Origin of the sequence: Kocuria rhizosphaericola (assembly GCF_044462205.1) — a bacterium.
Classification (GTDB): Bacteria; Actinomycetota; Actinomycetes; order Actinomycetales; family Micrococcaceae; genus Kocuria; species Kocuria rhizosphaericola.
This window is the reverse complement of record NZ_JBISWK010000035.1, coordinates 1-55,901: the sequence shown is the minus strand read 5'-3', so window position 1 is coordinate 55,901 and position 55,901 is coordinate 1. Positions and strand designations below refer to the sequence as shown.

At 73.5% G+C, this 55,901-nt stretch carries 50 protein-coding genes, 3 tRNA genes and 1 pseudogene (1 of these 54 running past the window's edge); 16 read left to right on the top strand and 38 right to left on the bottom strand.

From position 1 onward, the window contains the following. Positions 1–461, bottom strand: partial view of an amidase gene (locus tag ACH9D2_RS04055; RefSeq protein ID WP_396361470.1) — the 5' portion only. Its footprint begins 955 nt before the window's first position; the window shows 461 of its 1,416 coding nt (coding positions 1–461); it begins with the start codon at positions 459–461; the stop codon falls past the left edge of the window. 258 nt (positions 462–719) lie between these two features. Beyond that, positions 720–1,610, bottom strand: coding sequence for an enolase C-terminal domain-like protein (locus ACH9D2_RS04050; RefSeq protein ID WP_396361469.1), 891 nt, complete (start codon positions 1,608–1,610; stop codon positions 720–722). Positions 1,611–1,873: 263 nt separating this feature from the next. On the opposite strand from ACH9D2_RS04050, the gene ACH9D2_RS04045 reads away from it, so the two are divergent. Then, the gene (locus ACH9D2_RS04045) at positions 1,874–2,536 is read left to right on the top strand and encodes a GntR family transcriptional regulator (RefSeq protein ID WP_396361468.1); all 663 of its coding nucleotides are present in this window, start codon (positions 1,874–1,876) and stop codon (positions 2,534–2,536) included. A gap of 126 nt (positions 2,537–2,662) precedes the next feature. On the opposite strand, the gene ACH9D2_RS04040 is transcribed toward ACH9D2_RS04045, so the two are convergent. From ACH9D2_RS04040 to ACH9D2_RS04030, 3 genes are read right to left on the bottom strand one after another with little or no spacing between them, the layout of a single operon-like run. After that, positions 2,663–4,153: an NAD-dependent succinate-semialdehyde dehydrogenase gene (locus tag ACH9D2_RS04040; RefSeq protein WP_396361467.1), complete on the bottom strand. Its 1,491-nt coding sequence runs from the start codon at positions 4,151–4,153 to the stop codon at positions 2,663–2,665. Continuing rightward, a complete protein-coding gene (locus ACH9D2_RS04035) occupies positions 4,150–7,230 on the bottom strand; it encodes an FAD-linked oxidase C-terminal domain-containing protein (RefSeq protein ID WP_396361466.1) in 3,081 nt (1,026 codons plus the stop codon). Before ACH9D2_RS04035 ends, ACH9D2_RS04040 begins: the two co-directional genes overlap by 4 nt. A gap of 8 nt (positions 7,231–7,238) precedes the next feature. Further along, positions 7,239–8,516, bottom strand: a complete 1,278-nt coding sequence (locus tag ACH9D2_RS04030) for an aminotransferase class III-fold pyridoxal phosphate-dependent enzyme (protein WP_396361465.1) — start codon at positions 8,514–8,516, stop codon at positions 7,239–7,241. A gap of 65 nt (positions 8,517–8,581) precedes the next feature. Here ACH9D2_RS04030 and ACH9D2_RS04025 point away from each other — a divergent pair, with 65 nt between their 5' ends. Then, complete coding sequence (locus ACH9D2_RS04025) at positions 8,582–9,583, top strand: D-2-hydroxyacid dehydrogenase (protein ID WP_396361464.1); 1,002 nt, start codon at positions 8,582–8,584, stop codon at positions 9,581–9,583. 45 nt (positions 9,584–9,628) lie between these two features. Here ACH9D2_RS04025 and ACH9D2_RS04020 read toward each other — a convergent pair whose 3' ends face one another. Continuing rightward, complete coding sequence (locus ACH9D2_RS04020) at positions 9,629–10,132, bottom strand: DUF3830 family protein (RefSeq protein ID WP_396361463.1); 504 nt, start codon at positions 10,130–10,132, stop codon at positions 9,629–9,631. A gap of 121 nt (positions 10,133–10,253) precedes the next feature. Here ACH9D2_RS04020 and ACH9D2_RS04015 point away from each other — a divergent pair, with 121 nt between their 5' ends. Next, the gene (locus ACH9D2_RS04015; RefSeq protein WP_396361462.1) at positions 10,254–10,964 is read left to right on the top strand and encodes an aspartate racemase/maleate isomerase family protein; all 711 of its coding nucleotides are present in this window, start codon (positions 10,254–10,256) and stop codon (positions 10,962–10,964) included. 111 nt (positions 10,965–11,075) lie between these two features. Here ACH9D2_RS04015 and ACH9D2_RS04010 read toward each other — a convergent pair whose 3' ends face one another. Beyond that, positions 11,076–11,828, bottom strand: coding sequence for a maleate cis-trans isomerase family protein (locus tag ACH9D2_RS04010; RefSeq protein ID WP_396361461.1), 753 nt, complete (start codon positions 11,826–11,828; stop codon positions 11,076–11,078). Positions 11,829–11,885: 57 nt separating this feature from the next. Between ACH9D2_RS04010 and ACH9D2_RS04005 the strand changes: the two genes are divergently transcribed. The 3 genes from ACH9D2_RS04005 (at position 11,886) to ACH9D2_RS03995 (ending at position 14,716) form a co-directional block, all read left to right on the top strand. Further along, entirely contained in the window at positions 11,886–12,392 is a 507-nt protein-coding gene (locus ACH9D2_RS04005) for a RidA family protein (protein WP_396361460.1), read from the top strand. Between the two features lie 35 nt (positions 12,393–12,427). Beyond that, positions 12,428–13,678: a phospholipase D-like domain-containing protein gene (locus tag ACH9D2_RS04000; protein WP_396361459.1), complete on the top strand. Its 1,251-nt coding sequence runs from the start codon at positions 12,428–12,430 to the stop codon at positions 13,676–13,678. A 270-nt stretch (positions 13,679–13,948) separates the two neighbouring features. Beyond that, positions 13,949–14,716: a trimeric intracellular cation channel family protein gene (locus ACH9D2_RS03995; RefSeq protein WP_396361458.1), complete on the top strand. Its 768-nt coding sequence runs from the start codon at positions 13,949–13,951 to the stop codon at positions 14,714–14,716. 33 nt (positions 14,717–14,749) lie between these two features. Here the strand turns inward: ACH9D2_RS03995 and ACH9D2_RS03990 are convergent, their stop codons facing one another. From ACH9D2_RS03990 to ACH9D2_RS03930, 13 genes are all read right to left on the bottom strand, one after another. After that, complete coding sequence (locus ACH9D2_RS03990) at positions 14,750–15,169, bottom strand: DUF3151 domain-containing protein (RefSeq protein WP_298584880.1); 420 nt, start codon at positions 15,167–15,169, stop codon at positions 14,750–14,752. Between the two features lie 149 nt (positions 15,170–15,318). Next, positions 15,319–16,341: a class II fructose-bisphosphate aldolase gene (gene fbaA / locus ACH9D2_RS03985; protein ID WP_396361457.1), complete on the bottom strand. Its 1,023-nt coding sequence runs from the start codon at positions 16,339–16,341 to the stop codon at positions 15,319–15,321. 99 nt (positions 16,342–16,440) lie between these two features. Continuing rightward, positions 16,441–17,082, bottom strand: coding sequence for a TrmH family RNA methyltransferase (locus ACH9D2_RS03980; protein WP_396361456.1), 642 nt, complete (start codon positions 17,080–17,082; stop codon positions 16,441–16,443). Beyond that, the gene (gene pyrE / locus ACH9D2_RS03975; RefSeq protein WP_396361455.1) at positions 17,075–17,656 is read right to left on the bottom strand and encodes an orotate phosphoribosyltransferase; all 582 of its coding nucleotides are present in this window, start codon (positions 17,654–17,656) and stop codon (positions 17,075–17,077) included. The genes ACH9D2_RS03980 and pyrE overlap by 8 nt, the downstream gene beginning before the upstream one ends. Before the next feature lie 25 nt (positions 17,657–17,681). Next, positions 17,682–18,440: an SDR family NAD(P)-dependent oxidoreductase gene (locus ACH9D2_RS03970; protein ID WP_396361454.1), complete on the bottom strand. Its 759-nt coding sequence runs from the start codon at positions 18,438–18,440 to the stop codon at positions 17,682–17,684. Between the two features lie 64 nt (positions 18,441–18,504). Further along, complete coding sequence (locus ACH9D2_RS03965) at positions 18,505–19,713, bottom strand: acyl-CoA dehydrogenase family protein (RefSeq protein WP_396361453.1); 1,209 nt, start codon at positions 19,711–19,713, stop codon at positions 18,505–18,507. Between the two features lie 116 nt (positions 19,714–19,829). Next, positions 19,830–20,471 carry a sulfate/molybdate ABC transporter ATP-binding protein gene (locus tag ACH9D2_RS03960; RefSeq protein WP_396361452.1) on the bottom strand — a complete coding sequence of 214 codons (642 nt, stop codon included), beginning with the start codon at positions 20,469–20,471 and terminating at the stop codon, positions 19,830–19,832. Positions 20,472–20,485: 14 nt separating this feature from the next. Further along, positions 20,486–21,292 carry an ABC transporter permease gene (locus ACH9D2_RS03955; RefSeq protein WP_396361451.1) on the bottom strand — a complete coding sequence of 269 codons (807 nt, stop codon included), beginning with the start codon at positions 21,290–21,292 and terminating at the stop codon, positions 20,486–20,488. Continuing rightward, positions 21,289–22,056 (bottom strand): molybdate ABC transporter substrate-binding protein, encoded by a 768-nt coding sequence (gene modA / locus ACH9D2_RS03950; protein WP_396361450.1) that lies wholly within the window; start codon positions 22,054–22,056, stop codon positions 21,289–21,291. The genes ACH9D2_RS03955 and modA overlap by 4 nt, the downstream gene beginning before the upstream one ends. A gap of 7 nt (positions 22,057–22,063) precedes the next feature. Next, on the bottom strand, positions 22,064–22,462 hold the full coding sequence (locus tag ACH9D2_RS03945) for a TOBE domain-containing protein (RefSeq protein WP_396361449.1): 399 nt from the start codon (positions 22,460–22,462) through the stop codon (positions 22,064–22,066). Between the two features lie 60 nt (positions 22,463–22,522). Next, a complete protein-coding gene (recQ, locus tag ACH9D2_RS03940) occupies positions 22,523–24,328 on the bottom strand; it encodes a DNA helicase RecQ (protein WP_396361448.1) in 1,806 nt (601 codons plus the stop codon). Further along, complete coding sequence (locus ACH9D2_RS03935; protein ID WP_396361447.1) at positions 24,325–26,679, bottom strand: glycoside hydrolase family 65 protein; 2,355 nt, start codon at positions 26,677–26,679, stop codon at positions 24,325–24,327. The genes recQ and ACH9D2_RS03935 overlap by 4 nt, the downstream gene beginning before the upstream one ends. Positions 26,680–26,729: 50 nt before the next feature. After that, complete coding sequence (locus tag ACH9D2_RS03930; RefSeq protein WP_396361446.1) at positions 26,730–27,569, bottom strand: enoyl-CoA hydratase; 840 nt, start codon at positions 27,567–27,569, stop codon at positions 26,730–26,732. 159 nt (positions 27,570–27,728) lie between these two features. Here ACH9D2_RS03930 and nadE point away from each other — a divergent pair, with 159 nt between their 5' ends. Next, positions 27,729–28,553 (top strand): ammonia-dependent NAD(+) synthetase, encoded by an 825-nt coding sequence (nadE, locus tag ACH9D2_RS03925; protein ID WP_396361445.1) that lies wholly within the window; start codon positions 27,729–27,731, stop codon positions 28,551–28,553. 75 nt (positions 28,554–28,628) lie between these two features. On the opposite strand, the gene ACH9D2_RS03920 is transcribed toward nadE, so the two are convergent. Continuing rightward, a complete protein-coding gene (locus ACH9D2_RS03920) occupies positions 28,629–29,882 on the bottom strand; it encodes a CAP domain-containing protein (RefSeq protein WP_396361444.1) in 1,254 nt (417 codons plus the stop codon). Between the two features lie 163 nt (positions 29,883–30,045). Between ACH9D2_RS03920 and ACH9D2_RS03915 the strand changes: the two genes are divergently transcribed. Both ACH9D2_RS03915 and ACH9D2_RS03910 read left to right on the top strand, forming a co-directional pair. After that, positions 30,046–30,852, top strand: coding sequence for an exodeoxyribonuclease III (locus ACH9D2_RS03915; RefSeq protein ID WP_396361443.1), 807 nt, complete (start codon positions 30,046–30,048; stop codon positions 30,850–30,852). Positions 30,853–30,858: 6 nt separating this feature from the next. Next, positions 30,859–31,731 carry a hypothetical protein gene (locus ACH9D2_RS03910; protein WP_396361442.1) on the top strand — a complete coding sequence of 291 codons (873 nt, stop codon included), beginning with the start codon at positions 30,859–30,861 and terminating at the stop codon, positions 31,729–31,731. A 114-nt stretch (positions 31,732–31,845) separates the two neighbouring features. Here ACH9D2_RS03910 and ACH9D2_RS03905 read toward each other — a convergent pair whose 3' ends face one another. Continuing rightward, a complete protein-coding gene (locus ACH9D2_RS03905; protein WP_396361441.1) occupies positions 31,846–32,883 on the bottom strand; it encodes a zinc-dependent alcohol dehydrogenase family protein in 1,038 nt (345 codons plus the stop codon). 91 nt (positions 32,884–32,974) lie between these two features. On the opposite strand from ACH9D2_RS03905, the gene ACH9D2_RS03900 reads away from it, so the two are divergent. Both ACH9D2_RS03900 and ACH9D2_RS03895 read left to right on the top strand, forming a co-directional pair. Then, on the top strand, positions 32,975–34,222 hold the full coding sequence (locus ACH9D2_RS03900) for an MFS transporter (protein WP_396361440.1): 1,248 nt from the start codon (positions 32,975–32,977) through the stop codon (positions 34,220–34,222). 42 nt (positions 34,223–34,264) lie between these two features. Next, positions 34,265–35,215 (top strand): annotated as a pseudogene (locus tag ACH9D2_RS03895) (Gfo/Idh/MocA family protein); the annotation flags it as partial. Here ACH9D2_RS03895 and ACH9D2_RS03890 read toward each other — a convergent pair. After that, complete coding sequence (locus tag ACH9D2_RS03890) at positions 35,158–36,672, bottom strand: carboxylesterase family protein (protein WP_396361439.1); 1,515 nt, start codon at positions 36,670–36,672, stop codon at positions 35,158–35,160. The pseudogene ACH9D2_RS03895 and the gene ACH9D2_RS03890 overlap by 58 nt on opposite strands. A gap of 225 nt (positions 36,673–36,897) precedes the next feature. On the opposite strand from ACH9D2_RS03890, the gene ACH9D2_RS03885 reads away from it, so the two are divergent. After that, positions 36,898–37,959 (top strand): EamA family transporter, encoded by a 1,062-nt coding sequence (locus tag ACH9D2_RS03885; protein ID WP_396361438.1) that lies wholly within the window; start codon positions 36,898–36,900, stop codon positions 37,957–37,959. 71 nt (positions 37,960–38,030) lie between these two features. Beyond that, the gene (locus ACH9D2_RS03880; RefSeq protein ID WP_396361437.1) at positions 38,031–39,734 is read left to right on the top strand and encodes a glycoside hydrolase family 13 protein; all 1,704 of its coding nucleotides are present in this window, start codon (positions 38,031–38,033) and stop codon (positions 39,732–39,734) included. 36 nt (positions 39,735–39,770) lie between these two features. Here ACH9D2_RS03880 and ACH9D2_RS03875 read toward each other — a convergent pair whose 3' ends face one another. The 5 genes from ACH9D2_RS03875 to ACH9D2_RS03855 form a co-directional block, all read right to left on the bottom strand. Continuing rightward, complete coding sequence (locus tag ACH9D2_RS03875) at positions 39,771–39,929, bottom strand: hypothetical protein (RefSeq protein WP_396361436.1); 159 nt, start codon at positions 39,927–39,929, stop codon at positions 39,771–39,773. A 64-nt stretch (positions 39,930–39,993) separates the two neighbouring features. Next, positions 39,994–40,455: a hypothetical protein gene (locus ACH9D2_RS03870; RefSeq protein WP_396361435.1), complete on the bottom strand. Its 462-nt coding sequence runs from the start codon at positions 40,453–40,455 to the stop codon at positions 39,994–39,996. 103 nt (positions 40,456–40,558) lie between these two features. Next, a tRNA-Phe gene (locus ACH9D2_RS03865) sits at positions 40,559–40,631 on the bottom strand. Between the two features lie 63 nt (positions 40,632–40,694). After that, a tRNA-Asp gene (locus ACH9D2_RS03860) sits at positions 40,695–40,768 on the bottom strand. A 79-nt stretch (positions 40,769–40,847) separates the two neighbouring features. Beyond that, positions 40,848–40,920: transfer RNA gene (locus ACH9D2_RS03855), tRNA-Glu, on the bottom strand. Between the two features lie 159 nt (positions 40,921–41,079). Between ACH9D2_RS03855 and ACH9D2_RS03850 the strand changes: the two genes are divergently transcribed. Beyond that, on the top strand, positions 41,080–41,430 hold the full coding sequence (locus ACH9D2_RS03850; protein WP_396361479.1) for a metallopeptidase family protein: 351 nt from the start codon (positions 41,080–41,082) through the stop codon (positions 41,428–41,430). A gap of 10 nt (positions 41,431–41,440) precedes the next feature. Here ACH9D2_RS03850 and ACH9D2_RS03845 read toward each other — a convergent pair whose 3' ends face one another. Then, positions 41,441–42,520, bottom strand: a complete 1,080-nt coding sequence (locus tag ACH9D2_RS03845; protein WP_396361434.1) for a universal stress protein — start codon at positions 42,518–42,520, stop codon at positions 41,441–41,443. A 179-nt stretch (positions 42,521–42,699) separates the two neighbouring features. Here ACH9D2_RS03845 and ACH9D2_RS03840 point away from each other — a divergent pair, with 179 nt between their 5' ends. Further along, positions 42,700–44,061: a D-arabinono-1,4-lactone oxidase gene (locus ACH9D2_RS03840; RefSeq protein WP_396361433.1), complete on the top strand. Its 1,362-nt coding sequence runs from the start codon at positions 42,700–42,702 to the stop codon at positions 44,059–44,061. Between the two features lie 81 nt (positions 44,062–44,142). Here the strand turns inward: ACH9D2_RS03840 and ACH9D2_RS03835 are convergent, their stop codons facing one another. From ACH9D2_RS03835 to ACH9D2_RS03795, 9 genes are all read right to left on the bottom strand, one after another. Further along, on the bottom strand, positions 44,143–45,570 hold the full coding sequence (locus ACH9D2_RS03835; protein WP_396361432.1) for an FAD-dependent oxidoreductase: 1,428 nt from the start codon (positions 45,568–45,570) through the stop codon (positions 44,143–44,145). A gap of 99 nt (positions 45,571–45,669) precedes the next feature. Next, entirely contained in the window at positions 45,670–46,623 is a 954-nt protein-coding gene (locus ACH9D2_RS03830) for an ABC transporter permease (RefSeq protein WP_396361431.1), read from the bottom strand. Next, a complete protein-coding gene (locus ACH9D2_RS03825) occupies positions 46,613–47,377 on the bottom strand; it encodes an ABC transporter ATP-binding protein (protein WP_396361430.1) in 765 nt (254 codons plus the stop codon). Before ACH9D2_RS03825 ends, ACH9D2_RS03830 begins: the two co-directional genes overlap by 11 nt. Then, positions 47,374–48,522, bottom strand: coding sequence for an ABC transporter substrate-binding protein (locus ACH9D2_RS03820; RefSeq protein ID WP_396361429.1), 1,149 nt, complete (start codon positions 48,520–48,522; stop codon positions 47,374–47,376). Before ACH9D2_RS03820 ends, ACH9D2_RS03825 begins: the two co-directional genes overlap by 4 nt. A 1-nt stretch (position 48,523) precedes the next feature. Beyond that, a complete protein-coding gene (locus ACH9D2_RS03815) occupies positions 48,524–49,915 on the bottom strand; it encodes a sulfate adenylyltransferase subunit 1 (protein ID WP_396361428.1) in 1,392 nt (463 codons plus the stop codon). A 2-nt stretch (positions 49,916–49,917) separates the two neighbouring features. Beyond that, positions 49,918–50,850 (bottom strand): sulfate adenylyltransferase subunit CysD, encoded by a 933-nt coding sequence (gene cysD, locus ACH9D2_RS03810; RefSeq protein WP_396361427.1) that lies wholly within the window; start codon positions 50,848–50,850, stop codon positions 49,918–49,920. A 26-nt stretch (positions 50,851–50,876) separates the two neighbouring features. Continuing rightward, positions 50,877–51,644, bottom strand: coding sequence for a phosphoadenylyl-sulfate reductase (locus ACH9D2_RS03805; protein ID WP_396361426.1), 768 nt, complete (start codon positions 51,642–51,644; stop codon positions 50,877–50,879). Next, positions 51,641–53,335, bottom strand: a complete 1,695-nt coding sequence (locus tag ACH9D2_RS03800; RefSeq protein ID WP_396361425.1) for a nitrite/sulfite reductase — start codon at positions 53,333–53,335, stop codon at positions 51,641–51,643. The genes ACH9D2_RS03805 and ACH9D2_RS03800 overlap by 4 nt, the downstream gene beginning before the upstream one ends. Positions 53,336–53,524: 189 nt before the next feature. Further along, the gene (locus ACH9D2_RS03795) at positions 53,525–54,004 is read right to left on the bottom strand and encodes a general stress protein (protein WP_396361424.1); all 480 of its coding nucleotides are present in this window, start codon (positions 54,002–54,004) and stop codon (positions 53,525–53,527) included. 397 nt (positions 54,005–54,401) lie between these two features. Here ACH9D2_RS03795 and ACH9D2_RS03790 point away from each other — a divergent pair, with 397 nt between their 5' ends. Continuing rightward, positions 54,402–55,871 (top strand): NCS2 family permease, encoded by a 1,470-nt coding sequence (locus ACH9D2_RS03790; RefSeq protein WP_396361423.1) that lies wholly within the window; start codon positions 54,402–54,404, stop codon positions 55,869–55,871. Positions 55,872–55,901 lie beyond the last annotated feature (30 nt).

The window sequence follows — 55,901 nt, the reverse complement described above, 5'->3', positions numbered from 1 at the left end:
CCCGAGGTCAGGCGGGCGTCCCGGGGATTGCCGGTCGAGCCGTGGCGGAGGGAGTCCGTGACCCCCTTCCAGGCGAACTCCGGCGTGGTCGTCTTGCCGATGAGCACGGCACCGGTCTCGCGCAGCCGGGCCACGCAGGGAGCGTCCTCCTCCCAGACGCGGTCCTCGTCGATGAGCCGCGTGCCACGGAGGGTCGGCCAGCCCCGGGTGTAGAAGATGTCCTTGATGGAGGTGGGAACGCCGTCGCCCGGACCCAGCACCTGCCCGGTGCGCCAGCGCCGCTCCGAGTCGGCCGCCGCCCGCATGGCCTGTTCGGGGTCCACGACGACGAAGGCGTTCACCGCGCCGTCGTGCTCCTCGACGGCCTTGAGCGCGTCACGCGTGGCGTCGACGGGCGAGATGTCGCCGCGGCGGTACCCGTCCAGCAGCTCCAGTGCGGTGAGGTCTGTCAGATCAGTCATTCTCTTTCCTCCTGTTGATGGGCGGCCGGACCAGCACGGCGACCCCTGCGCCGCCGACCCGGCTCGGGGGGAAGCCGATGCCGACCGCGTACCCGCAGTGGTGCCTGGGGCAGTCCCCATGATCCGGGCCGCGATCGATGACGGCCTGCCACGCCGCGCAGACGTCACCGTTGAGGACTCCGGGTCGCAGGGCGTCCTTGACCGCCTCCAGTCCTGTCGTGGCGACCGAGGGCAGCCGGGGGCGCGGGCCCCCGGAGGTCACCGGCGCGGGACCGGGTGCGAGGCCCGGCGACGGGGCGGCCACGTCAAGCACCTCCGGCCACGGGATCCGCGGATCGCGGGCGGCCCGGGGCGGGCACGCGGTGAAGCGCCGTGACGAACATGGCAGATCCCCCTCCCTTCGTACGATTGTCTACAACGAGCATATGGTGTCGATGTGATCCGGGCAACACGCCGCGGTGGGTCGGCGGTCATCGGGAGGTCTCGCGGCTCGGCGCATGTCGTCGCCGGGCCCCTGTCCATCCGGTTGTCCACCGAGACCACATCCGCGGCCCCGGCCTCGATCAGCTCCAGCTGGTCGTCCCGGGTCCAGGAGGCCTCGTTGGCGTCCACCCGGATCTTCGCGTCCGGGCCCGTCGCGGAGCGGATCGCCCCCACCCGCTCGATGTCCTGCGACGGCTCACCCGAGCCGACCGTGAGGCAGAAGGTCCGGAAGCCCTCGGCGCAGCCCTTGGCGGCGTCGGCGGCCACGTCGGAGGCCGGCTGGTGGCTGAGACAGCAGAAGAACTCGACCTCGTCGCGCACCTCGCCGCCGACCAGGTTGGCCAGGGGCTGGCCGCTGAGCTTGCCCACGATGTCCCAGCAGGCCATCTCGACCGCTGCGATCGCCGGGCTGGTGGCCTCGACATGGTGCCGGGTGCCGATGATGTCGACCCGCTTCATGATCCGCTCGATGGTGAACGGGTTCCCTCCGACCGCCAGCGGCCCGATCGACTGGATCACGGCCAGCACGATGTCGGCCGACGGATGCGCGGCAGCCCCACCGGGTCCGATCACGCCTTCGTCGGTGTCGACCTCGCGCAGGATGCTGACCATGCCGCGGCGTCCGCCGAACGCCCGGATCTCGTCCTCGGTGAAGAGCGAGGCCACAGGGGTGGCTCCCAGGCCGGTGATGCGCAGTGCGATCTTCCTGACTGTCGAAGCCAGCGGAAAGTCCTTGCGCAGGACTTTCGACAAAAGGACTCGAAACACGTGATGCGGGCCACGGCAACACCGTCCGGGAAGAGATTCCGGCCGGGGACTCGGCGCGGGGTCTCGCGGAACATCCCGGCGACATGCCAGGATTCCGTTTCCTCGCGGTATGATTGTCCACAATCATTTCATCGAGCACCGCCCTCACGTCCGGAGGCACCATGACCAGCCCCATTCTGCAACCGGTGGTCCAGGAGACCACGCCGGCACTCATCGCGCGTCAGCTGCGCCGGGCCATCGGCGAGGGGGACCTGGCGCCGGGGCAGCAGCTGAACGAGGCCGAGCTCAGCCGCCGCCTGGGCGTGAGCCGGGGACCCTTGCGCGAGGCCATGCAGCGGCTCGCCCAGGAAGGCCTGCTGGTCAGCATCCGGAACCGGGGCGTGTTCGTCATCGAGGTCACGGACGACGACGTGCGGGACATGTACCTGGCGCGCACGGCCGTAGAACGCGCCGCTGCGGCACGGGCCATCCAGGTCCACGCGGAACACGCCGGTGAACGGCTCCTCGAGGTGGTGCAGACGATGGCGGCGGCCGTCGCGCAGAACGACACGGACGCGCTCACGGAGGCCGACGTGGAGTTCCACGCGCTGCTCGTGGCCCTCGCCGGCAGCCGCCGGCTGGCGCGGATGCACACCACGCTCATGGTGGAGACCCGCATGTGCATCACCGCGCTGGAGACGAAGTACACGTCGCACTGGTTCCGCCTGGACGAGCACCGGGACATCGCCGAGGCGATCGGTCGGGCCGACGTCGAGAGCGCCGACCAGCTGCTCCTGGACCACATGGAGGATGCCATCGGCCGCCTGGCCCCTCCGGAGGGATGAGCGGCGAGCACGGGACGAGCAGGAACGCGCCCAGGCCTGCGCGAACGTGTGAGAGCCCTTCGCCCGGCCAGAACGGCCGGGCGAAGGGCTCTCGCACGTCGGGGCCCGGCGCACCGGGCCGGCGGGTCAGCCGCGGGGAACGGCCATGTACTTGTACTCGAGGAACTCCTCGATGCCCACGCGGCCGCCTTCACGGCCGAGTCCGGAGGCCTTGACCCCTCCGAACGGCGCCGCCGGGTTGGAGACGATGCCGGTGTTGAGCCCGAGCATGCCGACCTCGAGGGCGTCGCCCACCCGGAAGCCGCGGTCGATGTCCTGGGTGAACAGATAGCCCACCAGGCCCCAGGGGGTGTCGTTGGCCAGCCGGACGACCTCCTCCTCCGTGTCGAAGGGGATCACGGGGGCCACGGGGCCGAAGATCTCCTCGTTCATCAGCTGGGCGGACGCGTCCACGTCGGACAGGACGGTCGGGCTGTAGAAGTAGCCGGGCCGGTCCGGACGGGAGCCGCCGCAGACGACCGTGGCCCCCTTGGACACCGCGTCGTCCACCAGCTCCTGCACCTTGGCCAGCGCCTTCTCCTCGACGAGGGGACCGACGTCGGTGCCGTCCTCCGCGCCGTCGCCGACGGACAGCGAGCCCAGGCGCGCGGCGAGCCGCTCGGAGAACTCGTCCGCGATCGAGCGCTGCACGAACAGGCGGTTGGCGGCGGTGCAGGCCTCGCCCATGTTGCGCATCTTCGCGGCGACGGCGCCCTCGACCGCGCGGTCCAGGTCGGCGTCCTCGAAGACGACGAACGGCGCGTTGCCCCCGAGCTCCATGGAGGAGCGCATGACGTGCTGGGCTGCCTGCTCGAGCAGGCGCACGCCCACCTCGGTGGAGCCGGTGAAGCTGATCTTGCGGGCGATGCCGCTGGACATCCACGGCCCGACCACGGCGGAGGCCTTGGAGGTGCACACCACGTTCAGCACGCCCTCGGGAAGGCCGGCCTCCACGAGGATGTCCACCAGGGCGAGGGAGGACAGCGGGGTGAGGTTCGCGGGCTTGAACACCATGGTGCAGCCGGCGGCGATGGCCGGGCCGATCTTGCGGGTGCCCATGGCCAGCGGGAAGTTCCACGGGGTGACCAGCACACACGGGCCCACCGGCTCCTTGGAGACGAGGATGCGGTTCTTGCCGTCGCCCGTGGTGGTCTGGTCGCCGCCGATGCGCACGGCCTCCTCGGAGAACCAGCGGAAGAACTCGGCCGCGTAGGCCACCTCGCCCTTCGCCTCGGCGAAGGGCTTGCCCATCTCCGTGGTCATGACGAGGGCCAGCTCGTCCTGGCGCTCCATGATGATGTCGTACGCGCGGCGCAGGATCTCGCTGCGCGCCCGGGGCGGGGTCCCCGCCCAGTCCTTCTGGACGCGGCCGGCCGTCTCGATGGCGCGCTGGGCGTCCTCGGTGCCGCCGTCGGCGACCGTGGCGACGACCTCCTCGGTGGCAGGGTTGACGACGTCGAAGCGCTTGCCGGAGGCGGCCTCGCACCACTGGCCGTCGATGTAGAGGCCGGTGCTGACCTTGCCGACGGCGTCGAGGGCCTTCTGGGAGGTGCGAGAGGCGTTGACGTTGGTGGTCATGGGGTGTCCTCTTTCGGGGTCGTGGAACGGGTTCGGTCGAGGGCGGCCGGCTGCGGCGGGCCCGGGTCCAGGATCTGGGCCAGGTGCAGACCCGGTCTGGTGGCGTCGAGCTGGTCGACCTGCATGGCGCAGGAGAAGCCGTCGGTGAGCACCGCGGTCCCGGCACCCGTGCCGCGCAGGGCGGGTGCCAGGGCGTTCTCGGCGACCTGCATGCTGACCTCGAAGTGCTGCCGCTCGAACCCGAAGTTGCCGGCCACGCCGCAGCATCCGGTGGCGTCCACCACGTCGGCCACGCCCGCGGCCCTCAGGGCGGCCCGCTGGCCGCCTGCGCCGAACGCCGAGTACTCGTGGCAGTGGGTCTGCAGCACCACCTGCTCGGGCACGGGGCGGGCCGGGGACGGGGTCCACCCGCCCGCGGCCCGCTCGGCCGTGTGCGCCGCGAAACTGCGGACGCGAGCCGCGACCCGCCGTGCCTGTTCCGTGGGGACGAGCTCGGGCAGGTCCTTCCGCAGGGCCGCGGCGCAGCTGGGTTCCACGACCACGATCGGACGGTCCGTGCCGTCGTCGAGCGTCTCCGCGGCCCGGGAGAGCAGCTTCTTCGCGGTGCCGAGCTGACCGGTGGAGATCCACGTGAGCCCGCAGCAGGCGTCCGGGGAGCACTCCACGGTCTCCCCGGAGTCGGCGAGGACGCGCAGGGCTGCACCGGCCACCTCGGGGCGGAATCCCCGGGTGAAGGTGTCGACGAACAGCAGCGCGGTCCCCGGCTCCGTCCCGGCGCCCCGTGCGGCGGCGACCTCGCGGCGCCACTCCCCCGCCCCGGCGAAGCGCGGCAGGGAGCGCCGGGTGGTCAGCCCGCCCAGCGCGGCGGCGACCTTGCCCAGGGGCGTGGCCAGCACCGCGTTGACCAGCGGGGCGATCCGCCCGGTGAGCTCGAGCCAGCGCGGCAGCCAGCCCAGCGAGAAGTGCGAGATCGGTCGGAGCCGGCCCCGGTAGTAGTGGTCGAAGAACTCGGACTTGTAGGTGGCCATGTCCACGCCGGCCGGGCAGTCGGTGGAACAGGCCTTGCAGGAGAGGCACAGGTCCAGGGCCTCGCGCACCTCCTCCGAGCGCCAGCCCTCCCGCACGCCGGCCGCGCCGCGGACCATGTCCTGGAGCACACGGGCCCGGCCGCGGGTGGAGTCCTTCTCGTCCCGGGTGGCCCGGTAGCTGGGGCACATGACCCCGCCGGTGTCCGCGCGGCAGCGGCCGACGCCGATGCAGCCCTGGACGGCGTGGACCCACGGGTCGGTGCCCGCGCCGGAGGCGGTGGCCGCATCGTCCGTCTCCGCCAGGGAGCCGCCGCCGTGGCTGCCGACCGGGCGCAGGTCGAAGCTCGTGCGCCATTCCCGCGCCGGGATGCCCTCCAGCGCCAGGTGGGCGTCCAGGGGGTCGGGGTCCGTCATCGAACCGGGGTTGAGGATCCCTGAGGGGTCCCACAGCCGGCGGTACCGGGTGAAGGCCGTGAGCACCGCCGGGGAGTACATGATCGGCAGCAGCTCCGAGCGTGCGCGCCCGTCCCCGTGCTCGCCGGACAGCGACCCGCCGTGGCGGACCACGAGCTCGGCGGCCTCGCGGGTGAAGCGGCGGAACACCTCCCGCCCGGCCTCGGTGCGCAGGTCGAAGGTGATGCGGATGTGCATGCACCCGGCACCGAAGTGGCCGTACATGACGCCGTCGAGCCCGTGCTCGGCCATCAGGACGCGCAGGTCCGCCAGGTAGTCCGCGAGGTCCTCCGGGGCCACGGCCGAGTCCTCCCAGCCGGGCCAGGACTCCCCGCCGCCGGCCAGCCGGGAGGACAGGCCCGCGCCGTCCTCGCGCACGCGCCACAGCGAGGCGCGCTCCACGAGGTCCGGTACGGCCCGGCCCTCCACGACCCGGCCGTTGCCCGCCAGCCGCGCGAGCAGGCGGTCGGCCTCGGCGGCCACCGCCTCGGGCTCGTCGCCGTCCAGGTCCACGAACAACCAGGCCCGTCCGGCGGGCAGGCCCAGCACGGAGTCCGCCCCACGGCGGAACCTCATGGTCTCCACGATGGCCTCGTCCGTGCCCTCCACGGCCGCCGGCGAGAACTCCAGGACGGTGGTGATGTCCCGGGCGGCCTCCACGACGTCCTCGTAGCCCAGGCACACCAGCAGCGCGCTGGCGGGCTTGGGGACGAGCTTCATCCGAGCCCCGACGACGACGGCGCAGGTGCCCTCCGACCCCACGAGGGCCCGTGCCACGTTGAACTTCTTCTCGGGCAGCAGGTTCTCCAAGTGGTACCCGGAGACCTGGCGCTGGATCCGGCCCAGCTCCACCCGGAAGGCGGCCAGGTTCTCCCGCGCCAGCTGCGTCAGCGACGCCGTCAGCTCCGCCGCACGGGCGGCGGAGAACGCGTCCTGCGGGTCGGTGGCGCGCAGCTGCGTGGTCGTGGCGGTGAGCCGGGCCCCGTCGGTGGTGACGACGTCGATCTCCGCCACGTGGTCGGAGGTGCGGCCGTAGCGCACGGAGTGGTTGCCGCACGCGTCGTTGCCGATGGCCCCGCCCACGGTCGCACGGTTCTTCGAGGAGGGGTCCGGGGCGAAGGTGGAGCGGTCGCCGGTGGCCCGCTCCACCTCCCGGGTGAGATCCGAGAGGACCACCCCCGGGTCCACGTCGACAGTGCCCGCGGCCTCGTCGATGGCGCGGATGCGGTTCATGTGGCGGGAGAAGTCCAGCACCACCCCGGGGCCCACGGCGTTGCCGGCCATGGACGTGCCCCCGCCGCGGCCGATCAGCGGCGTGCCGGTCTCCCGGCACGCCACCACCGCCGCCAGCACGTCCTGCACGGTGCGCGGGAACACGACGGCCAGGGGCGCCACCCGGTAGTTGGAGGCGTCGTAGGCGTACTCGGCCAGCCGGCGCGGCGAGGAGTCGGCGGCCACTCCGGCGGCCGCCAGGCGCGCCAGCACGGCCGGCTCCGCCGAGGCCTGCTCGCGCGCGGCGACGGCCCGGGCGTCCGTGGTCTTCGCGTCGCTGCTCGCGCGAACGGCCGTCGTGGGCTCGGGGGTGGCGGGATTCATGGTGTCCTTCAGGATCCGGTGGCGGTGGTGACCGCCTCGGTGACAGCGGCCAGCGCGGCCTCGAAGCGCTCCAGGCCGGTGGTGATCTCGTCGGCGGTGACCACGAGGGCGGGGATGAGCCGCACCACGTTGCCCGCGGGACCGCACGTCAGCGTGAGCAGACCCTGGTCCGTGGTGGCCTGCTGGACGGCGGCGGCCGTCCGGGCGTCCGGGGACCCGTCCTCGGCGGTGAACTCGATGCCCTGCATCAGGCCACGGCCTCGGACGTCGCCGATCACGCGGAAGCGCTCCTGGATCTGGATCAGCCCGGCCTGCAGCTGCTCGCCGCGCACGCGGGAGTTCTCTACGAGACCCTCCTCCTCGACGACCTCGAGGGTCGCGACGCCGGCCGCGGCGGAGACGGCGTTGCCGCCGTAGGTGCCGCCCTGGGAGCCCGGCCAGGCCTTGGACATGGTCTCGATGGAGGCCGCGATGGCGGAGATCGGGAAGCCGGAGGCGATGCCCTTGGCCGTGATGATGATGTCCGGAGCGACGTTGGAGTACTGGTGGCCCCAGAACCTGCCGGTCCGCCCGACGCCCGCCTGCACCTCGTCGAAGATCAGCTGGATGCCGTGCCGGTCGGCGCGCTCGCGCAGTCCGTCCATGAAGGCCCCTGGCGTGGGGAGGTAGCCGCCGTCGCCCAGGGCGGGCTCGATGAGGAACGCCGCCGTGTCGTTGGGCGCCGTGCGGGTCTGCAGCAGGTAGTCCAGCTCCTGGAGGGCGAAGGCCACCGCCGTCTCCTCGTCCCAGCCGTAGCGGTAGGCATACGGGAACGCGGACATGTGCACGCCGGCCATGAGGGGCGCGTAGCCGGCGGAGAACTTCGTGCCGGCGGTGGTGAGGGAGGCGGCGGCCACGGTCCGGCCGTGGAAGCCGCCCTGGAACACGACGATGTTGGGCCGACCGGTGGCCATGCGCGCCAGGCGGATGGCCGCCTCCACGGCCTCCGAGCCGGAGTTGGCGTAGAACACGGAGTCCAGTCCCTCGGGCAGCACCTCGCCCAGCTTCTCGGTCAGCGCCAGCAGCGGCTGGTGCATCACGGTGGTGTACTGCGCGTGGATGATCTTGCCGACCTGCTCCCGAGCGGCGGCGACCACCTTCGGGTGGCAGTGACCCGTGCTGGTGACACCGATGCCGGTGGTGAAGTCGAGGTAGGACCGGCCGTCGGTTCCGTGGATCCAGCTTCCCTGGGCGTGGTCCACGACCACCGGGGTCGCCTGCTTGAGAACGGGGCTGATAGATGTCATGGCCCACATTCTCCGCGCACAATCGACTTATTGTCAACAATCCTGAGGCGTCTTACAGTGGCCCCATGGAAGAGACACCGCAGCCCCGGCACCCCCGGCGACATCCGAAGGTCGTCGTCCTCACGGCACCCGGCACGAGCGCCCCCTACAACGCCTCGGACATCGAGGACCACGCCGACGTGGTCTGGACCGACGCGGAGGGCCTGCCCGGGGCCCTGCCCGGAGCCCAGGTCCTGTTCGTCTGGGACTTCTTCTCCCCCGCCCTGCACGACGCATGGCCCCACGCCGACTCCCTGGAGTGGGTCCACGTGGCCGCCGCGGGCGTGGACTCCCTGCTCTTCGACGAGCTGCGGGAGTCCACGATCCAGGTCACCAATGCCCACGGCGCCTTCGACGGACCCATCGCGGAGTTCGTCCTGGCGTCGGTGCTCGCCCACGACAAGCAGCTGCACGTCAGCAAGGACCTCCAGCGCCGGTCCGCCTGGAAGCACCGCGAGGTGCAGCGCAGTGCGGGGCAGCACGCCCTCGTGGTGGGCACGGGGGGCATCGGACGGGCGACGGCCCGGCTGCTCCGGGCCGTCGGCCTGGAGGTCCGAGGGGCCGGACGCACCGCGCGGGAGGAGGACCCGGACTTCGGGACCGTGGTTCCCAGTGCGGACCTCGCCGAGCACGCCGGCTGGGCGGACCACCTGGTGCTCATCGCCCCGCTGACCGAGGACACCCGTGGGCTCGTGGGCACAGAGGTGCTGGCCCGGATGAAGCCGACCGCCCATCTGGTGAACGTGGGACGGGGCCCCCTCGTGGACGAGCCTGCCCTGGTCGAGGCCCTGCGGGACGGCGGCATCGCCGCCGCCTCGCTGGATGTCTTCCACGAGGAGCCGCTGCCCGTCGAGCATCCGTTCTGGCAGCTGGAGAACGTGCACGTCTCGGCGCACATGAGCGGGGACGTCGCCGGCTGGCGGGACACCCTGGCGGACCAGTTCGCGCAGAACCTCGCCCGCTGGTGCGCCGGCGAGGAGCTGGTCAACCAGGTGGACAAGGAGCTGGGCTACGTGCGCCGCAGCTGAGCCGCGGGGACCGTCGCCCCGCGCGGACCGGTGCGGAGCCTCGCGTCAGGCCGTCCCGGCGCGGGCGAAGCTCAGCGTCTCGCCGCGGGCTCCGCCCATCCAGACGTCCTGGCACGCGGCGGCCAGCTCCTCGAGCCCCTCCTCGACGGCCGCGAAGACATTGCCCGGAACCCACCCGACGTCCCCGTTGACCAGCAGGTTGTTGCGTCCGTAGAAGACGGCCAGGTCGATGAGCAGGCGGTTCTCGGTGGTCCCCGCGGAGGCCTCGTAGCCGTAGGCGGGATTGTCGAGCACACCCTCGAAGGTGAAGTAGCACAGGTCCCCGGGGATCGGCGTGATCGTCTGGTTCTCGGGACCGGGCTCCTCCGCGGCGAAGGCGGGAACGAGCGCGTAGATCTCGTTGCGCGCGAACTTGCCGTGGAACACCTGCCCGGACTGGGGCAGCGCCTGCCACACGGCCTCGGCGGTGCGCGGCGCCTCGTCGTCGAGCAGTCGCGCCCGGGCGGTGACGCCCCGCTTCTCCAGGGTGATGGTGATGTACCGCGTCATGGATCGTCTCCGTTGGATCGAGGGCAGAGGCGCCACGGAACGGCACCCTATGATTGTCTACAATCCAACTGTAAGCTTTTTGGTGAGACGTGCAACACACCACGAAAGGGCCCCCGGCACCATGCACACCGTCGCCATCCTCTACCCCGGCCACAGCGCGGAGGACGAGTTCCCCGCCCTCGAACAGCTCATCCCGGACACCTCCTTCCCGGTGATCCACACCTGGGAGGGCAGCACGGACCACGACGTCGACGCGCTGCTGGCCCTGGGCTCCCGGGACAACCTGGTGCCGTCCGCCGAGAAGGCCCGCGAGCTCTCCCCCGGCGCGGCGATGTGGGCGTGCACCTCGGGCAGCTTCGTCTACGGCCGGGAGGGATGCCTGGAGCAGGCGAGGTGGATCGAGGAGGCCGCCGGCGCCCCGTCCTCCTCGACCTCCCTGGCCTTCGCCGAGGCGGTGCACCACCTGGGGCTGAGCCGGGTCGCGGTGGCCGCGACCTACCCGGAGGACGTCGCCTCGCACTTCGTGCGGCTCCTGGAGCAGGACGGGATCACGGTGACCGCCCTGTCCACCTACGACGTTCCCAGCGGCGAGGACGCGGGCCTGCTGGACGCCGAGTGGGTGCTCGGGACCGCGCGCGCCGCCGATCTGACCGGCGCGGAGTGCCTGCTGATCCCGGACACCGCGCTGCACACGATCGCCTCGCTCCCCCGGCTCGAGGAGGCCCTGGGCGCGCCCGTGCTCACGGCCAACCAGGTCACCGCCTGGCAGGGTCTCCGCCTGGCCGGCCACCCCGTTCGCGCCGAGGGGCTCGGGGCCCTGTTCAGCCGCTGAAGCAGGTCGCCGCCCCGCCGGGCGGCTCCACCGACGACGACGGCCCCCCGCCCCAGCGGGGCGCCGTCGTCGTCATTCCTCCGCCGTCGTCGGCCGGTCGGCCGATCCGCATCAGGCCGCGCGCCCGACCTCGCCCAGGCGCTGGTCATCGGTCACCAGGGGCAGCCCGAGCCGGCGCAGGCCCGCCCACGCGGTGACCTGGTTGGCGGTGAGCACGGGTTTGCCGAGCTCCTCCTCGAGGGTCGCGATGATGTGGAACGTGGGCAGGTTGGTGCAGGACACGAACACGGCCTCCGCATCCGGGTGGTCGGCCCGGCGCACGAGATCGGCGGTGACGTTGTAGGGCACGTGCCAGATGAGGCGGTCCAGACCCAGCCCCGCGGTCCCCACGACGCTGCGGCCGTCCGCGGCCAGGAAGTCCTCGAGCCGCTCCGTCAGCTTGGGGACGTAGGGCGTGGCGATGGCCAGACGGGTGACCGCCAGGGCGTCCAGCGCCTCGAGCAGCGCCTCGGACGTGGTCACGGCCGGGGCATGCACCTCCTCCCCGATGGCGGCGGAGATCTTCCTGGCCCCCTCGATCCCGTTGACGAAGCTCCCGGAGGTGCAGGCGAACACCACCGCCTCCGGCGCGACAGCGGTGAGGCACCGGGCGGTGGAGCGGACCTCGGCGTCGTCGCCGAGCGCGCTCGCCATGATCTCGTCCACCACCATGGGGTGATGGGGGGTGCGGGCGACGGCGAGAGAGACGTTGTCGGGCATCCAGCGCCACAGCTCCCGGTCCAGCGCCATGTCGTAGGGGTTGACCACGCCGATGACCCGGTCGGGCTCGGGGCCCTCAGGAATGAACCTTTGGATGTTGGGCATGTCTCATGATCCCATAGTGTCTGATCGTCGACAATCATTGCTTGCTGAGGAGAGACCGTGCTTCCCGACCGTTCGCGCCACCACGACTCCGCCGCGGGCCGTGCCCGCCACGACCACGAGACCTATCTCGGAGAGCTTCCGCCCACACCGGCCCCGGCGGGTGCCTACGTTCCGGTGACTGTGGCGGGCCCCCTGGCGTTCACGGCAGGCCACACCCATGCGGTGCGGGGCGCCCTCGACCACCGGGGAGCCGTCGGCGCACCGGAGGGGCCCGCCGCCGAGGACGCCCGTGGCTGTGCGCGGCTGGCGGTGCGGAACTGTCTCGCGAGCCTGGCCCACCACCTCGGCGGTCTCGACCGTGTGCAGCGGATCGTCTCCATGACGGGGTACGTTGCGGCGGCTCCGGGGTTCACCGCTCACCCGGACGTGCTCGACGGGGCCTCGGAGGAGCTGCTGGAGGCGTTCGGGGAGGACGGCCGCCCGTCACGAGCCGCCGTCGGGGTCACGAGTCTTCCCGACGGAGCGGTCGTCGAGATCAGCCTGGTGGTCGCCCTCCGCCCCTGACGGACCCGGGCAGGACGCGCGGCTAGGCTTTACGGATGACGTCCCCTCGCGCCACCGGCCCCCGCATGCTCCGCTCCGTCGCCGTCCGCTCCGTCGCCGGCATGCTGGCCGTGCAGTCGGCGGTGGTGGCCACCCTGGTGGCGACCGACGCGGTCAAGCGCCGGAGCCGCTCGCGGCGCTCCGGGTTCCCGCGCCCGGGCACGTTCGAGCACACGGTCGCGGAGACCGGCACCACGGTCTACACCTACGGGGAGGACCTCTACCGGGACATGCTCGCCGCGATCCGGGGCGCGGAGCGCCGCGTGCAGCTGGAGACCTTCATCTGGAAGGACGACGAGGTCGGCCGTGAGTTCCTGGACGCCGTCAACGCCGCCGCCGCCCGCGGCGTCGAGGTGCACGTGATGTACGACGGGTTCGGCAACCTCGTGGTGCCCCGCCGGTTCTACCGCTTCCACCCCGACGTGCACGTCTTCCGCTTCCCCGTCCTGCGCCCACGGCTGCTGCTGAGCCCGCTGCAGGCGACCGGGCTGACCCACCGCAAGCTGCTGGTCGTCGACGACGAGATCGGGTTCGTGGGCGGCTACAACCTCGGCTCGCACTACGCCACGCAGTGGCGCGACACCCACGTGCGGCTCACCGGCCCCGCCGCCTTCGAGCTGGGGCACTCGTTCGCGGCGGTGTGGAACCACCCCTCGGCGCGCCGGCCGAAGCTGCCGCACGTGAACCCCGGCTCCTGGGACTCCCGGGTGCGCGCGATCAACAACATTCCTGCCAGCCTGGTGTACCCGATCCGGAGCGTCTACCTCGACGCCATCCACCGGGCCACGGACCACATCTACCTCACCACCGCCTACTTCATCCCCGACCAGCAGATCCTCTCCGCCCTGGTCGAGGCCTCCCGGCGCGGCGTGGACGTGCGCGTGATCCTGCCCGAGGACTCCAACCACGTGCTCGCCGACTGGCTCTCCCGCGGCTTCTACTCCACGCTGCTGGCCGCCAACATCACGGTGCTGCTCTACCGGAACGCGATGATCCACGCCAAGACGGCGACCATCGACGGGCAGTGGTCGATCGTCGGCACCGCCAACATCGACCGGCTGAGCCTGGGGTTCAACTACGAGACGAACCTGGAGATCCACGACCGGGACTTCGCCGCGGACATGGAGGAGGTCTTCGCCGCCGACAGCGTGAACTGCCGGGAGCTGACCGCCGACCAGTGGGACGAGCGGCACCCCGCGGCCTGGTTCGCCGAGACCGTCCTGGTGCCGCTGCGACCCTTCCTCTGACCCGCCGATCCCCCGGGCCGGCTCGTCCTACCTGCCCCGAGCCGGTGCGGGTTCGCCGTGGGGCTTCCCGCGTCGTGCGCCGTGGCCCCGGGCCGGCCCCCGAGGCGGTGCTGGTGGCGCGTGCGCCGGCCCTTCCACCGCTCGGCCGTGCCGGCCCCGGACCGGGCGGTGTGCTGGGGATCGAGCGGGTCCGGCCCGTCACCGCGGGAGGAGCACGGCCCCGGGACGAGTGCTAACCTCGGGCGTCGGTGGGCCGTGGAGGAGGTGGGCGTGGACGTGGTGGCCGTGGAGACTCTCGATCCGAGCGTGGCGTTCGACGTCGTCGACCTGCTCGGCGTGCTGACCAACGGCATCCTGGGCGGGGCGGTGGCGCGCCAGCTGAAGATGGACCCCGTCGGCTTCGCGTTCCTGGCCATCGTCTCCGCGCTCGGCGGGGGCCTCCTGCGCGACACCCTGCTGCAGGTCGGCTTCCCCGTGGCCCTGACGAACCCCGCGTACCTGATCACGGCGATCGCGGGGGCCACGGTCGCGTTCTTCCTGCGGCTCCAGGGGAAGTGGACCAACCGCGTGCTGGTCGTGGCCGATGCCCTGGCCGTGGGCTGCTGGGCGGCCACGGGCACCGGCAAGGCCCTCGACGTGGGACTGACCTGGCTGCCGGCCGTCATGATCGGCGTGACCACCGCGGTGGGCGGCGGGATGATCCGCGACATCGCGGTGGGGCGGGTGCCGATGATCTTCGGCGGCAACACCCTCTACGCCACGGGCGCCGTGATCGCCAGCGCCGAGATGGCCGTGCTGCACGGCCTGGGCTACCCCAACTGGGGCATGGCCGCGGCGATCCTCACCGCCGCCATGGTCACCGTCGTGGCCCGTCGCCGGGGGTGGCGGCTCCCGGGGGCGGGCGAGTGGAACGTGCGCCTGCCCAAGCGGGACTGGCCCCGCCCGTCCTGGCGTCCACGCGGACCCGGCCGCCGGAACGGCGAGGGCCGCGGGCCCGGTCCCGGTCCCGGACGAGGCAAGGACTCCGGCGCGTCCTGACCGGCCCACCGCCCGGCCCGATCGACCGCCGGGTCAGCGCTGCAGCTGCTCCGCGGCGGTGGGGTCCGAGTCGTTGAGGAACTTCTGGATGCGCTCGGCCTCGTCGAACTCGCCGATCGCCGCGGCCGCCCGGCCCAGGGCAGCGAGCGCCCGCAGGAAGCCCCGGTTGGGCTCGTGGGAGAACGGGACGGGTCCGTGGCCCTTCCAGCCGTGGCCGCGCAGGGCGTCGAGGCCGCGGTGGTAGCCCACGCGGGCGAAGGCGTACCCCTCGAGGGTGCGGCCCTCGGCGAGGGCGTCCTCGGCGCACATGGCCCAGGCGAGGGAGGCCTTCGGGAAGCGCGCGGCGAGGTCCTCCGCCTCGTCGCCCGCCTCGATGCGCTCGACCAGGCCCGGGTCCTCGGTGAGGTAGGTGGGCTCGGGGCCGCCGAGCAGGTTCTTGCCGGTGAGGCTCATGGGGGACGGGGTCCTTTCGGTGCGCGGGGTTGCGGAGTTCGAGGGACGGGCGCGGGGAGGACGGCGGCGCCCCGCTCGGGCAGGACGCCGCCGTCCTCTCCGCGGCCGCGGCGGGCGGCCGCGGCAGGCTGTCGCGAGGGGTGGAGCGGCTACTTGACGGAGGTCCCGGCGGAGCCGAGGTTCTGGCAGGCCTCGACCACGCGGGCGGCCATGGACTCCTCGGCCAGGGCGCCCCACACGCGCGGGTCGTACTTCTTCTTGTTGCCGACCTCGCCGTCGATCTTCAGGACGCCGTCGTAGTTGGCGAACATGTGCCCGGCGACGGGACGGGTGAACGCGTACTGGGTGTCGGTGTCCACGTTCATCTTGACCACGCCGTAGGAGACGGAGTTCGCGATCTCCTCGGCGGTGGAGCCGGAGCCGCCGTGGAAGACGAGGTCGAAGGGACGCTCCCGGCCGACCTTCTTGCCGACCTCCTCCTGGATCTGCTGGAGCAGCTCGGGGCGCAGCTTGACCCCGCCGGGCTTGTACACGCCGTGCACGTTGCCGAAGGTCAGGGCGGTGAGGTAGCGGCCGTTCTCGCCGGCGCCGAGGGCCTCGACGGTGGCGAGGCCGTCCTCGACGGTGGAGTACAGCTTCTCGTTGATCGCGTTCTCCACGCCGTCCTCCTCGCCGCCGACCGCGCCGATCTCGACCTCGAGGATGATCTTGGCCTTGTTCGTGCGGGCCAGCAGCTCCTGGGCGATGCGGAGGTTCTCGTCGAGCTCGATGGCGGAGCCGTCCCACATGTGGGACTGGAAGATCGGGTCCTCGCCGCGGGCCACGGCCTTCTCCGACTCCTCCAGCAGCGGCAGCACGAAGCCCTCGAGCTTGTCCTGCGGGCAGTGGTCGGTGTGCAGGGCGATGTTCACGTCGTAGTTCTTCGCGACCTCGCGGGCGAAGGCGGCCATCGCGAGCGAGCCGGTGACCATGTCCTTGACGGAGGCCCCGGACCAGTAGGCCGCGCCGCCGGTGGAGGCCTGGATGATGCCGTCCGAGCCGGCCTCCGCGAAACCGCGGATGGCGGCGTTGAGGGTCTGGGAGGAGGTGACGTTGATGGCCGGGTAGGCGAAACCCTTCTCCTTGGCCCGGTCGATCATCTCGGCGTAGACATCAGGGGTTGCGATGGGCATGCTGGCTCCTTCGGTTCGGGTGTGGCCTGGCTCCCACTCTAGCCAAAGGGCCGCGGTTGGACGACGGGGAGACGGCGGGTGAACGCCGCGGGTCGCCCGTCAGGCGATCGGCTGGCCGAACACGTGCCGCCGGACCCACGCGTGCATCGCCACGGCGGCCGCGGCCGAGGCGTTGATGGAGCGGGTCGAGCCGAACTGGGCGATGGACAGGGTGGCGCCGGCCGCCGCGTGCATCTCGGGGCTCAGCCCCGGCCCCTCCTGGCCGAGCACCAGCACGCAGCGCTCGGGCAGGTCGTAGGTCTCGAGCTGCTGCGAGTCCGGGAAGTTGTCGATCCCGATCACCGGCAGGCCCTCGGCGTCCGCCCAGGCCGTGAACTCCTCGACGCTCGCGTGGTGGCGCACGTGCTGGTACCTGTCGGTGACCATGGCTCCGCGGCGGTTCCAGCGCCGCCGGCCGACGATGTGCACCTCCCGGGCGAGGAACGCGTTGGCGGTGCGCACCACGGAGCCGATGTTGAGGTCGTGCTGCCAGTTCTCCACGGCCACGTGGAAGGCGTGCCGGCGGGTGTCGAGGTCGGCGACGATCGCGTCCATCGTCCAGTACCGGTAGCCGTCCACGACGTTGCGCCGGTCCCCGTGCTCGAGCAGCTCCGGGTCCCACTGCGCGCCCTCGGGCCACGGGCCCTCCCAGGGGCCGACGCCGACCTCCGGGGCGCCGGCCCGGTCGGCGGGGTCAGTCAAGCCCGAGCTCGTCCTTCGTGAAGGCGTAGAGGCACGGCACGCCCGCCGTCTCCTCGATGCGCTCCTTGGCGCCGGTCCTCCGGTCCACGATGATCGCCACGGCCACCACGTTGGCGCCGGCCCGCTGCAGGGCCTCCACCGCGGTGAGCGCGGATCCGCCGGTCGTGGAGGTGTCCTCCACCACGACGACGTCGCGGCCCTGCACCGGGGGGCCCTCGACCTGACGGCCCATCCCGTAGCTCTTCTGGGCCTTGCGGACCACGAACGTGTCGACGGCCCGGCCCTGGTCCCCCGCCGTGCGCATGATCGCGTGGCCCACGGGGTCCGCGCCCATGGTCAGCCCGCCCACGGCGTCGCAGGTGATCCCGGCCCCGTCGAGCAGCGCCAGCATCACCTGGCCCACGTAGCGGGACGCCTCGTGGTGGAGGGTCACGCGGCGCAGGTCCACGTAGTAGTCGGCCTCGATGCCGCTGGCGAGCGTCACCTTGCCCCGCACCACGGCGAGGTCGACGATCAGCTGGCGGAGGCGGTCGCGGGCCGTCGCGAGGTCGACGGGCGAGAAGTCGGTGGTCATGGGCCCCAGTCTATGGGGCGGGCCCTCATCGGGGGGCCATGCGCAGCGCCCCGTCCATCCGGACGGTGGCGCCGTTGAGGTAGTCGTTGTCGAGGAACGTGGCCACGAGCTGCGCGAACTCCCCGGGCCGGCCGAGCCGGCGCGGGAACGGCACGCCCGCGGCGAGCCCGGCCCGGAACTCGTCGCTCACCGCCGCGAGCATGGGCGTCTCGATCACGCCGGGGGCGATGGTGTTCACCCGGATGCCGGCGCTCGCGAGGTCCCGGGCCGCGGTGATGCCCAGGCTGTGCACCCCGCCCTTCGACGCCGCGTAGGCGGCCTGCCCGACCTGTCCCTCGAACGCGGCGACGGAGGCGGTGTTGACGACCAGCCCGCGCTGCCCGTCGTCGTCGAGGGGGTCGGTGGCCGCGATCCGCTCCGCGGCGAGCGCGAGGACGGTGAAGGTGCCGAGGAGGTTGACGCGCAGCACGGTCTCGAACAGGCCGAGGTCGTGCACGCCCTGCTTGCCCAGCACCCGGGCGGACGGGCCGATGCCGGCGCAGTTGACCACGGTCCGCAGCGGTCCGGCGTCCGCGGCGGCGGTCACGGCGGCACGGACCTGGTCGGGGTCGGTCACGTCCGCTGCCAGGTAGGTGACGCCGTCGACGTCGGGGGCCTTCTCGATCGCGGCCGGGAGGTCGACGGCGAAGACCCGCACGCCGCGCCCGGCGAGCATCGCGGCGGTGGCGGCGCCGAGGCCTGAGGCGGCGCCGGTGACGAGGGCGGAGGTGTCGGTGACGTCCATGCGGGGTCCTTCCGGGGAGCTGCTCGGGGGCGGTGGGGTGCCGGGCGGTGGCGCGGGGCCCGGCTCAGACGAACGCGGAGACGCCCGTGACGGCGCGGCCCACGATGAGGGCGTTGATCTCGTAGGTGCCCTCGTAGGTGTAGAGGATCTCGACGTCGTTGAAGAGCTTGGCCATCTCGTGGTCGGTGACCACGCCGTTGCCGCCGAGCAGGTTCCGTCCCAGGGCCGCGGACTCCCGGGCCAGGGACGTGGTGGTGGCCTTGGCGAGGGCGGCGTGGGGCATGTCGAAGCCGCCCTCCTCCTGCAGCCGGGCGATCTGGGCCATGAGGCCCAGGGCGGCCGTGGCGTTGCCGAGGATCCGGGACAGGGGCTCCTGGACGAGCTGGAACTTCGCCAGCGGGCGGCCGAACTGCTTCCGGGCCAGGGCGTAGTCCCGGGCGACGTCGAAGATCGCCAGCTGGACCCCGGCCGCCTGCCAGCCCACCCAGGCGCGGGAGTTGCGCAGCATGACGTTGGCCGCGGCGAAGTCCTGCGCCCCGGGCAGGGCGTTGCCGGCCGGGATCCGGACCTCGTCCAGGACGATGTCGGCGTTCTGCATGATCCGCAGGCCGATCTTGTGCTCGATCTTCGTGGCGGACCAGCCCGGGCGGTCGGTCTCCACGAGGAAGCCCTTGATCTTCCCGTCGGCGGTGTCGCGGGCCCAGACGATCGCGACGTCGGCGATGGTGCCGGCGCCGATCCAGCGCTTGGCGCCGGTGAGCACCCACTCGTCGCCGTCGCGGGTCGCGGTGGTGGCCAGGCCGCCGGCGATGTCGGAGCCGTGCTCGGGCTCGGTGAGGGCGAAGGCGCCGAGGGCCCGGAAGCGGCGCAGCTCCGGCAACCAGCGGGCCTTCTGCGCCGCGGAGCCCAGCGCGTCGATCAGATCGACGATGAGCTCGTTGTGGATCCCGACGAGGGCGCTGAGGGAGACGTCGGCCCGGGCGACCTCGGCGTAGGCCAGGCCCCGGAACAGCCGGCTCGCCCCGGAGAGCTCGAGCTCGCCGAGCCCGTGGGCGGCCAGGTCCGGGAGCAGGTGGGACGGGAACTCCTCGCGGTTCCAGTACGGCGTGACCACGGGGCGGATCTGCTCCTGGAGGAACGCGTGCAGCTCGGCCAGCCGCGCGCGCTCGGACGGCGGGAGGAGGGCGGCGAAGCAGAAGAGGTCGGCGTCCGGGAAGGGGATGCCGGGGTGCTGCTCCACGGACGGGGATTCCCCGCGCAGGACCGGGTTCATGGGTTGTCCTTTCGTCGGTCCGGGCGGAGGGGTGGCCCGCCGGGACCGGGTCGAACCGTACGGTGGTGAGCACATCGTACTGTGACCCGCCTCACCGGGAGCGGAGGGCGGTCGGGTCACCCCGGACCGGCCACCCTGCCGTTCTCGAGCACCACGACGTGCTCGGCCAGGGCGGCGGCGTCCCCGGGGTCGTGACTGATGACCAGGGCCGTCCGCTCCGCCAGCACCCGGACGAGCAGCTCGCGCACGACCGGCGTGCCGGCCGCGTCCAGGGCGGAGAACGGCTCGTCCAGCAGCAGCAGCTGCGGCTCCGCCGCCAGGGCCCGGGCGATCGCGACGCGCTGGGCCTGGCCGCCCGAGAGCTGGGCCGGCCGGCGGTCGGCGAACTGCTCGGCCCCCACCTCGACGAGCCAGTGCCGGGCGGCGGTCCGTGACCGGGCACGGCCCGCTCCGCGGCTGCGCGGGCCGAAGGCCACGTTCTCGAGCACGCTCAGGTGCGGGAACAGCAGCGGCTCCTGCGCCATGAGCGCGATGCCGCGCTCGTGCGGGGGCACCCAGCTCCCGCGCCCGGCGTCGTCGAGGTCGAAGAGCACGGACCCGCCGAGGGTGCACCGGCCGGCGTCCGGGACGAGCAGCCCGGCGAGGATGGCGAACAGGGTGGACTTCCCCGCGCCGTTGTGGCCGGTCACCGCCACGGTGGCCCCCGGCGGGACGGTCAGCGAGAGGGACACGTCCCGGGCGGCCAGCCGGGCGGTCACGGACAGCCCCTCCGTCATCGCCGGCCCGCAGTCCGGCGCACGGGAGCCGTGAGCCCCACCACGAGCACCGCCACGACCACGAGCACGAGCGAGAGGGCCACGGCGGCGTCCGGGTCCGTCTCCCGCAGCAGGTAGATCTCCAGGGGCAGGGTCCGGGTGGTCCCCTGCAGGCTGCCCGCGAAGGTCAGGGTGGCCCCGAACTCGCCCAGGCAGCGGGCGAAGGAGAGCACCGCGCCGGAGGCCAGCCCCGGCAGCACCAGGGGAAGGGTGACGCGTCGCAGCACGGTGGTGGGCCGGGCGCCGAGCGTGGCCGCGACCTCCTCGTAGCCCCCCGCCGCGCTGCGCAGCGCCCCCTCGAGGCTGACCACCAGGAACGGCAGCGCCACGAACGTCTGGGCGAGCACGACCGCCACGGTGGTGAAGGCGATGCTGATCCCGGCGAGCTCGAGGTGGCGCCCGACGAGCCCGTAGCGCCCGAAGGTGTGGAGCAGGGCGATCCCGCCGACCACGGGCGGCAGCACCAGCGGCAGCAGCACCAGCGAACGCAGCAACCGCGCGCCGGGCAGCCGCGCGCGGGCCAGCACCAGGGCCAGCGGGGCGCCCAGCAGCACGCACAGCGCGGTGGAGACGGTCGCGGTGCGCAGGCTCAGCCACAGGGCGGTGCGGGAGGACTCCGAGGTGATCAGGCCGAGGAAGCCGTCCCGGTCCACCCGGGTGAGCATCCCGAGGACCGGCAGGACCACCACCAGGGCGCCCAGGGCCGCCGGGATCCACACCCAGCCGGGGACGGTGCTGAAGCCGCGGGGACGACGCCGGGTCACGGCGCCCCGAAGCCCGCCCCGGCCAGGACCTCCCGGCCGGGGTCGCCGGCGACGAGCTCGGTGAACCGCCGGGCCGTCTCCGTCTCGCCGGAGTCCGCGAGCGCGGCGATCGGATACCGGTTGACGGCCCGGGCCGCCTGCGGGACCTCGACGACCTCGACCGCGTCCCCGGCCGAGCGCGCGTCCGTGGCGTAGACCAGACCGGCGTCCGCCTGGCCCGAGGTGACCTTGCCGAGCACGCCCGTCACGGAGCCCTCCTCGCTCACCGGACTCAGCCGCACGCCCGTGGCGTCCTCGAGCCGCTCGGTGGCGGCACCGCACGGCACCTGCGGCGCGCACACCACGGCTTGCACGCCCGGGTCCGCCAGGTCCCGGAGGGAGTCGACGCCGGCAGGGTTGTCCGCGGGCACGACCACGGCCAGGACGTTGGTGGCGAAGACCTCGGGCTCGCCGTCGACGAGACCCGCGTCCACGGCCCCGGCCATGCTCCGCTCGTCCGCGGTGGCGAGGACGTCGGCGGCCGCGCCCTCCGTGAGCTGCTGGACCAGGGCGGAGGAGCCGGCGAAGTTCAGCCGCACCTCGACCCCCGGGTGCTGCGCCTCGAACTGCTCGGCGAGCTCGGTGAAGGTGTCCGTGAGGGAGGCTGCGGCGTGGACGTCGAGGACGGTGACGGGGTCCCCGCCCGCGGGGGGCCGGTCGGCCCCGCACCCGGTGACGCCGAGCCCGAGGGCGGCGAGGAGGACGGCGGAGGCCCTGGCACGCACCGCCGCCTCACGTCCCCGGGATCTCGACGACGACGTCGGTCGACTTGACCACGGCCGTGGCCACGCGGCCGGGCTCCAGGCCCAGGTCCCGGACGGCCTCGGTGCTCATGAGCGAGACCACCCGGTGCGGGCCGCACTGCAGCTCCACCTGGGACATCACGGTGTCCGAGACGACCTCGGTGACCAGCCCCACGAACCGGTTGCGCGCCGAGCTCGCGACGCGCGCGGGGTCCTCGGGCCGGACGGAGCGCTCCTTGAGCAGGCAGGCCAGCTCCAGTCCGTCCACCACGGTCTGGCCGGTCGCGCTCCGGGTGCTGGTCAGCGTGCCGTGGTCGATCCAGCGCCGGACGGTGTCGTCGCTGACGCCGAGGAAGCGGGCGGCGTCGGCGATCCTGAGCTCGGTCATGGCGCCACTCTATCCGCGTCTGCGGTCATCTGCAGGCCTGTTGGGCGCAGCTGCGGGAGTTCACGCGCCGGTGATGACCTCGAGGACGGCCGGGCCGTAGCGCTCGAGCTTGGCGTCGCCGACGCCGGAGATGCCGCGCAGCTCGCCCAGCGAGCCCGGCCGGGCCTGCGCGACCGCGGCGAGGGTCGCGTCGTTGAAGACGACGTACGCCGGGACGCCCTGCTCCTTCGCCACGGTGGAGCGCCAGGCCCGCAGCTGCTGGAAGAGCTCCTGCTGGGCCTCGTCGAGGACCGGCGGGGCGGCGGCGGTCCTCGGCGCGCGGGCGGCCTTCGACCGCTCGGGCTCGCGGCGCAGGCGGACCTCCTTCCGCCCGCGCAGCACTTCCCCTGCTGCCTCGGTGAGCGCCAGGACGCCGTACTCGCCCTGCACCCGGAGCAGGCCCTGGGCGAGCAGCTGGCGCACCACCCCGCGCCACTCCTGGTCGCTCAGCTCGGTGCCGATGCCGAACGTGGTGAGCTCGGTGTGGCGCATCCGCACCACCCGCTCGGTCTCCCGGCCGAGCAGGATGTCCACCAGGTGCCCGGCGCCGAACTGCTGTCCCCGCTCCCGCTGCAGCCGCACGATCGTGGACATGAGCTTCTGCGCCGGGACCGTGCCGTCGAAGGCCTCGGGCGGGTTGAGGCAGGTGTCGCAGTTGCCGCACGGTCCGCTCGCTTCGCCGAAGTAGCGCAGCAGCTGCTGGCGGCGGCACTGCACCGTCTCGCACAGCGCGAGCATCGCGTCCAGGTGGAGCGTCTGGGCGCGCTTGCGCTGCCGGTCCCCCTCCCCGGCCTCGATCATCCGCCGCTGCTGGACGACGTCCTGCAGCCCGTAGGCCAGCCACGCCGTCGACGGCAGCCCGTCGCGCCCGGCGCGACCGGTCTCCTGGTAGTAGCCCTCGATGCTCTTGGGCAGGTCGAGGTGGGCGACGAAGCGCACGTCGGGCTTGTCGATCCCCATGCCGAAGGCGATGGTCGCGACCATGACGACGCCGTCCTCGCGCAGGAAGCGGCTCTGGTGGTGCGAGCGCAGCTCCGCGGGCAGGCCGGCGTGGTACGGCAGCGCGGTGACGCCCTGGGCGGCCAGCCACTCGGCCGTGCGCTCGACCGAGGCGCGGCTGAGGCAGTAGACGATGCCGGCCTCGCCGTCGTGCTCGGTCCGGATGAGCTGCAGCAGCTGCCGGCGGGCGTCCTGCTTGGGTCCGACCCGGTACTGGATGTTGGGCCGGTCGAAGCTGGAGACGAAGACGCGGGCGTCGTCCAGGCGGAGGTTGCGGACGATCTCCTCGCGCGTCTCCTCGGTCGCGGTAGCGGTGAGGGCGATGCGCGGGACCTCGGGCCAGCGTTCGTGGAGGATCGTCAGCCCGAGGTAGTCGGGGCGGAAGTCGTGGCCCCACTGGGCCACGCAGTGCGCCTCGTCGACGGCGAAGAGCGCGATGCGGGTGCGGTCGAGCAGCTCGGCCGCCACCGGCAGTCGTTCGGGAGCCAGGTAGAGCAGGTCGAGCTCGCCGGCCAGGAGACGGCGCTCGACGGCGCGGCGCTCCTCGACCGTCTGGGTGGAGTTGAGGTAGGCGGCGCGCACACCGACCTGCTCGAGGGCGTCGACCTGGTCGTGCATGAGGGCGATGAGCGGGCTGATGACGACACCGGTGCCCTCCCGCACGAGCGCGGGGATCTGGTAGCACAGGCTCTTGCCGCCGCCGGTGGGCATGAGCACGAGCGCGTCCTCGCCACCGGTGACCGTCTCGATGATCTCGGACTGCTGCCCGCGGAAGGCGTCGTAGCCCCAGACGCGGGTGAGCACCTCGAGCGGTGCGGACGGCGTCACGGGGTGCGGGGGGCGCGCGGGGCGCGGCCCGGGGGCTGGCGCGGCGCGGGGGTGGGCGGGTGCGGCGCGCGCAGCGGGGCGGTCGCGGGGCGGTCGGCCGTGAGGGCCAGGGGCTCGTCGTCGATCCGCAGCGCCACCTCGCCGGGGGTCCGGTCCAGGAGCCGCACCGTCGTGCCCGAGCGGACGATCTCCACGCCGATCCGGTGGCCGCGCCATCGGAGGCGGAAGGCGATCCGGTGCAGCCCCTCCGGCAGCCGGGGGGCCAGGCGCAGCTCGTCCCCGTCCGGGTCCAGACCGCCGAACCCGCAGACCACGGCCAGCCAGGACCCGGCGGCGGAGGCCAGGTGCAGGCCCTGCTCGGCGTCCTGCTGGATGTCCCGCAGGTCCACGAGGGCGGACTCGCGCAGGTGCTCGAGGGCGAGGTCCAGGTGGCCCACGCGGGCGCAGACCACGGCCTGGACGCAGGCGGAGAGGGACGAGTCGCGCACGGTCCGCTGCTCGTAGTAGTCCAGGTCCCGGGCGGTCTGCTCGGGGGTGAACGCCTCGGAGCACCACCACAGGGCGAGCACCAGGTCCGCCTGCTTGACGACCTGGCGGCGGTAGATCTTCGCGTAGTGGAAGTGCTCCTCCACGGGGTAGCCGTCGCGCTTGGCGTCGAACTCCCACTCGCGGTAGGTGGTGAACCCCGCGTTGGAGGGGTGCACGCCGCGCACGGCGTCGTAGGGGACGTGGATCGCGTCCGCCAAAGCCCGCCACCGCTGGAGCTCGTCCGCCGTCACGGCCAGCCGCCCCACGTGCTCTCGGTGCTCCTCGCACGCGTCGGCGGCCGCCCGGAGGTTGCGCCGGGCCATGAGGTTCGTGAACACGTTGTCCTCGACCACGCCGGTGTACTCGTCCGGCCCGGTCATCCCGAGCAGGTGGACGCCGCCCTCGTGGTCCTCGTGCACCATGGCCGCCCACACGCGCGCCGTCTCCACGAGGACGTCGACCCCGCCGACCGTGGTGAGGTCCTCGCCGGTCACGGCGGCGTACCAGCTGAAGGCCCGCGCGATGTCGGCGTTGACGTGCATGGCCGCGGTGCTGGCGGGCCAGTACGCCGACGTCTCGTGCCCGTCGATGGTGCGCCACGGGAAGGAGGCGCCGTCCAGGTCCAGGACCTGCGCCCGCTCCCGCGCCCGGTCCAGGGTCGAGGAGCGCCACTGCAGGAGCCGGGCGGCGTCCCGCGGGCGCAGCAGCGCCAGGGCAGGCAGCACGAAGCCCTCGATGTCCCAGAAGGTGTGTCCGCTGTACCCGCCGCCGGTCAGTCCTTTCGCCCCGACCGGGGCCCGGCTGACGCAGGCCGCGGACTGCAGGAGCTGGAACAGGTCGAAGCGGATCGCCAGCTGCAGCTCGGGGTCGCTGTCGATCTCCACGCCGGCGCCGTCCCAGTACTCGTCCAGCTCCGCGCGCTGGTCGGCGAGCAGCCTGTCCCAGCCGCGCCGCAGGGCCCCGTCCATCGCGGCGAGCACCTGGCCGCGGAGGTCGTCGGCGGGGTCGTCCACGGCCGAGGAGTGGCACAGGTACTTCACGAAGCGCACGCTCTCACCGGGTCCGAGGTCGGCGACGACGGTCGTCACCACGTGGTCCTCGTCGCACTGCGTGCTCACGGCGCCGTCGGCGGGCAGGTCGAGGTCGTGCTCGACCGCGGCGGCCACCCCGATCCCGCTGCCGTGGGTGCGGTGGACCAGGACCCCGCCCGTGTCGTGGCAGTGGTGGATCTCGGGGCGGAACGGCTTCTCCAGGACCTCGGCCACGCGCGGGTCGGAGTTCTCCACCTTGGGCGGGGTGCCGTTGGCCACGAGGCCGGACCGCAGCACCACCTGGACGGGGCGGTCCACCGCCTCGACCTCGTAGCGGATCGCCGTCACGGGGCGCTGGACCAGCGAGACCAGGCGCGTGGACGTCAGGCGCATCCGGGCGCCCCGCGGGGTGACCCACTCGGTCTCCCGGTGGAGCGTGCCCGCGCGCAGGTCGAGCACCCGCTCGTGCTGCTCCGGCGGCGATTCCCGCACGTCCAGGGGGACGCCGTCGACCTGCAGGTGCACGGTGCTGCCGTCGGCCACGCCGACGATGGCCTGTCCGTGCTCGGGATGCCCGTAGCCGCCCTCGGGGTAGGACAGGGGGTGGTACTCGTGCACCCCCGACATGAAGGTGCCGCGGGAGGCGCTGGGCTGCGCCTCGTCGAGGGTGCCCCGGACGCCGACGAACCCGTTGGACAGGGCGAAGACGGACTCCAGGGCGCCGTGCGCGCCCGGGTCGAGGGCGGACTCGCGGACCTGCCAGGCGGAGGCTTCGTGGGACGGTGTGGGCATGGCACCACGTTAGCTCCCGCGGCCGGGGAGCACCCGGCCGCGGCGGGGACTCAGCGGTGGGTGAACCGCGGCTCGCGCTTCTCCGTGAACGCGGCCATGCCCTCCTTCTGGTCCTCGGTGGCGAACAGGGCGTGGAAGAGCCGGCGCTCGAGGTGCACGCCCTGCGCGAGGGTGGTCTCGAACGCCGTGTCCACGGCCTCCTTGGCCGCGAGGACCGAGGGCAGGGACTTCGCCGCGATGGTCCCGGCGACGTCCAGGGCCTCCTGCAGCAGGTCCGCGGCGGGCACCACGCGGGAGACGAGACCCGCCCGCTCGGCCTCCACGGCGTCGATGTGCCGGCCGGTCAGGACCATGTCCATGGCCTTGGCCTTGCCCACCGCGCGGGCCAGGCGCTGGGAGCCGCCCATCCCGGGGATCACCCCGAGGTTGATCTCCGGCTGCCCGAAGCGGGCGGTGTCCGCGGCGATCAGGAGGTCGCACATCATCGCCAGCTCGCACCCCCCGCCGAGGGCGTAGCCGGAGACGGCGGCGACGACGGGCGTGCGCACCCGGGTGAAGGCGTCCCAGCCGGAGAACCAGTCCGCGAGGTACATCTCCGGGGCGCTGCGCCCGGCCATCTCCTTGATGTCGGCGCCCGCGGCGAAGGCCTTCTCCGACCCGGTGAGGACGATCGCCCCGATCCCGGGGTCGGCGTCCAGGGCGGTGGACGCGGCGACGACCTCCCGCAGGGTCGCGGCGTCGAGGGCGTTGAGCGCCTTCGGCCGGTTCAGGGTGATGATCCCGACCCTTCCGCGGGTCTCGACCAGGATGTTCGCAGGGCTGCCTGCGGGGCTGGTTACGGGGCTGTGCCCAGGGCTGTTCCGGTGGTGGGTCCCGTGCTGCTCGCTCATGCTGCGCTCCTGGTTCGCTCGGTCGGGCGGATCTCGGGGCTCCCGGCCGCGGGGGCGGGGCGGCGCAGGAGCATGGCCCGCATCCTACGCAACTCCCCCGCCGTTCCCCGGGCGCGCTGCCTTGCCCTCCCGCGAGCGGCCCGCACTAGCATGGGGCCCATGCGGACACTGCAGGCAGCAATCATCGAGGAGATGGGCGTGAAGCCCGAGATCGACCCCCAGCAGGAGATCGAGGCGCGCGTCGGCTTCCTCTGCGACTACCTCCGCGCCAGCGGCACGAACGGTTTCGTGCTCGGCATCAGCGGGGGCCTCGACTCCACGCTGGCGGGCCGGCTGGCCCAGATGGCGGTGGACCGGCTCGCGGAGGAGGGCGTGGACGCGGACTTCGTGGCCGTCCGCCTGCCCTACAACGTCCAGCACGACGAGGAGGACGCCCAGGCCGCCCTGGAGTTCATCCGGCCGTCCAGCACCGTGACCTACAACGTGGCCCCCGCCGTGGACGGCTTCGAGGGCGAGTTCCGGGAGGCCACCGGCCGGGAGATCTCCGACTTCGACAAGGGCAACATCAAGGCCCGTGTCCGGATGACCGCCCAGTACGCGCTCGCCGGGGAACGGAACCTGCTCGTGGTCGGCACCGACCACGGCGCCGAGTCGGTGACCGGGTTCTTCACCAAGTACGGCGACGGCGGCGCGGACGTGCTGCCGCTGTTCGGTCTGGACAAGCGGCAGAACCGGCTCCTGACGAAGACCCTGGGCGCCGAGGAGCGGCTGTGGGCGAAGGCCCCCACCGCGGACCTGCTCGACGACGCCCCCGGCCAGACGGACGAGGCCGAGCTCGGGCTGTCTTACGACGACATCGACGACTACCTGGAGGGCCGCGAGGTGGACGAGGCGGTGGCGGAGAAGATCGAGCAGCGCTGGCGCATCACCCGGCACAAGCGCACCACCCCCGCCACGATCCTCGACGACTGGTGGCGGGACTGACGCCCGGAGCACCCGCACAGCGACGGAGCCGCGCACCCCGATCGGGGTGCGCGGCTCCGTCGTCGTCGGGCCCCCTCAGCGGGTGGCCCAGGTCCGCCCGGCCGCGTAGTGGACGGTGTAGCCCTTCGAGAAGCGCTGGCGCACCTCGGCGCCGTACCGGTACTCGTCGGTGACGGGGAAGCCGTATCCACGCTCGTGGCCGGCGGCCTTCCAGGCCCGTCCGATCGCCCCGTACAGCTTGATCGCCCGGGAGCCCGTGCCGGGGCTCCACATCACCTGGGTGGAGCGCCCGTCGCGGCGGAAGATCTGGTAGGCGCCGCCGGTGACGGGGCGCTCGTCCGTGGCGGGCAGGCCGAAGTTGTGCTCCCGGCCGGCCGCGACCCACCGGGCGCCGATGGACCCGTAGTTCTTCACGGCCATCGCCCCGTAGCCGGGGGCCCAGTAGATGGTGGTGGTGCGGGTGCCCTTGCGGAACTGCTGGTAGACGCCGCCGTGCACGAGACCGCCGCGCTCGTTCATCGTGGGCTCCCCGAGCACGGAGGCTCCGCCCAGGCGGTGGTACTTGGTGCCGATGGCTCCGCGGACGGCGTGGGCCGGGGCGGCCACCGGGGACACGAAGCCCTGCGCCGGGGTCGGGAACGTGCCGGGCACGGCCTGCCCGGCCGGATAGGCGAAGTAGTGGATCGTCAGGTAGGTCTCCCACCCGGGACCGTCCGAGCCCGACGTGGCGACGTGGCTGACACCGATCCCGAGGTGGGTCAGGTCCCGGGCGAACTGGTCGGTCCCCTCGCGGGGATAGAAGTCCAGCAGGTAGTGGGTGAGGGCCTCGACGGCGTCGACACCCGCGAACGCTCCGGTGAAGACGCCCTTCCCGTAGTACTGGTCCATCCGGACGCCGCCCGGAGGGGCGCCGGCCCAGGGATCCGGGTTGCGCGACTCCTTCCGGGCCGCGGCCATGGTCTCCGCCCACTGCTGGGCGTTGCGGGACAGCGCGGTGTTGTAGACCAGCGGGGCGCGCCGGGCCTGGCGGCGGTGGTCGTTGACGATCTCGAAGGCCTCGGTGATGTGCTCGACCGTGGTCGGGTGGGCGCCGGCCGACGCCGCCCCGGCCAGGTCGCCGGCGGCCGGGACCGCCGGTGCCGCCGGAGTGCCTGCCGGGGCGGCTGCGGTGGCCGAGCCCCCGTGCAGGCTCGGGGCGGGTGCGCCGGTGGCGCGGGAGAGCTCGGGCGGATCGGCCGGAGGAGTCGGCGCGGCGAGCGCCGCCGGCTGACCGCCGAGGAGGAGGGCGAAGGCGGTGGACGCGACGAGCGCGGTCCGTGCGAGGTTCATGGGGGGTCTCTCCCTGCTGGGGACGGCGCCGCCGGGGGCACGGGCCAGCAGGAAATTAGCATATGCAATCCCAAGAGGGAAGGGTTCCCGCGGAATCTCCCGGAGTCCCGGGCGGTCCGCTCCGTGGGCGGGAGCGCCCGGCCCAGCCGGTAACGTGGGGACCATGAGGATCGCCACCTGGAACGTGAACTCCGTCCGCGCCCGCGCCGACCGCGTGGAGGCGTGGCTGCAGCGTTCGGACGTGGACGTCCTGGCCATGCAGGAGACCAAGGCGAGGGACGAGAACTTCCCCTGGGAGCTCTTCGAGTTCATGGGCTACGACGTCGCCCACTTCGGGCTCAGCCAGTGGAACGGCGTGGCGATCGCCTCCCGGGTGGGACTCGAGGACGTCGCGCGCACCTTCCCGGACCAGCCCGCCTTCGGCAAGCCCGGCGAGGAGCCCGTGCAGGAGGCCCGCGCGATCGGGGCCACGTGCGACGGCGTGCGCGTGTGGTCCCTCTACGTCCCCAACGGCCGCGGCCTGGAGGATCCGCACATGTCCTACAAGCTGGAGTGGCTGCGCGTGCTCAAGGACCACGCCAAGCAGTGGGTCGACGAGGACCCGCGGGCGCAGGTGGCCCTGGTGGGCGACTGGAACGTGGCCCCCCAGGACGAGGACGTGTGGGACCTGCAGTTCTTCCTCGACAACGGCCTGACCCACGTCAGCGCGCCCGAGCGCGCGGCCTTCCGCGCCTTCCTCGAGGAGGCCGGCTACGAGGACGTGGTCCGTCCCCGGCACCCCGGCCCGGGCGTCTACACGTACTGGGACTACAAGGGGCTGCGCTTCCCGAAGAAGGAGGGCATGCGCATCGACTTCCAGCTCTACTCCCCCGCCCTGGCCGGGCGTGTCACGGACGCGTCGATCGACCGCGAGGAGCGCAAGGGCAAGGGCGCCTCGGACCACGCCCCCGTGATCGTCGAGATCGACTGAGCGGCCGTGGCCCAGCTGCTGCAGGTCGGCCGGACGTTCCGCTCGGCCACCGGGATCCCCCACCAGTTCGCCCTGCGGGTGTACGTGCCCGCCGAGGAGCTCGACGCCGTGTACGCCCCTCTGCTGCCCCGGGCGCTGTCCCCCGAGGAGGCCGGGGTCAACGAGCTGACCGAGCAGCTCGCCCGCCTGGCCGAGCCGGGGCAGGAGCCGCTGCCACCGGCCGTGGAGCCGCTGTGGACCCTGCCGTTCTCCGCCGCGCCCCGGGGCCGGGACATGCTCGCGGCGGGGGTCGGCGACTTCCCCGTCTACCACCCCCCGCAGCGGCTGCGCCGCTCGCTGCGGCTCGTGGCGCTCGCCGAGGAGGAGGGCGGCCAGCCCCTGCCCAACCTGCTCATCCCCGAGGACGCCGTCCGGGCCGCGGGCGAGCGCGTGAGCCGGGAGCACTTCGTGCCGGTCCACGCGCGCCAGTCGGCGTTCACGGTGCCCATGGCGTGGTTCTCGCTCTTCAACGCCCAGGACCACACCGAGAGCTTCCACCACGGCAACCGCGTGCACCGGTGCGCGGTGCCGGTGGACCTCGCGACCCGGCGGGTGGTGCGCGCCGCGCAGGTGGTGGAGGACGCCGGCGGTGAGGACCTCGAGGACCTCGCCGAGGACCTCACGCACCTGGGCCGGTGGCTCGGGGCCTTCTCCGCCAACTCCCTCGTGGTCCTGCACTACGGCTCGCTCGCGGACCCGTTCCAGCCGGACGAGAGCCCGCAGGACTTCTCCGACGCCGTGGAGCTGCTGGCCGCGCAGGACGCCCACGGCTCCGCCGTGGCGTTCCGCCGGCTCATGCACCGCTGGTTGCCGCTGGCGCACCTGGAGAGCGCCAGCTGAGCCCCGGTCCGGGGGACGACGAGGCGCCGGTCGGCGCCGCGGCGTCCTGTCGCCGACCGGGTGGAGCCGCCCTGCGCTGCGGAGGGCCTGCCCGAAGGGAAACCTCGACCGCGTTCAGAGCGTGGGATCGATCATCGTCATGCCGGCGACCGTCGCCCTGTCGAACGCAGGCAGCAGGGCGGCTGCCTCCTCGAGTCCGATGGTGCGCTCGATGAGCCTCTGGGGCTGCAGGGCGCCCTGCTCGATGAGCGACATCATGGCCGGGTAGTCGGCAGCCGCCATCCCGTGGCTGCCGAGCAGGTCGAGCTCCCACCCGATGACCCGCGCCATCGGCACCCGCGGATGGCCCTCGACAGGCGGCAGCAGGCCGATCTGGACGTGACGTCCTCGCCGGCGAAGGCTGAGGACCGCGTCCGAGCAGGTCTGTTCGCTGCCCACGGCGTCGACGGCGACATGGCTGCCACCGCCGGTGAGGTCGGCGACGGCCTCGGGCATGTCGGTCCCGTCCGCGTGCAGCGTGTGCTCCGCGCCGAGCTCGCGGGCGACGGCGAGCGCTTCCGGATTGCGGTCGACCGCGATCACCCGGCCGCCCAGCGCCCGGGCGATCATCACCGCGCTGAGCCCGACACCGCCGGCGCCCACCACGGTCACCCACTCCCCCGCGGTGACGTGCGCCCGGTCGGCCAGAGCCCGGTAGGCCGTGGCGAACCGGCACCCCAGCCCCGCCGCGGTGGCGAAGTCGACGTCCTCGGGGACGGCCACGAGGTTCGTGTCGGCTGCGTGCAGGGCGACGTACTCGGCGAAGGATCCCCAGTGGGTGAACCCCGGTTGCTCCTGATCGGTACAGACCTGCGCGTCGCCGGACCGGCACCAATCGCACCGACCGCAGCCGCACACGAACGGGACGGTCACCCGGTCCCCGGTCCGCCACCGCCGCACGCCCGAGCCCACCCCCACGACCACTCCGGCGAGCTCGTGCCCGGGGACGTGGGGCAGCGCGATCTCGTCGTGCCCCGCCCAGGCGTGCCAGTCGCTGCGGCACATCCCCGTGGCCATCACGCGCACGACCACCCCGTCGGGCGGTGCCGTGGGCTCGGCGACGTCACGGACCTCGGGCCGTCCTCCGACGGCATCAATGACCACTGCGCGCATGCACCCACCTTCCCATGGTCGTACGGCTCCGGCAGGACCCTCGCGGCAACGGTGCGGGAGGCGCCGGCGCACCCCGTGATAGAACGAGCCGGTGCACCAGTCTCCCCCGCCCCTTGACCGTTCCTCCGCCCCGCCCCGCGTGCCGGGGTGGCTGGTCGTGCTCGCGGTGCTGGTCGTGGCGGTCAACCTCCGCCCCGGGGCCACCTCGGTGGGACCCGTCCTCGCCGAGGTGCAGCAGGGGCTGGGGCTGAGCCCCACGATGGCCGGGGTGCTGACCGCCCTGCCCGGGCTCACGTTCGCCGCAGCAGGGGCGTGCGCGGCCGCGCTCTCGCGCAGGACCGGGATCAGCGGTGCCGTCACCGCCGGTCTCGCCCTGGTCGCCGCCGGGCTGCTGGCCCGGTCGCTCACCGGGTCGGTGCCGGTGTTCCTGGCCCTGTCCGTGCTCGGCTTCGCCGGCATGGCCGTCGGCAACATCCTGGTGCCGGCCTTCATCAAGCGCCACGGGGGCCGGCGCACGCCGGCGCTGAACTCCCTCTACACGACCGGCCTGGCCGTCGGCGCCACCCTGCCGCTGCTGGCGGCCGGGCCGCTGGCCGCGCACGGGCCCGGCGGATGGCGGGCCACGCTGGGGCTGTGGGGGCTGGTGGCCCTGGTCGCCGTCGTCCCCTGGGTCCTCGTCACCGTCCGCGACCGGCGCGAGCCCGCCACGGCCCCGGGCCGGGCGCTGCGGGCCGGGTCCGGCCCCTCGATCCTGCGCTCGCGCACCGCCGTGGCACTGTGCGTCTACTTCGGCATCCAGTCGATGCACGCCTACGTCCAGTTCGGCTGGGTGGCCCAGATCTACCGCGACGGCGGCCTGGGCCAGGCCCAGGCGGGGCTGATGGCCGCCCTCATCGCCGCCATGGGCATTCCGGGAGGACTCCTGATGCCCCTCCTCGTGGCGCGCTCGCCGCACCTGAGACGGTGGATCGTGGGCCTGGGCGCCTGCATGGTCGCCGGCTACCTCGGCCTGCTGCTGGCGCCCGCCGCCGTCCCGTGGGCCTGGGCCCTGCTGCTGGGGGTGGGCGGCTTCGCGTTCCCCACCGCCCTGGCCCTGCTCACGGCCCGCTCCCGGGACCCCCGGGTCACCGCGCAGCTGTCCGGGTTCACCCAGCCGGTGGGCTATCTGCTCGCCGCGGCCGGGCCCTTCGCCGTCGGCGCCCTGCGCGAGGCCACCGGCAGCTGGACCGCGCCCCTGCTGCTGATGATGGGCACCGCGGTGCTCCTCGTCGTCGCCGGCGGCGTCGCGGCCGCGCCCCGCTGCGTCGACGACGAGCTCGCGGACCCGCCCGAGAGGTAGCGGCCCAGCGGGGCGCCGCGGCCGAGCGGCTATCGTGACCGCATGACTGAACAGGGTGCAGGGCGGGTGCTCACCGCCGGGCTCGTCGGGTACGGCATGGCCGGGCGGGACTTCCACGGGGAACTGCTGCGGCGGGCCGGTGGCCGGGTCACCGACGTCGTCACCGGGAATCCGGAGCGGGCCTCCGAGGCGGGATCCGACTGGCCCGGGGTGCAGGTGCACCGGGACCTGCCCGGCCTGCTGGAGAACTCGAGGCCCGACGTGCTGGTCATCGCCTCGCCCACCGGCCTGCACGTGGAGCACGCGCTGGCCGGCCTGGAGGCCGGGATCCCCGTGGTGGTCGACAAGCCGCTGGCCGTGGACCACGAGGGCGCAGCGGCCGTGGTCCGCCGCGCCGAGGCGACCGGGACCCCGCTGACGGTCTTCCACAACCGGCGCTGGGACAGCGAGCAGCTGACCCTGGTCCGTGTGCTCGCCGGGGGGCTCCTCGGGGACGTGCACCGGTTCGAGCGCCGCTGGGAGCGGTGGCGACCGGTGCCCAAGGACCGGTGGCGGGAGAACGCGGTCGGCCGGGGCGGCGGGCTGCTGCTCGATCTCGGGCCGCACCTGGTGGACGCGGCGATCCAGCTGTTCGGCCCGGTGGCCGCGGTGCGGGCCGAGCTGCGCGCCCTGACGACGCCCACTGAGGACGACGTCTTCCTGGCCCTGGACCACGTCTCCGGCACGATCAGCCACCTGTGGGCCGGGAGCCTGGTCGGTGCGCCGGGCCCGCGGACCCGGGTGCTCGGCTCGGCCGGGGCGTTCCTCGTCCCCGGTCACGACGACAGCCCCGGCCCCTTCGACTCCCTGGACCCCGGGGAGGGCATGACCGGCCTGCTGGTCCGCGGCACCGGGACCGCCCCCGTGCCCACCGCCCCCGGCGAGCCCTCCGACTTCTACCGGGCCGTGGCCCGGTGGCTCCTCGAGGACGGCGAGGTGCCGGTGGACCCCTGGGACGCCGTGGCCGTCGCCGCGGTGCTGGACGCGGCCCGGCGCAGCGCCCGCACGGGGGCGCGGGAGGTGCCCGCCGCCCCCTGAGCACGGCGCAGGGCGTTCCGGGGACGGTCGAGGAGCCGCCCGCCCCGGGCCGCCCGGTAGCGCAGGAGGCCGGGAATGCTGCCGCGGTCCGCCAGCCGCTCGCCGCGGGCGAAGTCGGCCCACAGTTGCCGCAGCCGCCGGCCGGAGGCGTCGATGTCCTCCCACGCGGCCCCGGCGAGCAGCCCGGTGCCGGCCCAGGTGTCCTCGGCGCCGAACAGCAGCGGGAGGTCGACCGTGTGGGCGGATCCGTACGGGCTGCCCGGCGCGGCCCAGGTGAGCACGTAGGTGTGCGCCGATCCTCCGGCGCGGGCGTGCCGGGCGGCGAACCGGCGGACGGCGCGGGAGTAGACGGCCGAGGTCACGTGCCCCACGACCGCCCGGCGGAGCACCGGGCCGATCAGCGGGACGCGGGTGGCCCGGTGCAGCACGGGCAGCGTGGGCAGGTAGAGCCGTGCTTCTTCGGCGGTGCGGCCGATGAGGACGTCGATGTGCGGGGCCACGCGGTCCCAGGCCGCCTCGACGCCCTCCTCGGCGGGCAGTGGGTGGTGTCCGTACTGGGTGCCGAACGGCATCCGGCCCCTGAGCCCGAAGGAGGAGGCGCGGGCCTCGACCTCGGCCTGCAGTGCCACCACGTCGGCGGCCGGCGTCCCGGCGGTGACGACCTCGGCCGCGGCCGCCATGGCTGCGCTCATCCGTGCGCGGCCGCGGGCGATGCCCAGCGGCGGGCTCTGCAGGATCGCGCGCCGGAACAGCGACTCCGCGCCGGGGACGGCCATGAGGTGGGCCACGGAGTCGCCGCCGGCGGACTGGCCGAACACGGTCACACGGTCCGGGTCCCCGCCGAAGGCCGCGATATTGCGCCGCACCCAGCGCAGCGCCTCGAGCTGGTCGAGCAGGCCGAGGTTGGCCGGGCGGCCGCAGCCAGAGCCGAGGTAGCCGAACAGTCCCAGCCGGTAGGTGACGGAGACGACCACGACACGCTGTTCGGCGACCAGGGACCGGGGGTCCATGATCGGGGCGTCCCCGGCGCCGGTGACGTAGGAGCCGCCGTGGATCCAGACCATCACCGGCAGCCGTTCCCCCGCTCCCCGGTCGAGGGGCAGGGTCACCGACAGCCGCTGGCAGTGCTCGTCCCGCGGGAGCCCGGCGAGGGTGTCGCCGAGGACCTCGGCGAGGAAGGGCGAGTGGGGCTGGGGGCAGGCCGGGGCCGGGCCCGTGGCGTCCAGCGGCTCCGCCCGGTCCGGGACCGGGACGGGCGCGGTGAACCGCTCGGCCGCGGCGTACGGGATCCCGGTGACCCGTACGACGTCGCCGTCGACCCGGCCACACACCGGACCACAGGGAGGGCTGAACGTGGGCGGGGAGGCGATCATGGTCTCCTTCTACCACGCCCGCTCACCGGGGGCGTCAGTGGTGCCCCCGGCCCGGTCATCCCGTTCCCTGCCGGCCCACCGCACGGGACCCGGCAGCACCCGCCGGCGGACCTGGGTAGATTGGGCTGTCGACCGACAGGAGCCGTCCATGACCGCACCCTCGCCGACCCCGGCCCGGCCGCGCTGCTCCGCCCGCGCGACGGCCGCCGACGTTCCGGCCGCACGGTGAGCCGCACCGGGCAGCACGCCGGCGTCGCCGCGATCCTGCTCACCTCGGTGCTGTGGGGCACGACCGGGACCGCGGCGACCTTCGCCCCCGGCGCAGGACCGCTGGCGATCGGGGCCGCGGCCCTGGGGGTGGGCGGGCTGCTGCAGGCGGCGATCGCCCTGCCCGCGCTGCGCCGCTCGCGGCGGGCGCTGCGCACGCACGCGGGGCTGGTGGCGGCCGGGGCCGTGGCGGTGGCCGTCTATCCGCTGACGTTCTACAGCTCGATGCACCTGGGCGGCGTCGCGATCGGCACCGTGGTCTCCCTGGCCTCCGCGCCGCTGGCCTCGGGCCTGCTGGAGCTCGTGCTCGAGCGGAAGCCGCTGAGCCGGTGGTGGATGCTGGCCGCGTCCCTGGGCGTCCTCGGCAGCACCCTGCTGTGCCTGTCCAGGGCGGGCGGTTCCGAGGTCTCGGCCACGGACACCGCCGCCGGCATCGGGCTCGGGCTGGTGGCCGGGGCGACCTACGCGCTGTACTCGTGGGTGGTCCACCGGCTGATGGGCCACGGGGTGGGGCGCGCGGCCTCGATGGGCGCCGTCTTCGGGGCCGGCGGGGCGCTCCTGCTCCCCGTCCTCGCCGTCACGGGGGCGCCCCTGCTGGCCTCGGCGCAGTCGTTCGCCGTGGCGGCGTACATGGCCCTGGTGCCGATGTTCCTCGGGTACTTCCTCTTCGGCGTCGGGCTCACACGGGTGCGCCCGAGCACGGCGACCACCCTCACCCTGACCGAACCGGCCGTGGCCGCGGTCCTGGCCGTCGTCGTCGTGGGCGAACGGCTGACGGCCGCCGGCTGGACCGGGCTGGCCGTCATCGCCGCCGCGCTGGTCGTCCTGGCCCTCGCCCCCGCCAACGTCGGCGACCACCGGCCGACCGCGACCGGTCAGGCACCGCTCGTCCAGGCACCGCCCGTCCAGGCACCGCCCGTCCAGGCACCGCCCCTCGAGGCCCTGCCTGTCCAGGCGCCGCCCTACGAGGCATCGGCGGGTCGGGCTTCCGCCGGCGGCACGCCGGACGGGCGGCCGTGACACCGCGCCCGGGGACTGACTAGGTTGGGGACGCCCCCCTCCCGCACCGGACGTCCCCCGAGGAAGAACCCATGACGCAGCAGGTCAGCCAGCCCCCCACGACCGACGCCGACCCGTGGTGGCGCTCCGCGGTGATCTACCAGATCTATCCCCGCTCCTTCAACGACTCCAACGGTGACGGCCTGGGCGACCTGCCCGGCGTGGTCGACCGCCTCGACTACCTCGCGGACCTCGGCGTGGACGCCCTGTGGCTGTCCCCGTTCTACGTCTCGCCGCAGCACGACGCCGGCTACGACGTCTCCGACTACCGGGACATCGACCCCCGCTTCGGCACCCTCGAGGACTTCGACCGGATGCGCGCCCGGATGGCGGAGCTCGGGATGCGGCTGATCGTGGACCTGGTGCCCAACCACACCTCGAGCGAGCACGAGTGGTTCCGGGCCGCCGTGTCCGCCGGGCCCGGCAGCCCCGAGCGGGACCGGTACATGTTCCGGGACGGCCGGGGCGAGCACGGCGAGCTGCCGCCGAACAACTGGCGCTCCGTGTTCGGCGGCGAGGCGTGGACCCGCCTGCCGGACGGGCAGTGGTACCTGCACCTGTTCGACAGCACCCAGCCGGACCTCAACTGGGAGAACCCCGAGGTCTGGGAGGAGTTCCGCTCCGTCCTGCGCTTCTGGCTGGACCGGGGCGCGGACGGCTTCCGCGTGGACGTGGCCCACGGCCTGGTCAAGGCCGAGGGCCTGCCCGACTGGGACCGCCAGGTGCACATGGTGGAGGGCGAGCACGACGCGCGGGAGCACGACGAGCCGGACACCCCCATGAACACCGGCAGCCCCTACTTCGACCAGGACGGCGTGCACGAGGTCTACCGCGACTGGCACCGGGTGCTGGCCGAGTACGAGGGCGACCGGATGATGGTGGCCGAGGCGTGGGTCGAGCCGGCGCACCGGCTGGCGATGTACGTCCGCTCCGACGAGATGCACCAGGCGTTCAACTTCGACTTCCTGGTGGCCGGGTGGGACTGGGCCCGGATGTCCCGGGCCATCGAGGACTCCCTGGCGGAGTCGGCGAAGGTCGGCGCTCCCACCACCTGGGTGCTGTCCAACCACGACACCGTCCGGCACGTGTCCCGCTTCGGTCTCGCCGACCCGATCGCCTACCCGAAGGGGATCGACGCGGAGGGCGAGCAGCCGGACCACGCGCAGGGTCTCGCCCGCGGCCGCGCCGCCGCCCTGGTGGAGCTCGCCCTGCCCGGCTCCGCCTACCTGTACCAGGGGGACGAGCTGGGCCTGCCCGAGCACACGCGCCTGCCCGCGGAGCTGCGCCAGGACCCGGCGTTCGCCCGGACGCGGGGCGAGGAGATCGGCCGCGACGGCTGCCGCGTCCCGCTGCCCTGGGCCGCGGGAGAGCCCGGCCACGGCTTCGGTCCCGATCCGTGGCTGCCGCAGCCGGAATCCTTCGCGGAGCTCGCGGCGGACCGGCAGGTGGGGGGCCCGGACTCCACGCACACGGTGTACCGCACGGCGCTGCGGGTGCGCCGGGAGCTCGGCCTCGGCCGCGGCACCTTCGCGTGGCACGCCACGCACGACGCCGCGACGGGCCTGCTCTCCTTCGTGAACACCACCGGCACCGGGGAGCGGGTCCTCGTGGCGGCCAACCTGGGCGGCGCCCCGGTCCCCCTGCCCGCGGGAGAGCCGCTCGTGCTCAGCCGTCAGGACGCCGTGCTGGACGGCGCCCTGCAGCCCGAGCGGGCGGTGTGGTGGCGCCTGGCGTGAACCGCCTCTCCCGGACGGCTCGGCGGACGAGCTCGATCAGGGACGTTCCTGCTCGTCCGGGGCCTGTTCGGGGTCCAGCCCCTGCTGCTCCAGGTCGCGGTCGAGCTCTGCACCCGGCTCGATGACCACGCCGTCCTCACGCTGGTCGTCGACGGGCTCGCGACCCGGCTCCTGCTCGCCTGCCTGCTCGGTCATGTCAGCTCCCTCCGTCGCGGGCCCCCGGGCGGGCGGCCCGCCCCCAGTGTAGGCAGGGCGCTGGTCATCCCGAGGGGGTGGGTTCCGTGCAGGCCCGGCGCAGCCAGTCGTCGACCGGCACCAGCGTCCGCTGCAGCTGGGCCAGCTCGGCGGGCTGCACGGAGGCTCCTGCGGCCTCCAGGGCCGCCACGGCGTCGGCGAACGCGGGGCGCAGCTCGGAGGGCAGTCGGGGGACGAGCTCCCGCACGGAGGCGGCCGCGTCCCCCGGGTGGAAGTGGGGGTCCGGCTCGTCGCCGGACAGCGGCACGAGGGTCAGCGCGGTGTAGGCGCTCGCCACGTCGAAGCAGGTCTCCGGCTCCGGGGAGGTCCCGGAGGGCACCGGTGAGGGTGAGCCCGTCGTGGTCTCGAGGACGAGCCCGGGCGGCTGCTGGCCGGCGCCGCAGCCCGTGAGCGCCAGCAGGCACAGCGCGGCCAGCGCGGCCACTGCTGCCCCGCGGGGGCTCGGTCGACGGGGGTACCGGATCACGGCTCCCAGGGTAGGGAGCGAACCTCGGTGTCCGCTGGCAGCCGGCAGCACCACGGCACGCGGAAACCGCCGGCCCCCACGTGGGGACCGGCGGTTTCTGCGGTGGCTCCGACCGGCGTCGATCCGGTGACCTTACGATTTTCAGTCGTACGCTCTACCAACTGAGCTACAGAGCCCCGGCACATCCGCAGCGGATATGCCGCGACGGCGCCGCATCTTGTCGATGAACGCCGTCTGAGCGACCCTGACGGGACTTGAACCCGCGACCTCCGCCGTGACAGGGCGGCACGCTAACCAACTGCGCTACAGGGCCTTGCTGTTTCCAACGAGGATTGATCTTACCAGCATTCCTCGGCGGTTGTGCAAATCGGTGGGAGAACCCTCCGCTCGCGTACCCCCAACGGGATTCGAACCCGTGTCGCCGCCGTGAAAGGGCGGTGTCCTAGGCCACTAGACGATGGGGGCCAGAACACCCGCGTCGACGGCCACGACCTCGGCGACCGAGGACCGTGACACGGGGGAAACCGAGTACAGCTTAGAGGCTCGCGCGGAGTCCGCACAATTCCCGGCCGGCCGCCGGGACCCAGCGGCCGCACGGGCTCGTGCGGTAGGAATGGGAGGGTGATGGAGATGACCCGCAAGGAGTTCGACGGCGCCGTCGACGACGCCATCGACCTGATCCCGGACCCCCTGTTCCGGGCGATGGACAACGTGGTGATCCTCGTCGAGGAGGAGCCGCCGGAGCACTCCCCGGAGCTGCTCGGCCTCTACGAGGGCGTGCCCCTCACCGCCCGGGACGGCGGGTGGGGCGCCGGCTCCCTGCCGGACCGGATCTTCGTCTACCGGGGACCGCTGCAGCGCATGTGCGCGGAGCGCGAGGAGCTCGTGGAGGAGATCACGGTCACCGTCATCCACGAGGTCGCCCACCACTTCGGCATCGACGACGACCGCCTGCACGAGCTCGGCTGGGGCTGAGCCGGTCCGCTCAGGCGTCCCAGGGGCGGATGTCGTCGGAGTCGAAGTCCTTGCGGGTCTCGATCCGCTCGTCGTAGCTGTCCGGGACGATCAGCACGGGTCCGGCGGCGTTGTGCAGCACGCCCTGCGACGTGGAGCCCAGGAGCATCCCGGCGAAACCGCCCCGGCCGCGCGTGCCCATCACGACCAGGCCGTTGCGCCGCGTCTGCTCGACCAGCGCCTGCACCGGCGCCCCGTCCGCGAGCTCGGAGCCGATCTCCAGGTCCGGGAACCAGCTCTCGAGCCAGGCGACGCCGCCGTTCAGCGCCCGTGCGACGTCCTCGTACATCATCTCGAAGTCCACCGCCGTGGGCATCCACGCGAGCGCCCCGCTCACGGGCGGGAGCGCGCACAGCACCGTCAGCGGAACGCCGAGCAGGCGCGCCTCCTCCGCGGCGTAGAGCATGGCCGTGCGGGCCTGGGCGGAGCCGTCCGAGCCGACGACCACGCGGTCCACGAGGGCCCGGGTGCTCGTGAGCTCCGCCGCGCCCAGGTGCTCCTGCGCCCACGGCAGGGGAACCACGCCCGTGGGGCACCTCGCGTGCGCCGGCACGGCCGTCGAGACGGTGCCGAGCAGCCGGCCCAGCAGGCCGCCCCGGCCGCGGGAGCCGAGGACCAGCAGCTCCGCCGTGCGGCTCAGTTCGAGCAGGGCGCCGGAGGGATCCCCCGTCTCGACGGTCGCCCGCAGCTCGACCCCCACGTCGCGGACCTGGTCCGCGGCGTGGTTCAGCAGCTCCTCGACGCCCTGGGTGAGGGCGGCCTCGTCCACGGTGGCGTAGCCGGTGTCGAACCCCGAGCCGGAGAACACGGGCAGGCTGTACGCGGTGACCAGCCGCACCGGGCGGCCGCGGCGTCGCGCCTCCCGGGCCGCCCACCGCAGGGCCCCGAGACTCTGCTCGGACCCGTCGATGCCCACGACGACCTCCCCCGTGGCGTCGAGGGACCGGCTCTGCCCACCGCCCGACGGGACGCGGTGGCGCACCGCCTCCTCGCCCAGGGTGGTCTCGTGCGGCTCCTCGCGCTCCCTGTCCCGTGACGGGTGGTCGGTCATGGTGCTGCCTCCTGTGCGCGTCCTCGGTCCGCGGCGCTCCGGCCCCGCCGCGGGCTTCGCCTCCGATGGTACGCGCGGCGGGGCGGCGGCCGGTGCTTCGCGGGGCACCGTAGCGGCCCCCGGGATGAGAGGATGAGGGCGCACTGTGCAGCTGCCTGCGAGGAAGGACGGTCCCGCCGATGAGCGAGGTCTCGTTGCCCGACGCCCTGCCCGGCGAGACCGGGACGGAGGAGTGGGCCACATGGGGCAGGACGCACTCCGTCACCCCCCGTCACGTGCTGCGCCCCGCCTCGGTCCCGGAGCTCGCGGAGGGCGTCGCCGCCGCCGTGCGCCGCGGACTGGGTGTGCGCGCGGTGGGCTCAGGGTGCAGCTTCTCGGCGCTGTCGCTCGCCCCCGACGTCATGCTCGATCTCTCCGGACTGTCCGGGTTGCCGGCCGTGGACAAGGACAACCTCCGGGTCACGGTCCTGGCGGGCACCACGATCCGCGCCCTGAACCAGGAGCTGGACGCCCACGGGCTGGCCGTGACCAACCTGCCGGACAGCGACTGGCAGACGGTCGCCGGCGCCATCTCGACCGGCACCCACGGCACCGGCCTGGCCTTCGGCTCCCTGTCCCAGCAGGTGGTCGCCCTGAGCCTGGTCACGGCCGACGGGGAGCTGGTGGAGTGCTCCGCCGAGCAGCGCCCTGAGCTGTTCCAAGCCGCGCGCGTGGGCCTGGGCGCCGTGGGGGTCGTCGCGAGCGTCACCCTGGAGTGCGAGCCGACGTTCCGGCTGCACGCGGCGGAGATCAAGGAGCCCCTCGGCCAGCTCGTGGACACGCTGGGCAGCCGGATGTCCGGGGCCGACCACTTCGAGTTCTTCTGGACCCCGGGCACCGCCACCGCCCAGACCCGGATCCTCACGCGCCTGCACAAGCTCCCGGACGCCTACACGCGGCCCGGCTCCCCAGTGGCCCGCACCGTGCGCCGGCTCGACGACGCCCTGCTGCGCAACACCCTCACCGCGGGACTGCACCAGCTGGCCACCGTCCTGCCGCGCTCCACGCCGGGGCTCAACCGCCTCGACGCCCTCACGAACAGCCCGCGGCAGTACAGCGACCTCTCCTTCCGGGTGTTCACCGTGCCGCGCCGGACCCGGTTCGTCTCCTCCGAGTACGCGCTGCCCGTCGAGGAGCTCGTCGTGGCCTTCCGGGAGCTGCAGACGCTCATCGAGCGCCGCGACTACTCGTTCTCGCTCCCGGTGGACGTGCGCTGCTCCGCGGCGGAGGACGCCTGGCTCTCCCCCGCCCACGGCCGCGAGACCGGCTGGATCGCGCTGCGGCAGTACTGGCGGAGGTACGACCCGAAGGTCTTCGCCGCGGCCGAGGAGATCTTCGTGGCCCACGGCGGCCGCCCGCACTGGGGCACCGTGCACACGCAGGACGCGGAGCACCTGCACTCGGTGTACCCCCGGTTCCAGGACTTCCTGGACGTCCGGGCGTCGGTGGACCCGGACGGGGTGTTCCTCAACGACCACGTCCGCGGACTGCTGGGCCTGTAGGCCCGGCCCCGGCGCGGCCGGGAGGACGGCGAGGGGCCGCGCCCGGCAGGACGCGGCCCCTCGCGGCCCGGGAACGGCGGATCAGACGGGCGAGGAGACCGGCTCCGCCACGCCCTCGCGGGAGACGCTGACCATCTCCTCCCGCTCGACCACCTTGACGCGCTCGCGCGGGTTGCCCTCGGCGTCGTGGGAGGACTGGCCGAGGCCCTGCTCGTACTCGTCGAGGGCCAGCCAGCCCTCCCAGGTGGTGTACTCGACGCCGCGGGCCTCGAGCACGTCGTTGACGGACTCGGGATCCGGGCGGGTGGCGCCCGGCAGCACCGGACGGTCCTCCAGGAGGTGGGTGACCGTCTCGAGGGCGTCGGACTTGGTGGCACCGATCAGGCCCACCGGCCCGCGCTTGATCCACCCGGTCGCGTAGAGGCCGTGCAGCACGGTGCCGTCCTCGGCCAGGACGCGGCCCTCCGCGTTGGGGATCACGCCACGGCCGTCGTCGAACGGCAGCTCGGGCAGCCGGGAGCCCAGGTAGCCCACCGCGTGGTAGACGGCCTGCACCGGGTAGTCGACGTGCTCGCCGGTCCCGGACACGGAGCCGTCGCCGTTGAGCCGCGTCCGCTCCATGCGCAGACCCTTGACCTGGCCGTCCTCCCCGAGCACCTCGCGGGGGCTCTGCAGGAAGTGCAGGTGCAGCCGGCGGGAGGCCGTCTTCGGGGAGTCGTCGGCCCGCCACTTCTCGAGCGTCTTGACCATGACCTTGACCTGGTTGTTCTCCGCGATCGCCTGCTCGGAGCCCTCGTCGTAGACGAAGTCCTCGTCGTAGACCACGATGTCGACGTCCCGCGACTTGGCGAGCTCGCGCAGCTCGAGGGGCGTGAACTTCACCTGGGCGGGGCCGCGGCGGCCGAAGATGTGCACGTCCGTGACCGGGGACGCCTTGAGCCCCTGGTAGACGTTGCCGGGGATCTCGGTGACGAGCATGTCGTCGGCGTGCTTGGAGAGCACCCGGGCGACGTCCAGGGCCACGTTGCCGTTGCCGATGACGGCGATCTCGCGGGCCTCGAGCGGCCAGGTGCGCGGGAAGTCCGGGTGGCCGTCGTACCAGGCCACGAACTCGGCGGCGCCGTGCACGCCCTTCAGGTCGTTGCCGGGGATGTTCAGCGGGGCGTCGTAGACGGCTCCGGTCGCGAAGATCACGGCGTCGTAGTGGGCACCGAAGTCCGCCAGGGTCAGGTCCCGGCCGAACTCCACGTTGCCGAAGAAGCGGATGTCGCCGCGGCCCATGATGGCGCGCAGCGCGGTGATGATGCCCTTGATGCGGGGGTGGTCGGGGGCCACGCCGTAGCGGATGAGGCCGAAGGGGGTCGGGTAGCGGTCGAACAGGTCGATGCTGACCTCGAGCTCCCCGTTCTTGACGGGCTCGGACTTGGTCAGCATGTCCGCGGCGTAGATGCCGGCCGGGCCGGCGCCGATCACGGCGACGCGCAGGGGGCGGGTGGTGGTGTCAGCCACGTGGCTTCCTTTCGATTGCGCGCACGGTGTCCACCGCACGCATCGTAGATCGGGTTCAAGGGTAGTGAATCCGGCGCAGAATCTCCTGGGCGAGAAGCCTCACGACCGGTGGCCGAGAAGCCCCCGCCCGCGCAGGAGGCGCCGTTCCACGGGGTTGAAGAACAGCAGCTCCACGAGGATGCCGACGGCGAGGATCGCGAGCACCGCGACCATCACCACGGCCATGTTCGACACGGTCCGGCCCTGGGCGAGCAGGGAGCCGAGGCCGAAGCCGATGGAGCCGCCGATCGCGATGAGCTCGGCGCCCATGAGGGAGCGCCACGAGAACGCCCAGCCCTGCTTGAGGCCGGCGACGTAGCCGGGCAGGGCCGCGGGCAGCACGATCCGGCTCGCCATCGTCCAGCCCGACGCCCCGAGCACGTGCCCGGCGCGGCGCAGCTGCGGCGGGATCTGGTCCACGCCGGCGAGCATCCCGTTGACGATGGAGGGCACCGCGCCCATGAGCACCACGAAGTACACGGTGGCGTCGGAGAGCCCGAACCAGATGATCGCGGCGGGCACCCACGCCACGGAGGGCAGCACCTGCAGCCCGGAGATGAGCGGGCCGACGGCGTTGCGCAGTCCCTGCCACTGCGCCACGAGCAGCCCCAGCGGCGTGGCGACGGCCACCGCGATCAGGAACCCGCTGACCCCCCGCCACAGACTCGTGCCCAGCGCGCCCAGGACCGTGCCGTCGGACAGCAGCACCGCGACCTGGCGGGCGACGTCGAGCGGGCCCGGCACCACGTCCGGGCGGGGCCCGAGGACGGCGACGAGCAGCTGCCACAGCAGCAGGGCGAACAGGAGGGCCACCAGGGGCGGGGCCACCTTGGTGCGCAGCACCTCGGCCCCCGACGTGCGGCGGGTGCGCTCGGTCTGCAGGGCGTCGAGTCCCGCGAGCTCGTCGCCGGCCGGGCTCGGGCGGGCGCCGGCCGGGGCCGGCGAGGGCGCGACGGCGGGGCGCGCCACGGCGGGCGGGGCCGGGACGGCGGGTGCGGCGGTCTCAGGCGGCATGGCGGCTGATCTCCTCCCGGAGTCGTGCGGTGATCGTGCGGGTCAGTTCCCCGAGGGTGTCGTCGAGCGACTGGGCGTTGCCCTCGAAGCCGTAGGCGTCGGGGTCCTTCCAGGGACGGGTGTCCCACTCCTGGACGATCCGTCCCGGGCGGGAGGACATGAGCAGCACCCGCTGGCCCAGGCGCACGGCCTCGCCGACGTTGTGCGTGATGAACACGATCGTGCGGCCGGTGGCCCCCCAGATCCGCAGCAGCTCCTCGTGCAGCAGGTCCCGGGTGATGGCGTCCAGGGCGGAGAACGGCTCGTCCATCAGCAGCACCTCCCGCTCCTGGGCGAGCGCCCGGGCCAGGGCCACGCGCTGGCGCATGCCGCCGGAGAGCTCGTGCGGGCGCTTGTCCCCGGCGTGGCCGAGCCGGACGAGCTCGAGCAGCTCGCGCGCCCGCCCCGGGCGCTCGGCCCGCGGCATGCCGCGCAGCTCGAGGGCCAGCTCCACGTTGCGGCGCGCGCTCAGCCACGGGAAGAGGGCGGCGTCCTGGAACATGAGGGCCGCGCCCTCGGCCGGGACGGTCACGGAGCCGCCGGTCGGCTCCTCGAGCCCCGCCACGATGTTGAGCAGCGTGGACTTGCCGCAGCCGGAGGCGCCGAGCAGCGCCACGAACTGGCCCCGCTCCACCTCCAGGTCCACGTCCTCCAGGACCGGGCCGTCCACCGGGCCGAAGCTCTTGCTCAGGCCCTCGAGCCGGATCGCCGTCACGGCGCCTCCTCCCCTGCCGGGGCGGACGGGCGCACCTGCGCCAGGAACCGCTCGTCCACGAGCCCCTCGAGCGAGGCGTCCTGGGTGGTTCCGGCCGCGACGCCGTCGGCGAGCAGCGCGGGATAGGTCCCGGTCAGCGGATCGAGCGTCCACTCGAGGGACTGCAGGGCGTCCAGCACCGTGGTCTGCGGCAGGGCCTCGGTGCCGGCCTCCACGAGCCCGGCGTTGAGCGTGCCGGCCACCTCCACGGGGTCGTCCTCGCGGGCGCCGAGCCAGTCCACGGAGCGCTGCAGGCCGCGGACGAGCCGTTCCACGGTCTGCGGGTGCCGCTCGAGGTAGTCCTGGCGGACCACGAGCACCGTGGTGGGGAACCGGCCCTCCTCCCACAGGTCCCGCTCGTCCACGAGGACGCGGGCGCCCTCCTCCTGGACGGCGCGGGTGGCCCAGGGCTGCGGCAGCCAGCCGCCGTCGATCTGGCCCTGCCGCAGCATCTGCAGGGACTGCCCGCTGGGCATGGGGGTGATCGCGACGGAGCGTTCCCCGTCGCCGTCCACCGTGTAGCCCTGCCCGGCGAGCCACGTGCGCAGGGCCACGTCCTGGGTGCCCCCGAACTCGGGGGTCGCCAGGGTGCGCCCGGCGAGGTCGTCCTCGCCCGCGACGTCGCCGGTCACCACGAACTGCGCGCCGCCGGAGGCCGCGCCCGCCACGATCGCGAGGGACTCCCCGCCGGACTGCGCGTAGGAGTTGATCGCCGGGCTGGGGCCCACGAACGCGGCGTCCAGGGTCCCGGCGTTCATGGCCTCCACGGCGGTGGGTCCGCTGGTGAACACCTGCGGGGAGAGCCCGGTGCTCCCGAGCTCCTCGGCGAAGAGGTCCTCCTGCAGTCCCACCAGGGCGGGCCCGTGCGTGAGGTTGCCGAAGTAGCCCAGCCGCAGCTCGGCGGCGTCGGAGGTCTCGACCGAGGCCTGTTCCCACGCCTCGAAGGTCCCGTCGGCGCGCAGCCACGTGGCTGCCGCCGTGAGGGCCGTCAGGAGCGCGAGAGCGGTCAGCACCAGCGGCCAGCCGGGGCGACGGCGGGACGCGGCGGGACGGCCGCCGCGTCCCGCCGTCACCGTGGCGAGGTCCAGCGGCTGCTGCCGGCCCACCTCAGGCGTCCCGCACGAGCCCGGCGGCGAGCGTGTTGCCCGTGGCCGGGTCGACGACCAGGAAGGCGCCGGTGCGGCGCAGCCGGTCGTAGGCGTCGACGGGCAGCGGGGAGGCCAGCCGGAGCCGGACCCGTCCGATGTCGTTGAGCTCGAGGGTCGCCGCGTCCCGCAGCACGAGCTCCTCGAGGTCCAGCCGTCCCTCGAGCTCCTGGACCATGGCCTGGACCGTGGCCGCGCCGTGCTTGACGAGCACGCGGGCGCGGGGCTGCAGGGGCCGCTCGCCGAGCCACGCCACGGAGGCGACGAGGTCCCGGACGGGCTCCGGCAGCTCGTCGTCGGCACTCGCGACGAGGTCGCCCCGGGCGATGTCGATGTCGTCGGCCAGCCGCAGGGTCACGGACAGCGGCGCCGCGGCCTCCGTCAGCTGCTCGCCGGGCAGGGGCGCGCCCGGGGCGGGCGCCGTTCCCGCCACGTCGATGCCGGTGACCGTGGTGCGCCGGCCCGCGGGCAGGACCACAACCTCGTCCCCGACCGCGACGGTGCCCGAGGCGATCTGGCCCGCGTAGCCGCGGTAGTCCCGCAGCTGCTCGGCGTCGGCGCCCGGCGCCGTGCCGCCCTGCGGGCGGATGACGTACTGGACGGGGAAGCGGAAGGGGCGTGCGGTGCCGCGGCCGGACTCGTCCACCGTGGGCAGCTCCTCGAGCACCCGCAGCAGCGGCCGCCCGGAGTACCAGGGGGTCCGTGCGGAGGGCTCCACCACGTTGTCGCCCTCGAGGGCGGAGACGGGCACCACGTGCACGTCCTCGACCCCCAGCCGGGCGGCGACGGCGGTGGCGTCCGCCGCGACCCGGTCGAAGACCTCCTGGTCGTAGTCGACGAGGTCGATCTTGTTCACGGCGACCACCACGTGCGGCACGCGCAGCAGCGACACGACGGCCAGGTGGCGGCGGGTCTGCTCGACCACGCCGTGCCGGGCGTCCACGAGCAGCACGACCGCGTCGGCCGTCGAGGCGCCGGTGACGGTGTTCTTCGTGTACTGCACGTGGCCGGGGCAGTCGGCGAGGATGAAGGAGCGGCGGTCCGTGGCGAAGTAGCGGTAGGCCACGTCGATGGTGATCCCCTGCTCCCGCTCGGCGCGCAGGCCGTCGGTGAGCAGGGCGAGGTCGAGCCGGCCCGTCCCGCCGCCGAAGCCTCGCTCGGCGGAGGTGCGGCCCACTGCCTCGAGCTGGTCGGCGAGGATCGCCTTGGCGTCGTGCAGCAGCCGGCCCACCAGGGTGGACTTGCCGTCGTCGACCGAGCCGGCGGTCGCGAAGCGGAACAGCGAGCCGGGGTCGATCGTGGGGACGTGCGCGGCCGCGGGGGCGTGCACGGTCGCGGTGCTGGGGGAAGTCATGTCTAGAAGTACCCGTCCTTCTTGCGGTCCTCCATGGCGGCCTCGGAGATCCTGTCGTCCGCGCGGGTGGCCCCGCGCTCGGTGAGCGTGGACACGGCGACCTCGGCCACCACGTCGGCCACGGTCCGTGCCCCGGAGAGCACGGCGCCGGTGCAGGACATGTCCCCCACGGTGCGGTAGCGCACGGTCTGCCGCTCCACGGTCTCGGCCTCGGTCGGCGCCGAGAACTCGCCCACGGCCATCCACATCCCGTCCCGGCGGAAGACGTCCCGCTCGTGGGCGTAGTAGATGGGCGGCAGCTCGATGTTCTCGCGCTCGATGTAGCGCCAGATGTCCAGCTCGGTCCAGTTGCTGATGGGGAACGCCCGCACGTGCTGGCCGGGGGTGTGCCGGCCGTTGTAGAGGTTCCACAGCTCGGGGCGCTGGTTGCGGGGGTCCCACTGCCCGAACTCGTCGCGCAGGGACAGGATCCGCTCCTTCGCGCGGGCCTTGTCCTCGTCGCGGCGGCCGCCGCCGAACACGGCGTCGAACTTGTGGTCGGCGATGGCGTCCAGCAGCGGGAGGGTCTGCAGCGGGTTGCGGGTGCCGTCGGCGCGCTCGAGCAGCCGGCCGTCGTCGAGGTAGTCCTGCACGCTCGCCACGACCAGCCGCAGGCCGAGCCGCTCCACGGTGCGGTCCCGGAAGTCCAAAACCTCCTCGAAGTTGTGTCCGGTGTCCACGTGCAGCACGGGGAAGGGGATCCGCCCGGGCCAGAAGGCCTTGGCGGCCAGGTGCAGCATGACCACCGAGTCCTTGCCGCCGGAGAACAGCATGGCCGGGCGGTCGAACTCCGCCACGACCTCGCGCAGGATGTGGATGGACTCGGCCTCGAGCGCGTCGAGGCTGCTGTGCACGCCGGCGTCCGCAGGGGCCGGGGCGGTGGTCGGGGTGGTCACGTTCGCCTCCGTCGTCGTTGGTGCGCTCACAGGTGGATCCCGCACTCGATCTTGTCGTTGCCGGCCCAGCGGCCCGCGCGCGGGTCCTCGCCCGGGGCGGTGGGCCGCGTGCACGGGGCGCAGCCGATGGAGAGGTAGCCCTCCGCCATCAGCGGGTTCGTCGGCACGCCGTGGTCCTGCGACCACTCGACCAGCTCGTCGAGGGTCCAGCGCACCATGGGGTTGACCTTGACCAGTTTGTGGGTCTCGTCGAAGGTGACCATCGGGGCGTTGGTGCGGGTCCAGGACTCGTCCCGGCGCACGCCGGTGAACCACACCTCGTAGCCCGCCAGGGACTTCTTGAGCGGCTCCACCTTGCGGATCGCGCAGCACAGGCCGGGGTCCCGGGCGAAGAGGTCCTTGCCGTGCTTCTCGTCCTGCTCGGCCACGGTCAGCTCCGGCAGGGCGTCGACCACGGTGATGTCGAGCATGTGCGCCACGGCGTCCCGGGTGCCGATGGTCTCCGGGAAGTGGTAGCCGGTCTCGAGGAAGAGCACGTCCACGCCGGGCAGCTGCTCGGCGACCAGGGCCGGGAGCACGGCGTCGGCCATCGAGCAGGCCACGGTGGCGTTGCGCAGGTCGAAGTTCTCCGCGACCCAGCGGATCGCCTCCTCCGTGGAGGCCTCGCCCTCGGCCGGGACCCTGCCCTCGGCGTCGAGCTCGGCGTGCAGCGCGGCGGCACCGGCCGCCGCGAGGTCACGCAGCTGCTGCTCGTCGCGCAGGACGGGGCGGGTGCCCGTGTCGGTGCCGGTCATACGAGTTCACTCTCCTCGACCCGGAGGGTCCATTCGGCAAAGGTCTCCTCGCCGGTGCGCTGGGCGAGGAACCGGCGGACCAGTCGCTCGACGTAGTCCGCCAGGTCGTCCTGAAAGACCTTCAGGCCGCGCACGGTGCGGCCCAGGCCGGCCTCCGCGCGGTCGTCGGCCGCGAGCCCGCCGCCCAGGTGGACCTGGTAGCCGGGCTTCTGCCCGCCGTCCTCGGTGGGCAGAAGCTGGCCCTTGAGCCCGATGTCCGCGGTCTGGATGCGGGCGCACGAGTTGGGGCAGCCGTTGACGTGCATGGCGAGGGGGTGGGGCAGCTCCACGTCGGCGAGCCGGCGCTCGAGCTCGTCGATGGTGTCCGAGGCCGTCTGCTTGGTCTCGACGATCGCGAGCTTGCAGTACTCGATGCCGGTGCAGGCCACCGTGGACCGGCGGAACGCGGAGGGCCGCGCCTGCAGGTCGAGGGCGTCGAGGTCGGCGACGACGTCCTCGACGTCGGCCTCCTCGATGTCCAGCAGCACGAGCTTCTGGTGCGGGGTGGTGCGCAGCCGGTCGGTGCCGTACTTCGCCATCACCTCGGCCAGGGCCAGCAGCTTCGCCCCGGAGACGCGGCCCACGCGCGGGGCCACGCCGATGTAGAACCGGCCGTCCTTCTGCCGGTGCACGCCGATGTGGTCACCGGGGGAGGCGGACTTCTCCGGCGCCGGGCCGTCGGCCAGCTCGTAGCCCAGGTACTCGTCCTGGAGCACCTGCCGGAACTTCTCGGGGCCCCAGTCCTGGACCAGGAACTTCAGGCGGGCGCGGTTGCGCAGCCGCCGGTAGCCGTAGTCGCGGAAGATGGAGGTGACGCCCTTCCACACCTCGGGGGCCTGCTCCTCGGTCACGAAGGCGCCCAGGCGCTTGCCGAGGAACGGCACCACGGACAGCGCGCCGCCGACCCAGAGGTCGTAGCCGGGTCCGAGCTCGGGGTGGACCACGCCCACGAACGCGCAGTCGTTGATCTCGTGCACCACGTCGAGGGACGGGTGGCCGGTGATCGCGGTCTTGTACTTGCGCGGCAGGTTCGAGAACTCCGGGGAGCCGATGTACGTGGACTTGATCCGCTCGATGACCGGGGTGGGGTCGATGATCTCGTCCTCGGCGATCCCGGCGAGCGGGGAGCCCAGGATGACGCGGGGGACGTCCCCGCAGGCCTCGATCGTGTCCAGGCCCGCGTCCTCGAGCCGGCGCCAGATCTCCGGGACGTCCTCCACGCGGATCCAGTGGTACTGGATGTTCTGCCGGTCCGTGATGTCGGCCGAGTCCCGCGCGAAGTCCGCGGAGATCTGGCCGAGCACGCGCAGCTGCTCGCGGGTGAGGGCCCCGCCGTCCAGCCGGACGCGCATCATGAAGTACTCGTCCTCGAGCTCGGCGTCGGACAGGGATGCCGTCTTCCCGCCGTCGATGCCCGGGCGGCGCTGGGTGTAGAGACCCCACCAGCGGAAGCGTCCGTGCAGGTCCTGGGGGTCGATCGAGGCGAAGCCGTGCTTGGAGTAGACCTCCTCGATCCGGGTGCGCACGTTGAGCCCGTCGTCGGCCTGCTTGAAGACCTCGTTGGGGTTCAGGGGATCCCGGCCGTCGACCTTCCACTGCCCCTCGGGCTTCGGCTTCCGGGCAGCGCGCGGCGCGCGCGTCGTCTGTGTCATGCCGTCGATTGTTCGCGGGCGGCGCCGGACAGTCACGCCCGTCGTCACAAACCGCCATGAACCGTCGTGACGGGACACAGGGGTGGACACGATGGCCGGCTTGTGCAAGGGGGCCGGGCCCCGGTCCACCCGGGGCAGGACGGACCGGGACCCGGGCAGCCGTGCCGCGCCGCGCCGCGCCGACGAGGCTCAGGCCTTGGGGCCCTCACCGGCGAGACGCGCCGCGGCGTCGTCGACGTGCTCGGCGTCGACCAGGACGTCGTAGGCGTCGGCCTCGAAGCCCTGGACGCTGCGGAAGTCCCGGCGCCCGCCGGTCGCGGCGTGGCTCACGAGTCCGAGGACCAGTCCCCAGATCGCGCCCAGGGCCACGCCCCAGAGCACCACGCTCAGCCAGGTGCCCACGGCGAAGAGGCCGAGGAGCAGTCCCACGAAGAGGCCGAGCCACGCGCCGGAGACCATGCCGTAGAGGGCGGCCTTCCCGTTGGTCATCCGCCCGGTGACCTGCTCGACCGAGCGCAGGCCGGTGCCGACCACGCGGACGTGCTCCACGGGGAACCCGGCGTCGGAGAGCGTGTCGACGATCTCCTGCGCTGCGTCATAGGTGGGCACGGTGCGGAGGATCCGGTAGTTGCCGGAGGTGGTGGGAGGAATCGGTGAGGGCTGGCTCATGAGGGGTGCGCTCCTTCATGCGGCCGTGCCGCCGGCAGTGCCGCCGGTCGGCCGCGGTCGTCGGTGGTCGCGCGCGCCGCGGCTCGTGCGGCGCCCACGACCACGTCAACGGCCGCGACCCGGCCCGTGTTCCGCCGGACCACGACCTCCCAGCCGACTCCCAGTGCCCGCTCCCGGTCTCCCGGACCCGGATCCGCGGCGTTCCGGCGCCGGCCCCGGGACCGACTGGTCGCCGGTTCCGCGGCCCGGCCCGCTGCCCGGCCCGCGGCGGGATCCGGCCGGGACGCGCCCGGACGCAGGCGGGTAGTGTCGTCCCGGTGGCAACGGTGCCGCCGTCAGCCCGGGAGCGCTCCTCGTGGAGTCGTGCTCCCTCCCGTCGAGTGCCTGAAGGACCGCCATGGCATCCTCCGCTTCCGTCTCCACCGAGACTCCCTCCGGTCCGCCGCGCAACGGCCTGGACCGCTTCTTCAAGATCAGCGAGCGCGGCTCCTCGGTGACGAGCGAGGTCCGCGGCGGCGTGGCGACGTTCATCGCGATGAGCTACATCGTGGTGCTCAACCCGCTGATCCTCGGCTACGGCCCGGACGGCGCCGGCAACGTCCTGGGCGGTGAGCGCGTCGCCGCCGTGACGGCGCTCGTCGCCGGTGTGCTGACCATTCTCATGGGCGTCGTGGCCCGCGCGCCCTTCGCGATCGCCACCGGCCTGGGCGTCAACGCGTTCCTCGCCGTGACGATCGTGACCACCCCGGAGCTCACGTGGCCCCAGGTGATGGGTCTGGTGGTGTGGGCGGGCCTGATCATGTTCGTCCTGGTGCTCACCGGCTTCCGCACCGCCGTGTTCAACGCCGTGCCGGCGTCCCTGAAGACCGCCATCGTGGTGGGCATCGGCCTGTTCATCGCCCTGATCGGCTTCGTCAACGCCGGCTTCGTGCGCCGCATCCCGGACGCCGCCGGCACCACAGTGCCGGTGCAGCTCGGCGACGGCGGGACGCTGCTGGGCTGGCCCATGCTGACGTTCGTGGTCGGCCTGCTCCTGACCGTGGCCCTGATCGTCCGCAACGTCCGCGGCGCGATCCTGATCGCCGTGGTCACCACGACGGTCCTGGCCCACGTGCTCGAGGCGGTCGTCCCCTCCGGCTCCTCGGTGGACGCCCCCACCGGGTGGTCGCTCGTCGTGCCCGCCGCCCCCGCCTCGTTCGTGGCGCTGCCGGACCTCTCCCTGGTGGGCTCGGCCGCCCCGCTCGAGGCCTTCCAGAGCCTCGGGGCCCTCGCCGCGGCGCTGCTGATCTTCACCATCCTGCTCTCGATCTTCTTCGACGCGATGGGCACGATGGTCGGGCTCTCCCAGCAGGCCGGTCTCGTGGGCCGCAACGGGCAGATCCAGAACGTGGACAAGGTCCTGCTCGTGGACGCCGCGGGTGCGATCGCCGGCGGCGCGGGCTCCGTGTCCTCCAACCAGATCTTCGTGGAGTCCTCCACCGGCATCGCCGACGGCGCCCGCACCGGCCTCGCCAACGTGGTCACCGGGGTGCTGTTCCTGCTCGCCATGTTCATCACCCCGCTGGTCAACGTGGTGCCGTTCGAGGCGGTGGCCCCGGCCATGGTCGTGGTGGGCTTCCTGATGGCCAAGCAGGTCGTGCGCATCGAGTGGGACGACTGGGGCCTGTCCGTGCCGTCCTTCCTGACGTTCGCCGTCATGCCGTTCACCTACTCGATCGCGGACGGCATCGGCGCGGGCTTCGTCTCCTACGTCTTCATCCGTCTCGTGCAGGGCCGCGGCAAGGAGGTCCACCCGCTCATGTACGTCGTGGCGGCGGCCTTCGTGGTGTTCTTCGGCAAGGGCGTGGTCGAGGGCTGGATGGCCTGATCCCCCTCCCCTCTCCCCCCTCCTTCGCCG

Bases quoted from the DNA above. Each gene is read 5' to 3' on its own strand.
- ACH9D2_RS03815 (WP_396361428.1), bottom strand. From the start codon at position 49,915: ATGACTTCCCCCAGCACCGCGACCGTGCACGCCCCCGCGGCCGCGCAC.
- ACH9D2_RS03965 (WP_396361453.1), bottom strand. From the start codon at position 19,713: ATGAACCCGGTCCTGCGCGGGGAATCCCCGTCCGTGGAGCAGCACCCC.
- ACH9D2_RS03800 (WP_396361425.1), bottom strand. From the start codon at position 53,335: ATGACACAGACGACGCGCGCGCCGCGCGCTGCCCGGAAGCCGAAGCCC.
- ACH9D2_RS03805 (WP_396361426.1), bottom strand. From the start codon at position 51,644: ATGACCGGCACCGACACGGGCACCCGCCCCGTCCTGCGCGACGAGCAG.
- ACH9D2_RS03905 (WP_396361441.1), bottom strand. From the start codon at position 32,883: ATGCGCGCAGTGGTCATTGATGCCGTCGGAGGACGGCCCGAGGTCCGT.
- ACH9D2_RS03970 (WP_396361454.1), bottom strand. From the start codon at position 18,440: ATGGACGTCACCGACACCTCCGCCCTCGTCACCGGCGCCGCCTCAGGC.
- ACH9D2_RS03790 (WP_396361423.1), top strand. From the start codon at position 54,402: ATGGCATCCTCCGCTTCCGTCTCCACCGAGACTCCCTCCGGTCCGCCG.
- ACH9D2_RS03945 (WP_396361449.1), bottom strand. From the start codon at position 22,462: ATGACCGAGCTCAGGATCGCCGACGCCGCCCGCTTCCTCGGCGTCAGC.
- ACH9D2_RS04025 (WP_396361464.1), top strand. From the start codon at position 8,582: ATGGAAGAGACACCGCAGCCCCGGCACCCCCGGCGACATCCGAAGGTC.
- ACH9D2_RS04040 (WP_396361467.1), bottom strand. From the start codon at position 4,153: ATGACCACCAACGTCAACGCCTCTCGCACCTCCCAGAAGGCCCTCGAC.
- ACH9D2_RS03830 (WP_396361431.1), bottom strand. From the start codon at position 46,623: ATGCCGCCTGAGACCGCCGCACCCGCCGTCCCGGCCCCGCCCGCCGTG.
- ACH9D2_RS03930 (WP_396361446.1), bottom strand. From the start codon at position 27,569: ATGAGCGAGCAGCACGGGACCCACCACCGGAACAGCCCTGGGCACAGC.
- pyrE (WP_396361455.1), bottom strand. From the start codon at position 17,656: ATGACCACCGACTTCTCGCCCGTCGACCTCGCGACGGCCCGCGACCGC.
- ACH9D2_RS03915 (WP_396361443.1), top strand. From the start codon at position 30,046: ATGAGGATCGCCACCTGGAACGTGAACTCCGTCCGCGCCCGCGCCGAC.
- ACH9D2_RS03850 (WP_396361479.1), top strand. From the start codon at position 41,080: ATGGAGATGACCCGCAAGGAGTTCGACGGCGCCGTCGACGACGCCATC.
- nadE (WP_396361445.1), top strand. From the start codon at position 27,729: ATGCGGACACTGCAGGCAGCAATCATCGAGGAGATGGGCGTGAAGCCC.
- ACH9D2_RS03840 (WP_396361433.1), top strand. From the start codon at position 42,700: ATGAGCGAGGTCTCGTTGCCCGACGCCCTGCCCGGCGAGACCGGGACG.
- ACH9D2_RS03795 (WP_396361424.1), bottom strand. From the start codon at position 54,004: ATGAGCCAGCCCTCACCGATTCCTCCCACCACCTCCGGCAACTACCGG.
- ACH9D2_RS03990 (WP_298584880.1), bottom strand. From the start codon at position 15,169: ATGAGCCTCACCGGCAAGAACCTGCTCGGCGGCCCCGAGCCCACCTAC.
- ACH9D2_RS03845 (WP_396361434.1), bottom strand. From the start codon at position 42,520: ATGACCGACCACCCGTCACGGGACAGGGAGCGCGAGGAGCCGCACGAG.
- ACH9D2_RS03890 (WP_396361439.1), bottom strand. From the start codon at position 36,672: ATGATCGCCTCCCCGCCCACGTTCAGCCCTCCCTGTGGTCCGGTGTGT.
- ACH9D2_RS04000 (WP_396361459.1), top strand. From the start codon at position 12,428: ATGACGTCCCCTCGCGCCACCGGCCCCCGCATGCTCCGCTCCGTCGCC.
- fbaA (WP_396361457.1), bottom strand. From the start codon at position 16,341: ATGCCCATCGCAACCCCTGATGTCTACGCCGAGATGATCGACCGGGCC.
- ACH9D2_RS04035 (WP_396361466.1), bottom strand. From the start codon at position 7,230: ATGAATCCCGCCACCCCCGAGCCCACGACGGCCGTTCGCGCGAGCAGC.
- ACH9D2_RS04020 (WP_396361463.1), bottom strand. From the start codon at position 10,132: ATGACGCGGTACATCACCATCACCCTGGAGAAGCGGGGCGTCACCGCC.
- ACH9D2_RS04010 (WP_396361461.1), bottom strand. From the start codon at position 11,828: ATGCCCAACATCCAAAGGTTCATTCCTGAGGGCCCCGAGCCCGACCGG.
- ACH9D2_RS04045 (WP_396361468.1), top strand. From the start codon at position 1,874: ATGACCAGCCCCATTCTGCAACCGGTGGTCCAGGAGACCACGCCGGCA.
- ACH9D2_RS04015 (WP_396361462.1), top strand. From the start codon at position 10,254: ATGCACACCGTCGCCATCCTCTACCCCGGCCACAGCGCGGAGGACGAG.
- ACH9D2_RS03880 (WP_396361437.1), top strand. From the start codon at position 38,031: ATGACGCAGCAGGTCAGCCAGCCCCCCACGACCGACGCCGACCCGTGG.
- ACH9D2_RS04030 (WP_396361465.1), bottom strand. From the start codon at position 8,516: ATGACATCTATCAGCCCCGTTCTCAAGCAGGCGACCCCGGTGGTCGTG.
- ACH9D2_RS03875 (WP_396361436.1), bottom strand. From the start codon at position 39,929: ATGACCGAGCAGGCAGGCGAGCAGGAGCCGGGTCGCGAGCCCGTCGAC.
- ACH9D2_RS03935 (WP_396361447.1), bottom strand. From the start codon at position 26,679: ATGCCCACACCGTCCCACGAAGCCTCCGCCTGGCAGGTCCGCGAGTCC.
- ACH9D2_RS03920 (WP_396361444.1), bottom strand. From the start codon at position 29,882: ATGAACCTCGCACGGACCGCGCTCGTCGCGTCCACCGCCTTCGCCCTC.